Origin of the sequence: Sphingorhabdus sp. Alg231-15, assembly GCF_900149705.1 — a bacterium.
GTDB lineage: Bacteria > Pseudomonadota > Alphaproteobacteria > Sphingomonadales > Sphingomonadaceae > Parasphingorhabdus.
This window is the reverse complement of sequence record NZ_LT703001.1, coordinates 747,460-805,130: the sequence shown is the minus strand read 5'-3', so window position 1 is coordinate 805,130 and position 57,671 is coordinate 747,460. Positions and strand designations below refer to the sequence as shown.

Genomic DNA, 57,671 nt, shown 5'->3' with positions numbered 1-57,671 from the left:
AACCAGCTTCTTTTACGCGCATAGCGACCAGTGGCGTTACGAGACATTGGGCGTTGACGAAATTCTCTCGCCCACGGCGCCGGAAGACGAGATGAGCGGTTCGCTAATCGACTTTAATGTCCGCGCCGAACGGATGGGTTGGCTGCCGTCGGCACCGCAGCTCAAAACCAATCCTCTGGAAGTCGCCAAAGCAGCGCGGGCCGCGGGTAAAGAGCCCAAGGATTATGTCGTCGATGCCCTGATATCGGGCGAACTGGAAATGAGCTGCCAGGATCCCGACGATCCAGCCAACTGGCCGCGCAATCTGTTTGTCTGGCGCTCCAACCTGCTTGGTTCTTCCGGCAAGGGCCATGAATATATGCTCAAGCATCTGCTTGGTACTGAACATGGCGTGCAGGGCAAAGACCTTGGCGAAATGGGGCATGAGAAACCCGAGGATGTCAAATGGCATAACGATGCGCCCAAGGGCAAACTCGATCTGGTCGTGACATTGGATTTCCGCATGTCCACAACCTGCGTCTATTCCGACATCGTGCTGCCAACTGCGACCTGGTATGAGAAAAATGACCTCAACACCTCGGACATGCACCCGTTCATTCACCCGCTGTCAGCGGCGGTGGATCCGGTCTGGGAGTCCAAGTCCGACTGGGAAATTTACAAAGCGATTGCCAAGAAATTCTCCGAAATTGCACCCGAAGTATTGGGAGAGGAAGAGGATGTGGTGATGACACCAATCCTCCACGACACGCCGGGAGAGATTGCCCAGCCGATGGATGTGAAGGATTGGATCAAAGGCGAGGTTGACCCCATTCCTGGCAAGACGATGCCGCAAGTCACAGTGATCAAACGGGACTATCCCAATCTCTACAAGCGTTTCACTGCGCTTGGACCGCTGATGGACAAGGTTGGCAATGGCGGCAAGGGCATTGCCTGGCAAACAGCGCATGAGGTTCAACATCTGAGAGACCTCAATGGTGTTGTGACGGAAGAAGGTCCAACCAAGGGCATGGCCAAGATCGAGTCCGATATTGACGCGACCGAGGTCATATTGATGCTTGCACCGGAAACCAATGGCGAGGTTGCAGTCAAGGCATGGGAAGCACTGGAAGAATTTACCGGGCGCGATCACCAGCATCTGGCGCTCCCGAAAGAGGATGAGAAAATCCGCTACCGTGATGTGGTGGCGCAGCCGCGCAAGATCATCTCTTCGCCGACTTGGTCTGGCATAGAGAGCGAGAAGGTTTGCTATAATGCCGGCTATACCAATGTCCACGAACTGATCCCGTGGCGCACGCTGACCGGACGGCAGCAGCTTTATCAGGATCACCTGTGGATGCGCGCTTTTGGCGAAGGCTTTTGCGTCTATCGTCCACCGATTGATACCAAGGCGGTACAGCCGATGCTCGACCGGGCGGAGGGCCAAAAGCATGTCGTGCTCAACTTTATCACGCCGCACCAGAAATGGGGCATCCACTCGACCTATACCGACAATCTGCTGATGCTGACGCTATCGCGTGGCGGGCCTATTGTCTGGATGTCAGAAGTGGACGCTGAAAAAGCCGGGTTAGTCGACAATGACTGGGTTGAGGCTTTTAACAGTAATGGTGCTCTTTGTGCCCGTGTCGTTGTGTCGCAGCGGATGAAAGAGGGAACTCTCTTCATGTATCACGCGCAGGAAAAAATCGTGAATGTGCCGGGGTCCGAGATTACCGGCCAGCGCGGCGGCATCCATAACAGCGTGACGCGGGCGGTTCTCAAGCCGACGCACATGATCGGTGGTTATGCCCAGCAAAGCTATGGCTTCAACTATTACGGCACGGTCGGTTCAAACCGAGATGAGTTCGTGATTGTCCGAAAGATGACCGATGTTGACTGGCTGGATGGAGAAAAAGACCGGCTAACCCCTGATACAATGGAGGCGGCGGAATGAAGGTACGTGCACAAATAGGCAAGGTCCTGAACCTTGATAAATGTATCGGCTGTCACACTTGCTCGGTCACCTGCAAGAATGTTTGGACCAGCCGGGAAGGCATGGAATATGTCTGGTTCAATAATGTCGAGACCAAGCCCGGTATCGGCTATCCCAAGGATTGGGAAAACCAGAAACAGTGGAATGGCGGCTGGGAGCGACAGCGCAACGGTCGGATACGCCCCAAAATGGGTGGTAAATGGCGGCTGCTGGCGAAGATTTTTGCCAATCCGGACATGCCGGAAATTGACGATTATTATGAGCCATTTACCTTCGATTACGAGCATCTCCAAAATGCACCGGAAATGAAAGCCATGCCGACGGCCCGCCCACGTTCGCTAGTGTCAGGTGAGCGGATGGAGAAAATCAATTGGGGACCAAATTGGGAAGAAATTCTTGGTGGGGAATTTTCCAAACGCTCTGAGGATTATAATTTCGAAGGCGTCGAGAAAGAGATTTACGGCGAATTTGAAAATACCTTCATGATGTATCTACCGCGTCTTTGCGAGCATTGCCTCAATCCGACCTGCGTGGCGGCTTGCCCATCCGGTTCCATCTACAAACGCGAGGAAGATGGCATTGTCCTTATCGATCAGGAGAAATGCCGCGGCTGGCGCATGTGTGTGTCCGGCTGTCCGTACAAGAAAATCTATTATAACTGGAACAGCGGTAAATCCGAAAAATGCACTTTCTGTTACCCCCGCATCGAAGTGGGGCAGCCAACGGTCTGTTCGGAAACCTGTGTGGGACGCGTCCGATATCTCGGTGTGATGCTCTATGATGCAGATCGCATTGAAGAAGCGGCATCGGCCGAAGACGAGCAGGATCTCTATCAGGCGCAGCTTGATATTTTCCTCGACCCCAATGATCCCCAAGTGATTGAACAGGCGCGCAAGGACGGTGTCCCGGAAGCATGGCTTGAATCTGCGCGCAAGTCGCCGGTCTATAAAATGGCGATGGAATGGAAAGTCGCCTTTCCGTTGCACCCCGAATATCGCACCTTGCCAATGGTCTGGTATGTGCCGCCGCTGTCGCCGATCAAATCGGCGGCCGAAGCGGGCAAGATCGCGGTCAATGACGATATGCCTGATGTCCGATCCCTGCGTATCCCGCTGCGCTATCTCGCTAATCTGCTGACGGCGGGCGAGGAAGAACCGGTAGCGCTTTGCCTGGAGCGGATGCTGGCGATGCGCAGCTATATGCGCGCCAAGACGATTGACGGCGTGATCGCAAGTGATGTTGCCGAGCGGGTTGGCATGACACCGGCACAAATCGACGAAATGTATCACGTCATGGCCATAGCCAATTACGAGGATCGTTTCGTCATTCCAACCAGCCACCGCGAGACGGTAGAAGATGCCTTTGACGAACGCGGCGCTTGCGGCTTCTCCTTCGGCAATGGCTGTTCCGGCGGTTCCACGGAAACAAACCTGTTCGGCACGCCCAAGCGCAAGAAAATCCAGACGCCCTCGGATGTTTTTGCCGGAGGAGACACAAGATGACCAAGACTTTCAAAATCCTTGCCGCACTACTGACATATCCTACGGTTGAAATTCAGGAGGCTGTGGCTGATTTCCTGCCGCCGTTGAAGGAGGAATCCCTCGTTCCTGCGGCCTTTATTAAGCGCTTGAAACCATTGATTACCGAATATCAGGAACGGGATTTGCTCGACCTGCAGGAACGTTATGTGTTGCTGTTTGATCGCACGCGTTCGCTGTCTTTGCACTTGTTCGAACATGTCCACGGCGAGAGTCGGGACCGTGGGCAAGCAATGGTCGATCTCAAAGCGATGTACGAAGAAAACGGGCTGGTCATCGATTCCACCGAACTGCCTGATTTTCTGCCACTGTTCCTCGAATTTCTCTCGACCCTGCCTTGCGGGGAGGCGCTGCAATTGCTGGGCGAGCCTGCTCATGTGATCGCCGCGATAGGGGAGAGGCTGGCCAAGCGTGACAGCAGCTATGCTGCGGTCTTCGGAGCGCTTGGCCAGTTAGCGGGACCGGCGGATACCGAAGTCATGGAGGCTTTGCGCAAGGAGCCGGATGATGACCCGGAGGATCTGGATGCGCTCGACGAAGCATGGGAAGCTGAACAGGTAACATTTGGTCCGGGCTCTCCTGAAGAGGGCTGTCCCAAGGTCGCCAATATGCTCGACAATTTGCAGGCTGAAATATCGGGCGGTGCAAAACCAAATGGAGGCGCGAACAATGGCTGAATTTTTGAACCATCTCATTTTCGGCATCTATCCCTATATCGCGCTGGCGGTATTGGCGATTGGATCGATCATCCGTTATGATCGCGAGCCCTATAGTTGGCGGTCCGGATCGAGCCAGCTCTTGCGACGCAAGCAATTGATGATTGGATCACTATCCTTTCATCTTGGCGTGTTGGTGATTTTCTTCGGTCATCTGGGCGGCCTGCTCACGCCCATTGCACTGTTTGATGCGCTGGGTATCAGCCACGGCGCCAAGCAGGTAATGGCGATTGTGGTCGGCGGCGTTGCCGGTGTGTTGGCTTTTTTCGGTGCGAGCCTGCTGCTCCACCGCCGACTGTTCGACGCTCGTATCAGGCGGTCATCCAGCTTTTCCGATATCATGATCCTGTTCCTGCTCTGGCTGCAACTGGTGCTCGGCATTGGGACGATCTTCGTTTCGCTCGATCATCTGGATGGCCATGAAATGGTCAAGTTCATGAGCTGGGCACAAGGAATATTCACCTTTCAGGGTGACGCGTCGTCCTATGTTCTGGATGCCCATCCGATATTCAAAGCCCATTTGTTCCTGGGGCTGACCATATTCCTTATCTTCCCCTTCACCCGGCTGGTACACATGCTATCCGCCCCAGTTCGTTACATCTGGCGTTCCGGTTATCAAATTGTCCGTAGCAAAAAGGCAGCTCTGTAATGGAATCAGCACAAGCCCCCATATTCTCCGTTAATGGAACGGAAATTGCGCCCGAGGCAATCGCAGCGGAAGCGCAAAACCATCCATCGGACAATCCCGACGAGGCCTGGTCAGAGGCAGCGCGCGCTCTGGCGATCAAAACCTTACTGCTGGAAGAGGCTGACCGGCTGTCGATCGAAGCGCCGCTCATTGATGATGCGCAGGGCCGCACATTGGCTCCAGACGATGCGCGGATCGAAGCATTGCTGGAACAGGAAGTGACAACGCCCGATGCCGATGAAGAAACCTGCCGGCGTTACTATGACCAGCATATCGATCAGTTCAGTAGCCCCGACCTAGTCGAAGCCTCACATATTCTGTTTGCGGCACCAAAGGATGATCAAAAGCGCTATGCCAAGGCGGAATTGAGCGCCATCGATACCATTACAGAGCTAAAGGATCACCCTGAGCGTTTTGCGGCATTGGCAGAAACCCTCTCAGCCTGTCCATCGGCAAAACAGGCTGGCAATCTGGGGCAGATTGGTCCGGGCCAGACGGTAGAAGAGTTTGAAACATTCCTATTCAACCTTGAACCAAACCAGATATGTCCGGTTCCCGTAAAGACCCGCTTTGGTGTTCACGTCGTCAAAGCTGGAAGGAAAATCTCGGGAGAGACACTTCCGTTCGAAGCTATGCAAACTAAGATCGCGGACTATCTCGAAGAATCCAGCTGGCGGCGTGCGGTTGCGCAATATATGAAAATATTGGTTGGCAAGGCCGATATACTGGGATTCGATATTGAGGGAAGCGAAGGGTTGCTGGTACAATAAGCCATCGCGCAGAGAGATCACTGTGAGTAGCTAAAGGAAATAGCTTTATCCAAAAGGGCTGGAATGGGGCAAGAACTCGAAACCACCAATTTTTGTGATGCCGACTATGAGGCATTTGTCGAACGGCTCCACCGAGAAACCGATCTTGTTGAGAAGTGGGAAAGTGAAGGGACTTTATCTGCCGGTCCACCCATGGGTGGATTTGAACTGGAAGCCTGGATCATTGATCAAAATATGCGCCCGGCGGCCAAAAACGAAGAGCTTATCGAAGCGATAAACAGCGATCTGGTCGTCCGCGAACTGTCGCTGTTCAATATCGAACTAAACGGAGACCCGGCGGTATTGAATGGCAGCGCCATTTCCCATCTGCATGATAATCTTGCCGATCAATGGAAGCAGGCATCGGACGTGGCCCAGTCTATGGGGCTGAACTTGGTCAATATCGGAATATTGCCGACACTGCGTGACAGCGACCTCTGTATTGAAAATATGTCGAAGGGAAAACGGTACAAAGCTGTCAATGAACAGGTCTTCAAAATGCGACATGGCAAACCCATTGGTCTGAATATTGAAGGCCGGGACCAACTCGATACCATCCACCACGATGTCATGCTGGAAGCAGCGACCACATCATTCCAGATTCACCTCAAGATACCGCCGGATCAGGGCGTAAACTACTATAACGCTTCCAAACTGGCCTCGGCGCCGCTTGTTGCCGTTGGGGCCAATTCTCCGTATCTGTTCGGCAAGGATCTCTGGGATGAAACTCGGATACCTCTGTTTGAACAGGCCGTGTCCGTAGGCGACTGGGATTATGCCGAGCGAGCGACGTTCGGTGTGCGCTTCATCGAAGAATCGCTCAGCGAGGTGTTTCTGGCCAATCGCCAGCGCTATCCGGTTCTGCTTCCGCAGATTTGCGGTCGTGCAGACGAGAAGCTTGATCATTTGCGATTGCAAAATGGCACGATCTGGCGCTGGAACCGGCCGCTAATTGGTTGGGATGATAACGGCACGCCGCATTTCCGCATGGAGCAGCGGGCAGTGTCGGCGGGTCCAACCATCGCCGATGCAATGGCCAATGCGGCATTTTATTTCGGGCTGGTCACCAATCTTGCAACCCATGAAACACAGCCGCATAAACGCACCCAATTCTTCACCGCGCGCGATAATTTTTACAAAGCTGCCCAATATGGTTTGAACGCCAAAATCCGCTGGGATCATGTCGACGATATCCCACTAGACAAGTTAATTTGTGACGAGTTTTTGCCGATGGCAGAATCTGGATTGCGACAAATGGGAATATCCGATCCAGATATTGATAAATATCTCGGGATCATAGTGGAACGAACCGCGGTCAAACAAAATGGCGCGCAATGGCAGAGGGGATATGTTCGAAAACATGATGCCGATATGAAGCAATTGGTTGCCGCATATCTGGAACGACAACAGTCTGACACTCCGGTACACAGGTGGACAATCTGAAACTAGCTTTGCAACGGTTCGACGAGATTCCCAACGCGCTATATTCCTGTGCGTCTACCGAACTAGAATCAATTTTGGGCGGGCCGTCGCTTTTCTTTTTCGAAGGACGCCAATCACCACCGTTATTTGTGACAGTGTTGCAGCATGGCAATGAGCCAACCGGATTTGATGCTTTTCAAGCGGTTTTGAATAAAAATCATGACCTGGTGCTGCCGCGTTCTATGTGGCTCTTCATTGCCAATGTCTCTGCCGCAAAAGAAAGTCAGCGCGTACTGGATGGCCAGACCGATTATAACCGCGCATGGCCGGGCACCATTCAACCAGAATCACCGGAAGTCGAGTTGATGCAGGAGGTTGTCAAAGCGGTGACCGCGAAACCACTTTTTGCCAGCATCGATCTTCACAATAATACCGGCACCAATCCTCACTATGCTTGCCTCAACGAACTGGCGCCTCAGTTTTTGAATCTCGCCACCATGTTTTCTCGTACTGTTGTATTTTACAAGCAGCCTGTCGGGACCCAGTCTCTGGCCATGGCAAAGCATTGCGCGGCTGTAACTTTGGAATGCGGGAAGGCAGGAGAAACGGCTGCCTTGAACCATGCGATTGAATATCTCGATACCTGCCTCCACCTTGGTCGATTGCCTGACCATGAACCGGCAAAGGGTGATATCAAACTGCTAAAAACTGCCGCAGTCGTGAAAGTGAAGCCGGAAATCCGTTTTGGGTTTGAAAACAGTGAATATGATGTCCGGTTTCGCAGGGATCTTGATCAGTTTAACTTTGGTTGTTTCGAGCCGGAAGACTGTCTGGCAAACTTAAAACCTGGAACTGCACTGCCGGTCACAGCATTAACAGACAAAGGGCATGATATTGCCGCCCAGATATTTGCTATTCGTCAAAATAAACTGGTTGCTCGCAACAAACTTATACCCTCCATGGCCACGCTGGATACTGAAATTATTCGTCAGGATTGTCTATTCTATGTCATGGAAGAAATGAGCATTGGATAGGATTCGCGAGAGATATGCGACGATTGCGCGGCCAAGATCAATAGGCTGGAGGAGAGGACCATGCGGTTTTGCTTAGCTCTAGCAAATGATCTGGCAATATCGGACGATAAGGCGCATCATAGTTAAACTCCGCTTGTTCTTCAGTCCAGATATTCACATGTTTGCCGCCCACAAACCGGATCAGGGAAACACTGCCCCATCGTGACCCAAATGGTCCATGTGGGATGTCGGGCGGCCGCCAAAAATAGGCACCAGGATGCATGGTCCCTTGCGGTCCGGTCAATGCTCCGGAGATGATATAGGCCTCTTCGACAACCGGATGAATCTCCTGAGGGCCCCATCCTCCTTGCGGTGAAGCTTGCGGCAGGATCAGGGATAGAAACGTGCGTTCTCCTGTTTCGGGATCTGTGCGCAAATCTTTTCGAGAAATACCCAGATGTTTCAGATTCGGATCATTCAAAGTCATGTCCCAATCCATCTCGGCAACATCCAGATGCCGGATTGCCTTGTCCGCTTTTTCGGCCTGTCCTTCTCCCGGTTCCGCGATCAATGTCGGTTCCCGATTATAGAATGCGAGCAATACACATCCCTGCGGCGACCGCATTTCATGACGGGTCCAACCAGCTGGCAGATAGGCGTAACTGTCCGCCGGATAAATATGTCCATCCATTTCCAGTGTGCCTTCAAGAACATAAAATTCTTCGTCCGCGGCAATATGTTCGGGCCCTTGGCGCGACCAGCCAGCTGGATAGCGCATCAGTGCCGAACAGGCACCATCCTTGGGATCGCGGCTCAACAACTTATATTCCGCGTCGGGGCGTGCCAGCCCGCTTCCAATGCGCTGCCATGGCAAGATCTGCGATCGGATAAATTCGATATGACCGCGATCAAGCATGTTGCCGCCATTCCCGCATACGTTCCTGATGCTCACGAAATTCCAGACGTGCAATTGTCCTCAAATGTACTTCGTCAGGCCCGTCAGCGATACGTAGGGAGCGCATTCCAGCATAAACATGAGCCAAGCCAAAGTCATCCGATAGACCCCCGGCACCGTGGGCCTGGATAGCCAGATCGATGACTTTTAAAGCGGTTCGGGGCGCCGCGACCTTGATCATGGCGATTTCACGCTTTGCTGCCTTGTTGCCGACTTTATCCATCATGTCGGCAGCTTTCAGACAAAGCAGACGCGACATTTCGATATCCAATCGCGCTTCGCCAATATGTTGTTCCCAGATCGACTGATCAGCGAGACGTTTGCCAAAGGCGATGCGGGACAATAGCCGATCAGCCATGGCTTCGATTGCCCGTTCGGCGGCGCCGATGGATCGCATGCAGTGATGGATACGACCTGGTCCGAGGCGACCTTGCGCCATCTCAAAGCCACGACCTTCGCCCAGTATCATATGGGAGACCGGCACACGCACATTGCGCATCACAATTTCTGCATGACCATGCGGCGCGTCATCATATCCGAGAACCGGCAGCATCCTTATGATTTCCAGTCCGGGTGCATCCATCGGAACCAGAATTTGTGATTGTTGGAGATGGCTGGACGCTTCGGGATCAGTCTTTCCCATTACAATTGCCAGCTTGCAGCGAGGGTCTCCGGCGCCGGACGACCACCATTTCCTGCCGTTGATAATATAGCTGTCACCGTCCCTCACAATAGAGGTTTGGATATTGGTGGCATCGGAAGAGGCGACATCGGGTTCGGTCATAAGAAAGGCGGAGCGAATTTGACCATCGAGAAGCGGGCGGAGCCACTTTTCTTTCTGTTCCGGTGTTCCGTATCGATGCAATACTTCCATATTGCCAGTATCCGGTGCGGAACAGTTAAATGCCTCTGATGCGAACATCACGCGTCCCATTTCCTCGGCGCACAATGCATAATCCAGATTGCTCAACCCAGCGCCGTGATAATTGTCCTCATCATGTTCGGACGGTGGTAGGAAAAGATTCCAGAGGCCATCGGAATAAGCTCTGGCTTTCAATTCTTCCAGAAAGCCCGGAACTTCCCAACGATTGGGATTGTCATGATCGATATGATCGCGATATTCGGATTCTTTTGGAAGGGCGTAGTCGGTGACAAATTCCCTTACGCGGTCACGCCACAATAGCTGCTGATCAGAGTGGTTGAAATCCATCTTGCTTCTGCTCCCATTTCTCCGAGCAGAAAATCGCCAGCTGTTCGATCAACCGGCAGGCAATGTTGCTGCGGTAAAACACAACATAATCTCTTTGCCGATTATATATTTGATCCTGATCAAAAGGCCCAAATTTGGTCAGCCAAATACGAACCCGAAAGATTAAATCAATCAATCTGGAGCATTGAACAAAGATGAAACTAAACGTCCGCTTTCGGGACGGAGCAGAAACCATCGAAAGGTCCGAAATTGGGGCGCATTTCAGACAGACGGTAACTGGGCCGACTGCTGACTGTCTGTTTCCGACTCCTCCGGGCGCAAAACCGGACGTCGATGATTTAGCGGCTTCAAGAGCTTTCAGGATGCAACAAGAAGCGATCAAGTGAGAATGATAGTCTGAAGAAAAATTGACTTAGTCACGCTAGTAAAAAAAAATACATCTCATCTCTAATATTTGTGTTATTATTATTGCGTCGAATTGGCGTGAGGAGGGAAATCACACTAATATCGAGGGGTTCTGAAATGAAAAAGTTGATTGAAACACCTGCTGTTAGCGCGGCAGTAGTCGCCTGTCTGGTATTCTCACCAATTGCCGTGCATGCAAAAGCACCAAAAGATGTAAGGGATCTCGTTGGATCCAGGGGAAGCTCGGGCGAAGGACAACTGCTGTCACGAGGCTATACGCACATTAGCACTTCAAAAGGCGATGACCGCGCCTGGTCTTATTGGTGGGGCCGGCAGAGCGAACACTGCATTTCTGTGGTTACGCGAGACGGTCGCTATTCTTCAATTGACAAAGTTCAGAGCAGTGATTGCGGCCACAAGAATAGTGGAAGCAAGACTGGAACAGCATTGGCAATTGGCGCGGCAGCATTAATTGGAGCCCTAGCCCTGTCACACAAGTCTCATCACCATAGCAAAGGTAGCCATGGAACAAGCAATCAGTATGAAGCCGACTACGAACGAGGGTATCGCGATGGCCTGCACAACTCGGCCTATCATAATTATGACAGGTCTGACGCCTATTCAGAAGGTTTCTCGGCCGGCGTCGAACAACGCCGTCATAACATCTCCTATCGGCCAGGATATGGGAATGGCGGCGGCTATCGCGGCTATGTGAACGTGAATGATCTTGTAGGGCGCAGCCGCAGTTCTGCGGAAGCAACGCTCACTGGACGTCGGGGCTTTTCCAAAATCGATTCCTATAAGACGGATGGACAGGGGCGATTTACCACCTATTGGCGACGCGATTCAAAACAGTGCATTTCTGTAAAAACGAGCAAAGGCTATGTCCGCGCGATCAATAGCATGCGAAATCGAAACTGCAGATAGGCTGCACAAGCGTTGTCGATCGAATCCTTATGGACGGACAGGCTATGGGATGAATCTGGATGGACGCGATCGTTAGACAGCAATTCAAGAAAAGTTGCGTTGGACTGGAGATCAAGTTTGCTGGTGTTTCAGGATTGTTCTCTTCTGCATCATATCCATTGGTTAGATTGACGAAGTTAATCAAAGTTTTACGTTTGAATAGGAGTATTTTCGATGTAGTCTCAATATATGGGTAATTCGCCATGTAAAAACATGTGTAAATTATCTGAGTTTCGCGCGGGGTAGATTGGGAGCGCTAATGAAAAAGTATCCGTTTGTATTTGGAACCTTGGTTTTCGCAGGATGCCCCTACTTGGCCTTCGCTCAAGTGGATTCAGGTACGCTTCTTCGACAAAATCAAGAGCGGTTGGACAATAAATTTCCTCGGAGTCAAGAGATTCTCAGGGAGTTCGATCCACTTGCAGCGCCATCGACAAGTGACCCGAATGCCGAACGCGTCTTGGTTCGCGAATTTCGAGTGATTGGCAATGCGGATCTATCTGATGATGAAATCCAAAAAATATTAGCGCCCTATCGTGGCCGCGAGTTGACTATCGAAGAGCTGAACGCGGTCGCATTCGAGCTTACGAAAGCCTTTCATGCCGCCGGATATTTTGCATCCACCGTTTATTTGCCACCCCATCTCATCTCTGACGGTGTTATTGTTCTGCATGTCGTTTCAGGATACCTGCAACAAAATGGCATAAAACTGGACAATGAAAGTTTGGTCAAATCGGGCGTTATTATGGGCTATCTTGAACGGTATCTAAAACCCGATGAAGTCCTAACAGAAGCTGATTTGGAGAGGGCCTTGCTGCTGATCAGTGATCTTCACGGAGTGACCGCGAGCGCCGAGTTATTGCCAGGCGATGAAGAGGGAGCAGGCATATTAAGCGTTCAAGCCGAGCCTTCAAAGCGCATCAGCGGCCATGTCGCATTCGACAATTTTGGCAGTTACGCAACCGGAACATATCGCGGCTCGATCGGGATTGGCGTAAACAGCTTTCTGGGAATTGGAGACAATTTGGATTTCCAATATGCCAACACCGGTGGAGAAACACATTTCATCTATGCTGGGCTCGGTTTGTCATTAGGACCGAGCGGCCTTCATGCCGAAGCATCCGTGAGCTATCTAGACTATGAATTGATTGATCGATTTGACGCAACCCGGCCGACGGGAAGCGCGTTTAGTTTAAGAGGAATATTATCCTATCCAATAGTGCGTTCTCGGCAAACCAATTTACGAGCAGAAATCGACTATGCCTATAGCGATTTCGAGGACAAAGCGCTCGGCGCCGTTTTTTCCAAGCGCAAGCTCAATGATGTCAGCTTCGCGGTTAGCGGAAGCCATATCGATAATGCACTAGGCGGCGGAGTGACAACATTTCATGCCAGCGGGACAGTTGGCGATGTTGATCTTAGTGGGTTTCTCCCCAACCAAGTGATCGATGCTCTGACCGTTAACACTCAAGGGAGATTTTCTAAGTTCAACCTTGGCGCATCAAGAAGTCAACGACTTGGAGGCGGATGGACCGCATTTCTTGCTGTAAATTCACAGATTGCTTCGAATAATCTGGATACTTCGCAAAAATTTGGATTGGGCGGTCCTTTCAACATTGCTGGATACCCGATTACTGAAGTGAACGGCGATGAAGGTACTTACTTCCAGGCTGATTTGCGTCACGATTTCGCTGAAGTACCTTGGGGTGGTGCATTCCAGGTTTCTGGTGGCTATACAATTGGGCGCATCAAGTTACTCAATGATCCCTTGCTCGGGTTCAGTCCGCTCACATCAAATTCCTTCACGCTGCAATCGTTGAATTTTGGTATGCATCAGTCATGGGAAAGCCGCTTTGTAATTACAGGCCTGCTTGGCATTCAACTAGGAAACAGTGAAAATGAAGACCCGGTTACAGGTGCTGATAGCGATTTCAGTACCTCAGATGTGCGTGGCTGGATTTCAGCTGCATACCGCTTCTAGTTGGTGCTGTGGCGTATCACTGCGGAAACGCAAAGTCTAATCAAGGCGTCTGATCGACGCACGAAAGGTGGTTAAGATGTCGATAGTCGATTCACATTGTCTCCGGTTTTCTCTCGTCCTGTTAACCAGTTCATCAATGGGTTTGATGGGCGGCGTGGCTTCCGCTCAAGTATCTCCGGCAGACGCGCAAACCGATGAAGATCTCCGCAAGAGGGGAAAAGCTGCAAAACACGACAAAAAACATAAAAAGCATGATGCGCATGGCATAGCATCTCTCGGAACGAACATATCGCAAACGAAGCATTCCAAGCTTCATCGGCCTTTGGCCGATCACGCACCTGCTTACAAACCAAAACCTCACGTCCTGAAGCGCACTCACCCCGCTTATTCAAACAGCGGTACACACATAATAGGCGATGTAAAAAACCCTGCGATTGCCGGCCAACTGGCTCATGCCGTTCCAACTATAGATTTTGCTTCAATCGCACGGATTGATCCTCAAGGAGCGTCGGCATTTATTGGACCGAATAATCGTAGATTGACCAATATCGAAGTCGCACAGCTATTCAGCGAAGGTGTTATCTCAGCTAGCGGTAATGTTGCCTCCGGCTCGACATCTCGAGCCCGTTTCCTGCCATTCGGAATGGCTACGCCGCCCTTACCAGCCGGGGCAACCGCACCCGCAACTGCAAGCAGACAGCTAAGCCGCACCGAGTTGGTGCAGCAGGTGCTATCCAATCCGGATGGATACAGTCCCTATGTTACGCAAAGAGCGTTGTTCGGCTTGTTGTCAGGGCAGCGATTGACATTTAAGCAATTAACACAAGTACTTGTGAACATAGAGGCAGATGGGAGCGTCCGGCAGACCGGATCTGGGCGAGATATCGAGCTCAGCTTGTTGCAGCCTGGCCAGCCAGTATCACCGCCGCGGCTTGGCATTGATCAAGTGCCAACCCCCGGTCAGCCAATTGTGCCAACACCACCGCAGCTTGGTAACAACCAAGTACCAAGCTTGAATGATCTAGGTAATTTAGCAGCCGCCCAGCCAAATGAACTTTCGCCTTATGTATTAGCTGTAGCCCTTGGTAGAATGCCCGTTGGTCAACGGCTCACTTATGAGCAGGCACATGGCTTTCGGAATCTTCTAGCTAAAGACGGCAGCGTTTTGCCACAACACAGCAACACTTTGCGTTACGATCCGCAATTTTCAGTCATCGCACCGCCACAGCTCGGTAACAATCAGATACCAACCCCTAGTCAGTCAATTGTGCCAACACCACCGCAATTAGGCAACAGTGCTGTTCCGACGCCGACCAGAGGGCCGTCACGACCGCCTACGCTTGGCCAACTTACGCCGCCAAAACCCCTCATCGGTCCTCGTCCGCAGACGGATTTTGTAGCTCTCGCCGCTGCCAATCCCAATGGGTTGTCGACTTATTTCACCAACACACTCACCCGCTATCTCACCAATCATGAGGTACTGGGACTGGCGCAAGCGGACAGGATTCGCGCGGACGGTAGCGTCGACCCCTCCGTCGGTGCGGTGATTGAGGATCGGGGTCCAAACTATATCACGCCACCGACACCGCCGCAGCTCGGAAACAATGCTGTTCCAACACCAACCAGAGGTGGTCCAAGACCACCTACGCTTGGCCAACTTACGCCGCCAGAGCCCCGCATAGGTCCACGCCCGCAGACGGATTTTGCAGCTCTTGCCGCAGCTAATCCCAATGGAGCATCGATCTACTATTCCCGCGCTGGCACGCGCTATTTTACCAATCAGGAAGTGCTCTCGCTCGCTAAGGCTGGTATGCTGCGTATCGACGGCAGCGTAAACCCTCCGGCTATTGCTCTGATCGAAGATCGCGGGCCGAACTATATCACGCCTCCGACGCCAACTCAGCTCGGTAACAATCAGATACCAACCCCCGGACAGCCAATTGTGCCGACACCATCACGGCTTGGTAATGACCAAGTACCAAGTTTGAATGATCTAGGTAATTTAGCAGCCACCCAGCCAAATGCACTTTCGCCTTATGTATTAGCAATGGCCCTTGGTAGAATGCCCGCTGGTCAACGGCTCACTTATGCGCAGGCACATGGCTTTCAGAATCTTCTAGCTAAAGATGGCAGCGTTTTGCCACAACACAGCAACACTTTGCGTTACGATCCACAATTTTCAGTCGTCGCACCACCGCAGCTCGGCATTGATCAAGTGCCGACGCCTGGACAACCAATTGTGCCAACACCACCGCAATTGGCTAACAATGCGGTCCCCACGCCGACCAGAGGGCCGTCACGACCGCCTACGCTTGGCCAACTTACGCCGCCAAAACCCCTCATCGGTCCTCGTCCGCAGACGGATTTTGTAGCTCTCGCCGCTGCCAATCCCAATGGGTTATCGACCTATTTCACCAACACACTCACCCGTTATCTCACCAACCATGAAGTGTTCGGACTCGCACAAGCGGGCAGGATTCGCGTTGACGGTAGCGTCGACCCCTCCGTCGGTGCGGTGATTGAGGACCGGGGTCCAAACTATATCACGCTACCGACACCGCCGCAGCTGGGGAACAATGAGACGCCAGTCCCTGGACAGCCGGTGACGGCAACACCGCCGCAACTCGGTAATAATGCTGTTCCGACGCCTGGAGCGCCGGTCACATCAACGCCGCCCCAACTTGGCAACAATGCTGTTCCGACACCAACCAGAGGTGATCCAAGACCACCTACCCTTGGCCAACTTACGCCGCCAGAGCCCCGCATAGGTCCACGCCCGCAGACGGATTTTGCAGCTCTCGCCGCAGCTAATCCCAATGGGACATCAATCTACTATTCCCGCGCTGGCACGCGCTATTTTACCAATCAGGAAGTGCTCTCGCTCGCCAAGGCTGGAATGCTACGTATCGACGGCAGCGTAAACCCTACGGCTATTGCTCTGATCGAAGATCGCGGTCCGAACTATATCACACCTCCGACGCCAACACAGCTCGGTAACAATCAGATACCAAACCCCGGGCAGCCAATTGTGCCGACACCACCACGGCTTGGCAACAATGCTGTGCCTTCGCCCGGACAGACCGTCACTGCCACACCGCAGCAGCTGGGGAACAATGAGACGCCAGTCCCTGGACAGCCGGTGACGGCAACACCGCTACAGCTCGGCAATAATCAAGTGCCGTCTCTCAATTCTCAATCGGCCCTGAAGGCAATATCCGTCAGTGCTCCAAACCAGCTTTCTTCCTATGTTACAGCATCAGGTACGCGGCTAACCAACAAACAAGCTTATTCTTTGCAGCAAAATGGATTGATCTATTCGAACGGAATTCCAACATCCAATGCTGTCGGATTATTTGCTGGCAACGAACAGAAAAATGTAAAGTTGTACAATGGCCAAGTGCCGACCATCAATTCGACAGTTTCAATATCTGCTGACGGGAATCGGTCGGTCAACCAGGAACATCGACATTCCAATAACGTTGTCCGCGATGGAAAGTTCAACTTTACAATATTCGGTGTAAAGCAGCCGGATTATGAACGATGCCCAATCGCAGAGCGCGACCAGAAAACCTTGAAGTGCAAGACATATCCAAAAACGGATTAGTTATCGATCTTGGAGCAATGTGCTCGTTCAACGCCTGATGAACCTTTAGAATTGAATCGGTTCTCCAGCGATCCCTTCTCTCAATTCGGCAATTTAAAAGCTAAACCCAAGCGGCAGATTCTGTCATCATCTTGGTTCGCTATAGTCCTCGAAAGCAACAATCTGACCACCTGCAATTTCACAAGCACCAGCCGCCCTTGTTTCTGGATCATCCCAGCGTACATTCCAGAATATAAGATATGTTCCGTTATTTTCTGATCCGGGAAATGAAGAAATCGCGGCGTTGGGAAGCTTTTCAAACTTCGGTATATTGAACCAGACATGATCATGGCAAATCTGAGCAGCCGTGACCATCCCTACACCAAAGCTGGTCCCTTGCGCGTTTTCGGACGAGGTCGCAGTTTCGCAACCTGTCAATCCGAATGCCAGTAGTAGATAGCAGCCAACCCATCTCATAATGTGTCTCCAAACGTAATCAAAAAACTATTGACCTCTTTGAGCCGCAGTTACTGATAGGCAGTCAATTAAGCCCATATTTCAAATCGATGACCAGGCGTCTGACGGTTCATCAGTATGAATAACCCCAACCCATAATGAAGTTTTACTCGGATTACAAAGAAGAGCTCTCCGAAATGGACAAGCTTCTTTCATGATGTGTCCGCAAAAAACAGCCAGCTTTGATAGACACTAATGTCCGCTTTCGAGATACAGCGGTCTCCATTGGAACGTCCGATATTGGGGCGCGAAGCCGACATAGAATTGTGCTCAACAGAATGTCCGCTTTTGCGCCCAAAGCGGACACTAGTGATTAAGCGTCATTGCGTAAGAAATAGCGCGCGAATTGCCATCCAATCGACTGTGCCGCAGAATGTGCCACTAGTGTGCCATGATGTGCCGCATATTTCCGTTTTGTTCCGCTTTTGAAAACCTAGGGTGCGAGAAGCAATTAGAGCAAACGGCAGAAGTCTGGGGATTGTTGGCGCGCCCGACAGGAGTCGAACCTGTGGCCTCAAGATTAGAAGTCTCGCGCTCTATCCAGCTGAGCTACGGGCGCGCGCCTTGTAGAATCCTGCTCAATCGCAGTTTTCTGCGGCTTAGCGCGTAGACAGGATCGCGTGGGATGTCAACCATGGGATGTGTTGTCATGACAGGTTGCTACTGGGCAATATTGATGGTCGGGTGACCGGGACTGGGCGAGATCATCAGCATCACAATGGAGAAACTCAGGCTTGATGGTTGCTGGCAATAGAAAACACTGCCACGATGCCGCAAGAAATGACAACCGCTGGAAAGGCATTGGTGGGCACATATGGAACTTGCAGATAAGATCATTTTATTGACGGGTGGCACCGCCGGTATCGGGCGGGAGATGGCGCGCCAATTGAAGGAGCAGGGCGCGAAGGTCGTGTTGACCGGGCGCAATCAGGAGCGAGTACAAGCCATGCGTGACGAAGGCTTCGAAGTGATCGTGGCCGATCTCTCCAACGCCGCGGGCGTGGACGCGTTGATCGCTGAATTGGGGGATAAGGATATTGATGTCCTGCTCAACAGTGCGGGGCAGCTCGTCGATCATGATTTTCGTGATGGCGAACCGAACGCCGATGCGGCCGATGATTGTATCTATGCCAATCTGAATGCGCCAATCCGACTTACTGCTGGCCTGATGCCAAAATTGCGCAATAGGCCAAAGGCGACGATTGTGAATGTCACCTCAGGTCTCGCGATTGCGCCGGCTGCACGAACGCCGATCTATTGTGCGACAAAATCAGCGCTGCGTTTTTACACGCTTGGTATTCGCGAGCAGCTCAAAGACACCAATATCCGGGTGATTGAAGCACTGCCGCCGGTTGTCGATACGCAAATGAATGATGGCAATCCGATGAAGAAGATGCCGCCCGAAGAATGTGCGCGCCAAATTGTCGTCGCTATTGAACGCGATCAGGATGAAGCCAATATCGGTATGACCAAGGCGCTGCGTATCGCCGAGACAATCTCACCGGGCCTGGCGCGGAACATTACATTGCGGTTTTGAAAATCGGTAATGCCTGAAATTTATAGCTGAACCAAACAGAAGCTACATGGTCTCAAAAGGCGGGCTTGCTTGCCCGCAGGGCTGGCTGTGCCTTCATATTGCGATGGTCCGGAAACTGCTCAGTCAGCAATGAACTGGTAGGTGTAACCTTTTGCTGGTCTTGTCCGAACTATACTAATGCGATGAATAAATCAGAGAGGGTATAGATGACCGTCCAACATTCTCTGTCAAAAAAATGGTCTCAAAATTGTATATTTGCCTTCTAAAATCAATTTCTAATACCATATGATAAAAGTCGCATAATCCCCCTCGGGCAAATTGCCCGGTCGCAGGCCAAAAGTAATATTTTTGGCATTGCAGCAAAGCGAGAAATAGAAAATGATATTGGATCTAGCGAGAGGTGATGTGTCCGGGCAGCTGGCCACTGATCTTTGTATTATCGGCGGAGGTGTCGCGGGCCAGGTGCTAGCAGAGGCGCTGAGCTCACCGACCCGTGATGTCGTTATTGTCGAAAGCGGCGGACGTGATTTTGATCCGGCGGTTCAGTCTTTGGCACATGGCCAGAATATTGGGATTCCCTATTATGATCTGGATGACTCTCGTTTGCGGCTATTCGGTGGCACCGCTGCGATCTGGGGCGGGCGTTGTGCGGAACTTGATGCGATCGATTTTGAACAGCGCGACTATTTGCCGCATAGCGGGTGGCCGATTACGAAAAAGGATTTATCCCCCTACTACAAACAGATTTTCGATCGTTTGGGATTGAAACAGCCCAGTGCAGAAAATCTTTGGTCCACCATCAATAAATCCGCACCGCCATTTGATGCAGAGAAACTCGATAGCGATCTGTGGGTATTTGATGAGCTGGGCGAACGGTTCACCAACCCTGATAGAGACAGCTTTGCCCATACCCGTATTTTGTTAAATGCGACTGTGACGGATATCGACGTGAATGCACAAAATGCAGTGCAGCATGTGCGAGCCCAGAGCATAACCGGGCACTGCACCAAGATAACCGCGAAAGCTTTTGTTCTGGCCGCCGGGGCGATTGAAACCGTTCGCTTGTTAATGGCCGCCGTCGGCAAGAGGCCGAACGGGCTAGGAAATGATCATGATCTTCTGGGTCGATATTTCATGGAGCATCCCCATGCGCGTGGCGGTGAGTTTCTACCAAAGAAGCTCGCCCAGACTCTGATGGCGCTGCCGCGTGCGGTTCGCCATGCTGGCAATCGTTACGCCGCCTATCTTCGGCCGGCAGATACGCTGCAGCGCCAGAAGGGGATTTTAAACTCGTCTATTAGTATCGCTCCGCGATTGCGAGAGGGCGAGAAGATGGAGTTGTTTCGGGCCGTGACTGGCAAACTGAAACATGATTTGCCTTCCAGTCGTTTTTGGCGGGCCCGTTACCATGGTCTGAAGAAACTGGCGGTAAAGGGACTGGAACTAACAGATCCCTGGTCTTCGATTATGAATATGAAGGTCAATAAAGGGAAACTGGGTGTTTTTGCCATCGTGCGTGCTGAGCAGGCGCCCAACCCCAACAGCCGGATCATGCTTGGGAGTGCAACGGATCGATTGGGCACGCGGCAGGTCGAATTGGATTGGCAGTTATCCGAGATCGACAAGCGCAGTGTGAAGGTCCTGATGGAAACTGTTGGCGCTGAATATCGCCGACTGGGCTGGGGCGATGTCGTCTTGTCAGACTGGCTGTCGGAAACCTCTGCGCGCTGGAAGAGTGATCCGTTGATATCGAGCCACCCTATCGGAGGCTATCACCATATGGGCGGCACCCGTATGAGCGATGCACCAGACAGCGGGGTGGTGGACCAGGATTGCAAGCTGCATGAAAGTCCGAACTTGTTTGTCGCCAGCAGCAGTGTGTTTCCGACTAGTGGCTGGGCCAACCCGACCGTAACGATCATGGCTTTGTCTCTGCGATTGGCCGACCATTTGAAATCCGTGTTGAACGAACCTCTCAACCGGCGGTCAGAATCACGACTGCAGACAGGTTATCAAAGACCCGCCCAGCAAGAAACGACGACGTCTCGAATTCGGATGCGCAAGTAAGCTCAGTACGGTGAAGCATCCGCTTTCAGGATCAAGCTTCGCAGATTGATCATTTATTTTGACGGCTCGATTTGAAGGATCAACGGTTCCCCCTTGAAGCTGTGATAGCTGTCAAATTCACTCTCCAGCGCCGCCCGTTTTGCCCTTTTTGCGTTATCAAATGCGGGTAATTTATGCAGATAAGCAAAGCCAACGGGCGATAGCGCAAGATCAGCACAGTTTTTGTAATCCAACGCAAAGCGCATCAGTCCATAATCCACATATTCGGTTTTCGCCGCTGGCCGGCTGTCTTCCGATGCGCCTTCGCGCAGGGCATTTGTCTGGCCATGATAGAAAACCAATCCAATATTGGTGTAGTTTGCCGAAAAAGATCGATGCATTGTATCCAGTTGATATCTGTAGCGCGACAGGCTTTCAAAGCGTTCCGCCCGGCTCAAAACTGCGCGTTCCACATCCAATTGTTGAGAGCAAGCATCCGCAATACTCTCAATCAGAGTATCGGCTAACTCAAACTCGACATCAAATTCAGGAAGCGCCGGCTTTGGCGTCGCGCTGATCTCCTCGGCAGGGCCAACCAACATGTCGTCATCGACTCTCGGTTCCGTTGGTTGGGGTTGCCCATTTGCGAGCAATGACAGCAGCAATATTGGAAACCCAAAACTCATCTTACATCCTATGCTTCGCAGTGATTTCCGGAGGCAATTTCCGGTGACGATTCAGCTACGACAAGATCGATCAAATCGTGATGCGACAATCTTTCGCCCTTATGATGATTGTATTGTTGATAGTGAAGCATGGGAAGAACGGCAATGATCGATTATGGCTCTTGTTGTTGATGTCCGCTGCGGGTGCAAAAGGGGGAGGTTGGTTACAGAGCTTCTTCAGATATCGGCAAAATCTCCGCTCCGTCCTTTGCCGTCAGCAAACCGAGCAGCACCCGATGCGGCTCCAGCCCGAAGCGAGTCTTGGCCCACTTTATTTTCAAACTTGAGTGCGTCGCCAATTGGCAAGCTCCATTGCTTTTCCACGCTCACGCGGTCGTTGTTCATACATTCCTGCGGAAATGCCCCGAGCTGCTCCGCGAGCGCGATGGCTGAACTGAGAACATCTCCCCGCGATACGATGCGATTGACGAGACCAAAAGAAAGGGCTTCCTGTGCGCCTACGGCCCGGCCTGTCAAAATCATATCCAAAGCTCGGGACTGCCCGATTAAACGGGGTAATCGAACCGTTCCACCGTCGATCAGTGGCACGCCCCATCTTCGGCAATACACTCCAAAAATGGCTTCTTCGCTTGCGATGCGCAAATCGCACATGATTGCAAGTTCGAGCCCGCCCGCAACGGCATGGCCCTCAACAGCGGCAATGGAAGGTTTTTTGAGTTCCAACCAACTGGGCCCCATCGGAGCTTCTTTCTGAAAAGGTGCTTCGACAGCAGCGGCCTTCAGATCTGCTCCCGCGCAAAAATGCCCGGAAGCTCCAGTCAAAATATGAACCCTGACCGCATGATCCGCTTCGCTTGCCTCAAACGCCGTTTTTAGGGCCTCAGCGGTCTCAGGATCAACGGCATTGCGAGCTTCGGCGCGGTTAATGGTGATGATCTGCGTTGCGCCGCGGCGTTCTACCAACACTTTTTCTGACATTCTGCTCTCCTTGCTTCCAGCATAGAAACACTTTGACTCATATTCAACTTTTGTCATATATATTCCATTAGTGGAGTATGAAGGGGATTAACTTGTCGCTCAAATATACAATATTGGTAGCGCTCAGCGAGGGGCCTAAAACCGGCTATGATGTAGCCAAGCTGTTTGACAAGACGATTGGCTTTTTCTGGCGCGCGCGGCACTCGCAAATTTACCGAGAGCTGGCCAAGTTGAAAGATAGGCAATGGGTGACGTCGCAAGAAGTTGAGCAGTCGGGCAAGCCCAACAAGGTGGTTTTCACGATCACGGATGAAGGCCGTGCTGCTTTGTTCAACTGGTCTCGCGAACCCAATGAGCCGCAGGAACTGAAGGATGATTTCCTGATCCAGCTCTATCGCTTGGAGTCGATTGACCTTGAAGCCTTCCGAGAAAATCTGATGCTGCGACTGGAAAGCCACCGTGATCGCCATTCCAAATATCTGGCAAAATATGAGTTGCTGGAGGGCAGAGATTCTCTGTCGGACGTTGGCCAGAAGCTTGCCCTGGAAGTTGGCATCAGATGGGAAAGCGAATGGACCGATTGGTGCAGCAAAGCGTTGGAGCAGCTGAGCCCGGACGCCGTTGCCAAATTATCCAATGTTGTTCCGATAAAAGGAAAGGGAGAGAAAAATGCTGAACGATAAGAGAAGGGCGTTGCTCGTACTCAACGGGGTCGGGCTTTTAATTTCAGCGGCTCTGAGCGGATGGCTCTATTTCTTCTTCCTGCTGGGCGCACTCGATCTATGGCCACTTTTTACCGACATTCCAGTGGAAATTGGTGGCGATCGTCGTGCCTGGAATATGGCGCATCTGGAGGGCATTACCAATGGCCTGATCCTTATCGCATTAGCGGCCGCCGCACCATTTGTGACACTGGGTCCAAAAGGTCAGACTTGGCTATTCTGGTCATCGCTCACCTATGCCTGGTTGTTTACGCTACCGGCGATAGCCAATGCGGTTTTCAGCACCCGCGGTCTTGAATTTGGTGGCGGCCCGTTTCCAGGCGACGTGACGATCAACAACATCATCTACCTGTTCGGCTGGCCGCCCATTATCGCCGTGCATATCGGTTTCGGGCTTTTTGCATGGGGCGCATGGAAGAAATATCAATCACTGGAGTCGAAAGTATGAACGCTCGAGCAAAAGTCCCACATCCACAAGCCGGAGGTATCGTAGTTCGTGCCATTCCTTTCTCATTCGAAGAAGGTATTAATCCGGTTTGGCATCCAGGTCGGCCGGAATGGAGCCACATGGCAAACGGAGCATCCCTCACAATGCCTTATTTGGAACCTTTTCTGATCAAGACCGTGAGAGAGGCGCTGAAGAGTGCCAGCAACAAGCAACTGAAAGATGATGTCCACGGCTTCATGGCGCAAGAAGGCAATCATTTTCAAAATCACCGCCGCTACAACGAAATTTTGAAAACGCACTATCCTGAACTGGCAGATGTCGAAGACGCGATGACGGCGGAATATAAGAAATTCCAGAAGAAAAGCCTGCGCTGGCGATTGGCCTATACGGCGGGTTTTGAAACCATGACGATGGGCATGACCGAATGGCTCATTGAAGAGCGGCGGGATCTGTTCAAAAATGCTGATCCATCGGTGTCGTCCTTGATCTTGTGGCATATGGTCGAAGAGACAGAACACAAGAATGTCGCCTATGATCTCTATCAGGACTTATTTGGCAGCTACTGGCCCCGCACGTGGGGATTGATCTACGGCAGCTTCCATGTCGCTTGGGCAAGCCGCAAAGGCTATAACCGCATGCTTAAACGTGACGGCCTGTGGAACAGTTTCAGCAGTCGGCTACGACTATGGAAGATGGTTTCGCGTTTTCTGATCAAGGCCTCACCAGCCATGTTGCGCTCGCTGGTTCCCGGTTATCATCCCAGTAAGGTAAATGATCCCAATTGGGTGTCCCGCTGGACGCATGCATATGCTGATCTGCCAGAGGATATTATTCCGCTACTGGATACGAACGATCCCGATATTCCAGCGCAATTTGCGCGATAGATTTCGGCACTGGTTTACGCCCGATTTTGGAGTTTGAAGTCCTGCAGTTAGCGTCCGCTTTGGGCGCAAAAGCGGTCTCAATCGCCATCGGTTGAATTAATCGCTGTTTACAAATTCAATCTATCCATGGGTTCTCTCTCGCCATTCGTTGACCCTCTGATGGATCGAAAGGATCGTGCTTACATCCAAATTGTGAGCTGGCGAGTTTTGAACCATCAGTTACGGCAAGTCTTTCAGAGATTCGGTTGAGAACTCGCTTTTCACCATTTGTTTTTGTATTGCCTAAAGCGTCTTTCACTACAGCCTGCATCTCCTTGATCTGCTGCTGTGAAAGTGAGTTGGGGCATGGGAGGGTTTCGACCCAGCTCCCCTTGTCATCAAACACGATAAGATCATCAAAAAGATCTGCAGTCCAAGGCCAATAACCATGAAAGAGCATTTCATCGAATGTGGAAGAATATTCCAGTCCTCTGGATTTGTCAGAGTCTGCTGCATTAGATCCTTTGCATTGTGAGTCGACTAGTACACGGACTGAAACCCAGTCTTCATTTGCCATCCAAGCAACGCAACTATCTCCAACTGACTGGTCCCAAGTATAGATGATACCGTTCTTGAGTGACCAATCGGGAGAAGCATTCCACGGAATTTTCGTTGGGGCACAACTGACTAAACCAACAGACGACAAGATAATCATTATACGTATTGTTTTTTTGATCATAATTGAGGACATTTAACACGCGTATTGCCATTCCCCAACGCACAAAAGGGGAAGTCGGCTTATATTCTAATGTCCGCTTTCGGGATAAAGCGGTCATACCGCTAGCAGCCGGTTTCCACCCCAAATGCGGCCATTCAACCATGTTGCCGGGCATGGAGATACATTGAAAGCCGGCGTGCGTGATTTCCCCAATGAAAATACATTAAGCGAAAATACCAAGCTGCATCACCTGCTCCCAAGTTTTCATCGCGCCAAACAACTTCTTGCAGGTCATTTGTGATATCAGCGATATCATCAATGGCGTCTGCAAGTGTTTTTTTGTCGTCAGTTGTTTCTAGAGGGTCGGCTACCGGATAGTATCCAAGAGTAGGAAATCTGGCGGAAGCTTCTTTATACAGTTTGGGATAGTCGCTTTCCGGAGGATCAAGATCGATTTCGGCACAATCCGCAAACGGGACACTGTGCGAATGGTATAGCAGTTGATCGAGTGCGGCGCTCAACTCGGAATCGTCCGGTGGATTTCCATCCCATACAACCGTCAAAAAATGATCGGCAATTTTGGCAGCGGATTGTTTCATTATCGGTTTATTGCAGATGTTTTACGAAAAGCAATGACCGCAAACCAGCCAATTGCCGTTGTAGGGCATGCTGAATGCTAATGTCCGCTTTCGGGATAAAGCGGCCATGACTGTTGAGACGCAAATGCGGACGATAGGATATTCGACTTTGAGAACTTAGATCAGCTGCTACGTTAGCATTAAGGCAGTTCACCTAAGTAGGGGAACGCGCACCAAGACAACAGTGTAAAGAGGGAGAAGTTCGCCAGAAGAGTTCCAGTTCGAATTTTTCTCAAATGTGCGTAGATCGCTAAGCCGGTTACAATAGCAAATGATACAATATTCTCGATGGCGACGATTTGGGTATGTAACTCACCTTGATAACGTATTCCATAATCCCAGGCTCCGTAAATCGACCAAGCGTTTAAGGCACTGAACATCAAGCATAGGATTAAGACATATAAGGAGAATCTAGGTGATTTTATTCCTAGATGTAAAACCACGACGTAACATATAGGCATTAGAACAACAGCTAATGGCGGAATAATCCAAGCGAAAAGAATAATATATAGTGGAGTTGGGGTGTAAATGGTCACGCCCTGTATCAGTGCAAAACCACTAAGCAGCGTTAAAATGCCAGCTCCACCAAGTTTCCAAATGTTTTCTTCTGATATCATTCTTTCTTAGTCCTCAGTTAACTAGGGTTTTCCTAGGTGGCCAAGATTTGAAATCCCTAACCCTATTGATTGAACCAAACAACCAGATTGCTAATGTCCGCTTTCGGGATGAAGCGGTCGCAACGCTAATATCTGCTTTGGGCGCAAAAGCAGATATTAGAAAAAAGTACCGGTAGTTTCGCTTTCGCCCGAATTGCGGACCGCCCTAACCCTTGCCTTCGCTAGGATGGCGCGGGTGCTGAACGGACGGAAATGGGTTTAAGATCCCCCACCCTGTCGAAGCAACCTGCGCCTTCTGAACGACATTGATTAGTCGCCTCGCCGGTAATCACGACATAGCCGTTCGCGTAAAAATAGGCGCGCAAGTCGAAGAATGAGAACTGCGATCCGGGGCCAATTGAAATGGATGGATGATCGGGGAGTGGAATGCCTGATACGTCAGTGGCCCCTTCCTCCAGGGCGGCGCGCATATCTGACATTGCGCGATCCACGTCGTCAGACTCCTCTTTGTTCCGGTAGAGCATGCAGCTAAGCGCCTCACACTCGCTGAGATAGCCAGTAACCATGACTGTTTGACCGTTCAGTTGATCTATCTGCGCAATAAATTCTTCGACTGTAGTCGGCTTCTTCGTCGTGGCACTGCCACACGCCACTGTTGCAAGCGCAAGAAGTAGCCCGACAAAGGGCCGGAAAATTGAAGATGCCTCCATCTTTCGAGCATACTGGCAACAATGTCCGCAATCCACCCCAATTGCGGTCTTGAATAGAGGCCAAAGCTAATGTCCGCTTTCGGGATAAAGCGGACATTCGATGGTATCGGAATTGAATGACCACTAGTGAGTTTCATTCTTCGTTCGTAGCCGGACGACTGCCATCTTTTGGAAAGGTCACCATATTCCAGAACTGCGTTGAAGATGACGGGTATGCGAGAATCTTAAGGGCGCTCTTGCGGGCAATGGGCAAGCAATTGTTATTTATTAGGTGACTGTCCGCAATAAATATGCTGACACACAGTCCCGTCTCCAATGATTATATGCGAATGTATCCCACTCCTAACAAACTTGAGCGCCGCGCCGATCTGATTGTCCATGCCATAGGTTTGGTATTGATTTTGGTTGGCGGCCTGGCATTGCTGATGCAGGCTGCTGCTGGGCATGGTCTGGCAGTGATCGGAGCGTCGGGAGTCTATGTGATCTGTGTGATATTTTCTCACGTCATTTCCATGTTCTATCACTTGTCGCCATATCATGATCTACGGCTTACGCTGCGCCGAATAGATCATGCTGCGATCTATCTGACGATCGCCGGAACGTTCACCCCGCTTTTTGTTCTGGCGAATACGGAGTTTAGCTTGCTTATTCTCACGATCGTTTGGGTGCTGACAATCCCTGCGATGCTGTACAAGATATATGGCAAGAATCTGGATTCGCGATGGTCCCTTGCTTCCTATCTCGGCTTGGGATGGATGGGCATAATCGCTGTGCCAGATTTGCTAGAAATACTGCCTGGACTATCGCTTTTTGCAATGGTGGCAGGCGGCGTCTTCTATTCTCTTGGCACGATTTTCTATGCCCGCAAGACATATCCGTTTCGATATTCCATTTGGCACGGTTTCGTGATGATGGGTGGAGCGTCTTTCTTCATCGCTATTTGGGTGGCCCTTTCGGTAGGCTGAGAACTAGCCAGATCAAGCGGCAAGCGCTTTATCTATCGTCATTCCAACTTTCGCTGGAATGACGGAACGGGTGGGAGGAGTTTTTATTGGACCTCAATAGTTCTCATATCTGTGCCAACAGCGATTCTTCTCTTGTGGCCCCTTGCCGAGAGCGGCCTTGCATCCTTATGTGGAAGAAAACGAATCTAGGATGGAAATATGACCGAAACACATCGTACAAAAATGCTGATCCTGGGCTCCGGCCCCGCGGGCCTGAGCGCTGCCATCTATGGCGCACGCGCTGGCTTGGAACCGATTGTGGTACAGGGGCTGCAACCGGGCGGTCAGTTGACCATCACCACCGACGTGGAAAACTATCCCGGCTTTCGCGATGTCGTGCAGGGACCCTGGCTGATGGAAGAAATGCAGGCGCAGGCGGACAAGGTCGGCACGCGGACCATGTTTGACACGATTGTCGATGTCGATATTTCACAGCGTCCTTTCCGGATGACCGGCGATGGTGGCACGGTTTATGAAGGTGACACATTGGTCATTGCGACCGGTGCGCAGGCCAAATGGCTGGGTGTACCGGGGGAAGAACAGCTCGGCGGCAAGGGTGTTTCGGCCTGTGCCACCTGTGACGGCTTTTTCTATCGGGGCAAGAAAGTGGTTGTGATCGGCGGTGGTAATACTGCGGTCGAAGAAGCACTCTATATGACCAATCACAGTGATGACGTGACGCTGATCCATCGTCGTGACAGCTTGCGTTCGGAGAAAATCCTGCAGGACCGCTTGTTTGCCAACCCGAAAATCACCGTATTGTGGAACAAGACGGTCGAGAAATTTGTTGGTGGCGGTGATCCCGAGGGGCTGGTTGGTGTTGACCTCGTTGATACGCAGACCGGCGAGAAGAGCCATCTGGCCACTGACGGTGCGTTTGTCGCTATCGGCCATGCGCCCGCGACCGAGATTTTCAAGGATCATCTTGAGCTAATTGACGGCGGTTATATCGAAGTCGAGCCGGGCACGCCCAAAACCAAGATCCCGGGCCTCTTTGCCTGCGGTGATGTGATGGATCACGTCTATCGGCAGGCTGTGACAGCGGCAGGCACCGGCTGTATGGCTGCTCTGGATGCCGAGCGGTTTCTGGCTGAGGAAGAATTTGAGTTGCTCGCAGCCGAATAGTCAGGCGTTTTCGAGCATCTCGAGTATCTGGCTATCCAGCCAACGTTCCGAAGGATCATCGGCAAAGCTGTGCGAAGCGCTATCCAGTGAAGCGATTGTGATCTGCGGCGAGCTTCTGGTTTTGCGAAACCCCTTGCTGTCCCATGCCGCAAGAAACGCGCGGGCCGTGGTGTCCCGGTTGGCCAACACGATATGGCAAGGCTTGGCTAACCGGTTCAACCCGGTTTGAAGTTGAACAGATAAGTTAGTATTTGTTTGTTTTTGAATGGCTTGTTTAAGTCCATTAGCAAGTTTTCTGAGATTAATCTTACCGGTTAGCAGGTCGATAATCGATTGTGGATTCTTCAACCGTTCCCAATAGCGCGACCGTATCGCCGAGGGTGGTGGGGCAGTGGGCGCATCGGATGCAGGTTCAGAATTTTCGATCACCCAGGGATTGGCAAGGATGAAGCCATCAATGGCGACTTGGGCGCCAAACAACGCCAAGGCGGATGAGGCATCGCAATTACCAAAGGCGACAATTTTTTCGATGTGCGGACTGGATTTGTGAAAACAGGCAAGAGCCGATTGAATGTCGGCCTGCGTTTCGAGAAATCCCCGATTTGCCCCGCTGCTGTCTCCGATACCACGGCGATCATAGCGGAAAACAGGGAAGCCTTTCTCGGCCATGCGAGCGGCCAGTTTTGCCATACCGGCATGGGCTCCAGCGCGGATTTCATTGCCGCCGCTGACGATCAGCAGGCCGGTTGTCAATTGGCCATGATCAAGCGTTCCTGCGAGCAATTGATCTTCGCACACAAATTGATGAAAGGACCGCGTCATGCGCGAACCCACGCGGCGAGACTGTCCGCAATGACACCGGACAGCAGCAGATCTTCACCGGGCTCAGCCCGCAGCCAGAGCGCGGAACCGGCGAGTTTGGCGTCCGCAGCGCGCGTGCTGCTTTCCAATTGAACAGTGTGGACATTTTCCACAGCGATTGGTGCGGCTTCTTCCAGCTCAGAAAAGAGCGCAGATCCTATGCTGTTGCCTGCAAGATTAACACTGCCGCTGCGGGCTTCGGTGGTAATTTGCGCCATATCGGTTGATAGCCCGGCCTCTTTGTCGGACGCAATCCGGGTGCGCATCATGGTTCTTAACAGAGTTGAGCCCTTGACCGGAGAAAACCTCCATATCCGGACATCATCGGCAAAGCTGTCAATCAAACATCCCCCGCGAAAGGCAGCGATTGAAGGCGTGGACGGGTATTGGGTCAGGCAGGCGAGTAGAGCGTTTCGCCAGATCGCCAGACTGGCCAGATCAGCGGGAAACAAGCTTTCATTGGTGCCGGGGAGGTCCGGCAGGACGCTGCCTATGCTCTTGCTGTCCAGCAACCGCATGACATCCAGCATCATCCGCCGCATGCGGTTCATTTCATCGAATAGAGGCGGGATCAGGAAGATAGTCCGGCTATGCTGAGCACCTGCGATCAGACACAGTTCGTCACGGCCGTCAAACTGGTAACTCGAAAATTCGAGCGTTGCCGTCACCCAGCGACCTTCATCTCTGCAAAGGCGACCAAGTTGCCGAAGGTTTCGAACAGCTCGCCGTCGACTTCATCATCCTCGATCATGATATCCAGACGATCTTCAAGCTCAGTGAGCAGTCCGGCCACAGCCATGCTGTCGAGCTCAGGTAAAGCTCCGAAAAGCTCAGTATCCGCGGTAAAGGCGCTGACTTGCGCGGCATCCAATCCAAGAATGTCCTGCATTACGGCACGGACTGCGGCTTCTGGCGCCAAATCAAGATTTTCCGACATCAACAAACCCCCGACTCCGGACAACGGCGCTTCCCTAAAGCGATCAGCGCTTTCCTACAAGGGCTGACATCTGGTATCTCAGTATAGATAGCCAGGAAAGGGGGTTATTGGGCCAAAACATCTCCAGGCGATATCTCGGACGAACATCTTCCATCCATTCGCGTTTGTAAGGATCGTTACCGGTACCGAAATCGATCAATTTAACGCGGTCAACATCTATGGCCTGCTGAAACATGGCAACGGATAGCAAAGTACCGGGCGATGATTTCGTGGCATCCTCGACATGGGCGAGTTTGTGGATCAGGGCTTCTCCATTTTCGACCGTCCAGAATTGTGCGGCAACGGGATTGCCATCAATATAAGCAAGGCCAAGACGCAGACATCCGGCTTCGGCCTCTTGTTTAGCCAGATTCTTAAGGAAATCAGGATTCCCTTCTTCCGGCTTCCAGCTTTTTGCATAGACATTGAGATAATCATCCCAATGTTCGCCTGAAAATTCCGTTTCGATGCGGATGGATACGATATTCTTTTTTGCCTTACGGCGGACCGTATTACGCAATCTGCCGGGACGGTCTGCCCAATATTGATCGAAAGTCCGGCCGTTAACAGACAGGATATGATTGTCATCTGCTTTGGATCTGAAAACCAGCCAGCCCGCCTGTTCAAAGGCTCTTTTGGTCAGACTGGCAGCCTGATCTTCTTCAGGTACAGGCGCGATTTCGATGCGATGACAATGGGAGGTCAATGTTTTGGCGATATTGGCAAGCAAGGCCAATTTGGTGACTTCATCATAGTCGCCGGTGAAAATGGGCCGATATGTAAAATTATACCAGTTGGCGAGGGCGGTGTAGCGTCCCAAGCCCTTTTTCATGAGGAAAAACCAAGCTTGCGCCTCGTTTTCAGCGCTTTGGACAATCAGGGGTTTATTGTCTGGCAAACACAATTCGTGCAGATGACGCAACCACTCAAACCGATCAAAAAGCGATCTTTGATCACTCCGACCAAGTTTTTCACCCGCTACCGCTTGCGCAGACTGGAAGTTATCGTGATATTCACTGTTCATAGCCAAGGTCATATCTGTCACAATTTTGTTCTTTTTCCCATAGGTACAAGCATTTGAACAAACCAGTCACAAACGCTGCATTCCCACTGGATCGTCTTGCCCTTGGCAAGGATCCAGAGGCAACAGCATTGGTCACCCGCTCGGGGTCTCTTAGCTATAAGATGTTAAATCATCGTGTTGGTTTGCTGGCCCGCTGGCTTCTGGGGCAGAATTTTGACCGAGGTGATCGGATAGCTACATGGCTGCCAAAGACCGAACTTGCCTGTATCATGCCACTAGCAGCGGTTAGAGCAGGGCTAGTGCATGTACCGATCAACCCGGTTTTGAAGCCCGCACAGGTGCAGCACATCATTGCAGACAGCGGTGCAAAGCTATTGATTACCAACAGGGGGCGGGTGAAGTCGCTTGATGGTGAGCCTATCGATCACGGCTGTACAATCCAAGAAGATGTCTTGGTCGCAACCGAATTTGAGGCGATATCCGACCCTTTGGAGCCGAGTGAAAAAGACTCGGATACTGAGGCCTTGGCGGCAATATTATATACCAGTGGATCGACCGGCCGACCGAAAGGGGTCATGCTGAGCAATGCCAATCTCAGTCTGGGTGCGGTAAGTGTTGCAAGCTATCTGAAGCTGGGACTGGATGATCGCACCCTATGCGTATTGCCCCTGAGTTTCGACTATGGACAAAATCAATTGCTCTCGACCTGGTATGCCGGTGGTTGCGCCTTTCCTCTGGATTACCTGACACCGCGTGATGTGACCAAGGGTTGTGCCCGTCACGAGATTACCACGTTGGCGGCGGTTCCACCGCTTTGGGTGCAACTTGTTGATCAGGATTGGCCGGAAGAAGCATCGCGATCCATGCGGCGCCTGACCAATAGCGGTGGAGCTTTGACACCGCCGCTGGTGAAGCAGTTGCGGTCTATTTTTGGCAGGAACACAGATATTTATGCGATGTATGGTTTGACCGAGGCATTTCGGTCGACCTATCTTGATCCGGTTCTTATAGACGATAATCCCACCAGCATGGGGACTGCAATTCCGTTTGCCGAGATCATGGTAGTTGGATCAGATGGTGTTGTTGTCGCCGCTGGTGAAGAAGGTGAATTGGTTCATGCCGGGCCGCTGGTGGCCGAAGGATATTGGCAGGATGCCGAGAGAACTGCTGAGCGTTTCAAACCGGCTCCGATTGAGTCGGAATATGGCGGGACAGCAGTATGGTCAGGAGATACAGTCCGGCGAGATAAAGACGGTTTGCTCTATTTTGTCGGGCGGACCGACAATATGATAAAAAGTTCTGGCAATCGGATCAGCCCTACCGAAATCGAAGAGGTTGCGATTGAATCTGGCTTTATAGCAGAAGCAGTCGCTATTGGTGTTGCTGACGAGCGGCTTGGGCATGCCATCTGCCTGTTTGTGCGCGCGAAGGATGACTCAGACGATCGAGATATTGAAGAGGATTTGCGGAAATATATGAAACGGAATTTACCGAATTTTATGCACCCTCGCGATATCAGGCTGTTGAAGGAATTTCCCAAAAATCCGAATGGCAAGATCGACCGCAACGCTTTGGCAGAGAATGAAAAATCATGAGTAAAGTCAAACCGGTCGGTCCGATACCCCAAGGCTATGATTGTCTTGATGGAGAGCTAGCGATAAGCGGTTCGAAAGTGAGCGCCCTTGTGTCCGAGCATGGTTCACCATTGTTCGTTTATTCGAAACGTCTGCTGGACCTCCGGATGGAGTGTTTGCGGAATGCTATGCCGGGCTCATTGCACATTCATTATGCGATGAAGGCCAATCCTTATGCGCCCGTGCTTTCGCACATGGTCAAGCTCTCTGATGGTATTGATATCGCATCAGGCGGTGAACTGGCCATGGCTTTGAAAGCGGGGGCACAGGCCAATAAAATAAGCTTTGCGGGACCAGGCAAGCGTGATGATGAATTGCTTGCGGCCATTGAAGCCGGGGTAACCATCAATATTGAATCGCCTAGTGAATGTGATCGCGCTTTGGCTATCGGGACGAAAGCTGGGTTAGAGCCGCGCCTGGCCATCCGCGTTAATCCGGACTTTGATCTGAAGGGGTCTGGCATGAAAATGGGAGGCGGAGCCAAGCCCTTTGGCATGGATGCCGACCTCGTTGCGCCGACCGTGCACAAGATTGTTGAAGCAGGGGCGCATTGGCGTGGATTTCATATCTTTGCCGGGTCTCAAGCCTTGAAAGCGGATGCGATCGTCGAAACACAGGCGCAGACAATAGCATTGGCGGCACGTCTGGCTGAGGCGATTGGTCAGGGTCCAGAGCATGTCAATCTGGGTGGAGGCTTCGGGATTCCTTATTTTCCGGGCGATGAGCCCGTGGACGTGGGCCTGATCGGCGATGCTCTGGAAAAACAGCTAGCCGACCTACCGAAAATATTATCAAAGACACAATTTGCGCTTGAGCTTGGGCGGTTCCTTGTCGGCGAGGCTGGTGTCTATTTGACTCGGATTGTCGATCGCAAGGAGAGCCGGGGTGAAACATTTCTGGTCACCGACGGCGGATTACATCATCAACTGGCCGCCAGCGGTAACTTCGGGACTGTTATCCGGCGGAACTACCCCGCTGCGATCGCATCCCGATATGATACTCCTGCGGACGAGGTCGTGTCGATCGTGGGGTGTCTTTGCACACCGCTGGATATGCTGAGTGACCGAGTGCAACTACCTGTGGCTCAGGTTGATGATATTGTCGCCATATTCTGCGCTGGTGCATATGGCGCAACCGCCAGCCCGGCAAATTTTCTAGGGCAGGGGCCGGCAAAGGAGATTTTGGTTAGTTGAGTTGGCGGGATTCGATAATCCCATGAAAACAGCCAAATATTAACCCTAATTTCAATCAATCCTAACGCTATCTTCACTATTTTCGCCGATAGCATTCTCGTGATTATGTGTGATTGGCCCATTTCCTCGTGGAATCGGCTGGTCCGCAATGGCTGTTTACGAGGAAATGAAAATGACTGCTGCGTTCAAAAACCGAAAGCTACCGAAATATATGATCGGTGCTGGATTGGCCTCTCTTGCAGTGGCCGGATGTGCAGGTACATCTTCGGGGCCGCAGCTTCCGCCAGCGTCTTTCGTTTCCATGCAGGAAGGCCCCGGTGAAGAATATGTTATCGGACCCTTGGATGAGCTGACCATTTTCGTCTGGCGCAACCCGGAACTGGGCGCGAAGGTTCAAGTGCGCCCTGATGGCCGGATTACCACGCCGCTGATTACCGACATGCCCGCTGTAGGCAAAACGCCCGCCATGCTGGCTGAAGACCTGAAATTGCAATTGTCCGAATATATCAACGAGCCACTCGTTTCGGTAATCGTCAATAACTTTTCGGGCACCTTCTCTCAGCAAATCCGTGTGGTCGGTGCGACAGAAAAACCAGCCTCGATACCCTATCGTGCAAACATGACATTGCTCGATGCGATGATTGCTGTCGGCGGCCTTTCAGAATTCGCATCCGGCAATAAAGCCCGGCTTGTTCGCTATAATCGGGGGACCGGCAAGCAGCAGGAATATGCTTTGCGCATCGGTGATCTGCTCGATCGCGGTCAAACCAAGGCCAATGTGATGCTGCGGCCCGGCGATGTGATCATCATTCCAAAGAGCATGTTTTAATTTGCGCTTGCACCAATTCTATAGGGATCGAAAAGACCAATGAACGGCCTTTATGATGAATTTCGAGTAGCAGTGCACAGCGTCTGGAACCGGCGCTGGCTGGCATTGGCGGTCGCCTGGGGCATATGCCTTTTGGGTTGGCTGGTCGTTGCGCTGATCCCGAACAGTTACGAGTCCAAAGCACGCGTATTCGTCGAGATGCAGTCCATCTTGTCGGATAAAGTCGGTATCGAATCTCGTGACCGCAAAAGAAATATGGATCGGGTGCAGGAAACGCTGGCATCCACGATAAACTTGGAGAAAGTGGTTCGTGGGACGGATTTGAACCTCTCGGTTGCTAGCGATCGCGAATTGGCCGGCAAGGTCGAGATGCTTCGCAAGAATATCGAGATTAAATCGGAAAAGGACAATCTTTTCGAGATTACAGCGACAGCGTCTGTGGGCAATCTATCGGATGCTGAAAATGCGGTTCTGTCCCGTGAAATTGTGCAGAAGATGATCGACATCTTCGTGGAAGAAAACCTTTCCGGCGACCGGGACGAAACCAGTCAGACACTGAAATTTCTTGATGCACAACTCGCAAATAGAGAGAAAGCTTTGCAAGAAGCTGAGCAAAAACGGGTCGAGTTCGAGACAGAAAATCTGGGACTATTGCCTGGGGTCGGGTCCATCAGTCAGCGGATCGAAGCCTCTCGAGCAGAACTCAGCCAGATTGAATCACAACTGGCTTCGGCTTCCAGTTCTCTGGCGGCGCTCAACGGCCAGCTTGCAGGAACACCGCCAACCATTGCAACACCCGGATTTGGTGGAGCCAGTTCCGGCGGAGGCGCACGCGGACAATTGGCGCAGGCGCAAGGGCAATTGGCCTCTGCGCGCGCACGAGGATGGACCGACAGTCATCCCGATATCATTGCGATGAAGAGCCAGATTGCAGCCCTTCGGGCGCAGGTTGCCGCACAACCCAAAGGTTCAGGCGGTTCGGGCTATCGTACACCAAATCCTGCCTATAGTTCGTTGCAAAGCATGCGAGCCGAACGCCAGGCATCGGTTGCCGCGCTCCAGGCCCGTAAGAATGCCATCCAGGCTGACATGGCTCAGCTGGCATCAAAACAGTCGCTGGAACCTGGTGTTGCAGCAGAGATGGCGCGGATTAATCGCGACTATGACGTGTTGAAATCTCAATATGACAAAATGCTCCAGGATCGTGAGCAGATCAAGTTGCGCGGACAGGTCGAATCAGAAACGGACTCGGTTAAGTTCAAGGTTATCGATCCCCCGTCTAGTCCACGCTCACCTGCAGCACCCAACCGGCCTCTTTTGCTGGCGATGGTGTTGTTTGTAGGCATTGGTGGCGGTGTCGGCGCATCCTTCGCCATGGGGCAGTTGCAGACCAGCTACCCGACATCGGCAAAACTGGAAAAAGCCAGTGGATTGCCTGTCATCGGATCGGTGTCCCAGATCTTGACCAGTGGTCAGCGTGTCATCCGGCAAAAGAAAATGCGGTTGTTTTACAGCGCGGGCGGCGCCTTGTTTGGTGTTTTTGCGCTGTTGATGGTCGTGGAATTTATCCAGCGCGGCATGGTGGCTTGAGGAGAGAACATGAACAAGTATAATCCCCTCAATAAATCAAGTTCTCTGCTGGAACGCGCAGCACAGATCTATGACTATGTTCCTTCTAAGACGGGAGGTCCTGAACAAAATTACGGACCCGAGATACTAGCGCCGGAAGCTAAGAAGCAGCAGGTCGTACGGACACCGTCCCGAAACCAGCCTGTTTATGATGGACCGCGGGTCATCGTTGATCGCGATAAATTGCGGGAAGCTGGTTTCGTTGTGCCTGATGGTCCGGTTACGGGCATTTCCGAAGAATTCCGTATCATTAAACGTCAACTACTGATGGCCGCCAAGGGCACAAGCAAACAGGCTGCATTGCCTCATGGTGAGCGCATCTTGATTTGTTCCGCTCATCCAAATGAGGGTAAGACTTTTTGCGCATTGAATCTCGCACTCTCGATTGCTGCGGAGAAAGACAATGAAGTGCTGCTGGTCGATGCGGATTTTGCCAAACCGAGCATATTGTCCAGCCTTGGCCTGGAAGGCAGCAAGGGATTAATGGATGCGCTGGCCGATCCGCAATTGCCAGTTGAACAGTGCATTATCCACACTGACATTGCCGGTCTTGCCATTTTACCAGCGGGTGAACAGACTAACGCGGACACCGAATATCTCGCTTCTTCTCGTACACAGGAAGTGCTCAATCGGTTGACCCAGCATAACCCCAACCGGATTGTTATTTTTGATTCCCCGCCTGCTTTGTCGGCATCACCGGCATCGGTGCTTGCGACTCATGTCGGGCAGGTCGTGATGATCGTGAAAGCAGACGAAACAACTGAAACAGCCTTGCGCGACGCGCTTAGCCTGATGGCCGGCTGCGACAATATCCAATTGCTCCTGAACGGCACGAAATTCTCGCCGACAGGTCGGAGCTTTGGATCCTATTATGGATATGGAGAGTAACAGTGACCAGCCGTAAACCCATGCGTATGTTGAAATTCGGGGCGCTGTTTTCGCCGCTGATGATTGTGGCTGTACAGCCAGCGCAAGCCAAGGATCGTAATGTTGAAGTAACGCCCTATCTGGAAGTTCAGCAGGTTCTGGTGGCCGATCTGAAAAACGGTTCAGACGTTCTGACTTATACGACTGTTGCTGCAGGTATTGAAACTTCCATTCAGACTCGCCAGGCGGAAGCACAGGTCAATTTGCGCTATGAGCGGCGTTTCTTCTATGAAGATGACATCGGCGACGATGACATATTGAGCGGCCTGGCTCGGGGTAGTGTTCAGGTTGTTCCCAATGTGTTGGCACTCGAGGCCGGCGGTATTGCAACACGCAGCCGTATCGATATTCGCGGTGAAGCGCCGTCCAATACGGTTGGCAACATAGACAATGTAACCCAAGTCTATTCGGTATATGCTGGGCCATCCTTATCGACAAATATCGGCGCACTGGATGTGAATGCCAACTACCGCGTTGGGTATACAAAGGTTGAAAGTGAAGATACCGGTATATTGCCGCCTGGTCAGTTGCCGATTGATATTTTCGACGACTCAGTCAGCCATTCGGCTAGCGCCAGCGTTGGCATGAGTCCGGGTGATCTGCCGTTTGGTTGGTCTGTCGGTGCAGGTTATGAACGTGAAGATGCCGGGCAATTGGATCAGCGTTTCGAGGGCAAATATGTTCGCGCCGATGTAACGGTTCCGGTGACGCCAACGGTCGCGCTTGTCGGCGGTGTTGGTTATGAAGATATTGAAATTTCCGAACGCGATGCGCTGCGGGATGTTAACGGCGATCCAGTGGTCGACAATGACGGCCGCTTGGTGACTGATGAAGCGTCTCCTCGCCTGCTGTCTTATGATGAAGACGGACTGATTTGGGATGCTGGTGTGCTGTGGCGTCCTAGCCGGCGGACCTCTCTCGAGGCGCGTGTCGGACGCCGCTATGGCAGCACGACCTATGCTGGTAGCCTTGGCTATCAACCGAACGAGAACACATCGCTGAATGTGTCGGTCTATGACACTGTGTCGGGCTTTGGTAATTTGCTGAACGACAACCTGGCGTCATTGGGGACCAGTTTTTCCAGCAGCCGCAATCCGCTAAGTGGCGAACTTAATGGATGTGCTTTTGGCCAGACGAGTAGCCTGTGTTTCAATGATGCTCTGCAATCGGCAGCGTCTTCTTCGTTTCGCGCGCGCGGTGTGAATGCCCAACTCGCATATGGTTATAATGGATGGAATACTGCGGTAGCGGCAGGCTATTCGCGCCGTCGTTTCTTCGCTTCACAACTGGGCGGATTATCAAGTGTCGATGGGCTGGTGGACGAAAACTACTATGCCAACCTGTCAATTGGCCGCCAGATTGATGCCCGCTCCAGCTTTGATACCAATGTCTACGCAAACCTTCTGGATAGTGGTTTTGCAGGCGCGCCCAATGTGCTCGCTCTGGGCGCAAATGCGGCCTATTATCGTCAGATCATACCAGGTCTGACCGGTACTGCAGCGGTTGGCTTGGATAGCTTTCAACAGGATGGTTTTGATAGCGAACTTACAGCCTCTGCGCTGCTCGGACTACAATATGAATTTTAAACACATCACCGCAAGAGTAGGTGGGAGATACCAGTATGTATGAAGAATTTTATGGATTGAAAAGTCGGCCATTCCAGCTGACCCCGGATCCGCATTATTATTTTGAAAGCCTGACCCACCGAAAGGCTTTGTCTTACCTGGGCTATGGTCTTGCGCAGGGTGAAGGTTTCATTGTCATCACGGGTGATGTCGGTGCCGGCAAAACGACTTTGGTCAGTCATTTGATGGCAACCATCGATCGCGAGCGATTGGCCGCAGCGAATGTTGTGACCACTGCTTTGGACAGTAAGGATATTGTGCGCGTCGTTGCGAACAACTTCGATATTGAAACCGAAGGCATGGACAAGGCGCAACTGCTCAGTGCTTTTGAAGAATTTCTGCACAGTGAAGCGCGTGCGGGACGGCGGTGTTTGCTGATCGTTGATGAATCGCAAAATCTGCCTACCAGCGCTCTGGAAGAGCTGCGGATGTTGTCCAACTTCCAATTAGGCGGGCAGGCATTGCTGCAGATATTCCTTCTCGGCCAGCCTGAATTCCGAGACCTGTTACAAGGCTCTGATCGACTGGAGCAGCTACGCCAGCGGGTGATTGCCAACCATCATCTTGAACCGATGGAAGCGCATGAAATTGAGCCCTATATTACGCACCGACTAGCGAAGAGCGGTTGGTCTGGGCGTCCCAAAATCACATCCGATGTCTTCTCTTTGCTCTATAGTGAAACCGGAGGTGTGCCGCGCAAGATCAATACGCTGATGAGCCGTGTCTTGCTTATGGGAGCTGTCGAGCATGCTGAGCTTATTGATCAAGCTTTGGTTGGCCGGGTACTCGCCGACCTGAACGGGGAAGAAGTCGACATTGTCGAGCCTGAGATTGAATTTGATCCAGCGACTGCAAAAAGCCCGTTGTGGGAGAAACCTGCTCGTGCGGCCGAAAAGCAGGTCGAACCCGAACTGGTTTCGGTTCCAGAAGAGTTTACGCCTGCAGCGCCAGTTGCTGATGCGGAATTGCAAAGCGCACTAACAAGCAGTTCTGAGGAAGCGTCAGATGATCATGAAGTTCTGCCTTTCAGACATGCGGATAGCGTTCCTGTGCAGGAGGTTGAAGAGCCCGTCGCTGTAAATCCATCACCGGTTGCCCAGCCTGTATCAGACGATGCAACAGCAGACAGCATGGGGATCATATCCAAAAGGCTAGCTGCGATTGAATCCCGTATGGATAATCAGGACGAAAGTCTGCATCGTGTATTGACGATGCTTGTCGACTGGGTCGAAAGCGACATCCGAAGCAAGGAAAGCTATGTCAATGCAGGACGCGCGGCCTGAACCCATAGAAAAGGCGAGAAAAGCAAATGCTTTGCTCAATGCTATGTCGGTGGATATCGAAGACTGGTTTCAGGTCGGAGCCTTTGAAACGGTCATCGATCGTGCCGATTGGGACGGCTTGGAACATCGTGTTGAACGCAATAGCAATGCGGTTCTCGATCTTTTCGAAGAAGTCGGAATCAAGGCAACTTTTTTTACGCTCGGCTGGGTAGCAGAACGTTATCCCAAGTTGATGCAACGCATCGTTGAAGCGGGGCATGAGGTCGCCAGTCACGGCTATGATCATGCGCGCGTTTTTACAATGACTGCGGAGCAATTTCGAGATGATCTGAAGCACAGCCGGAAAATCCTCGAAGACACGTGCGGACGAGCTGTGACCGGATATCGTGCGCCAAGCTTCTCCATCGACGAACGCACACCATGGGCACATGAGATATTGGCCGAGCAGGGGTATCTTTATTCATCCAGTGTCGCGCCGATCAGGCATGATCATTATGGTTGGGCAGGCTCACCGCGTTTTGCCTGGAAGCCGGTGGCAGGATCGGATTTGATAGAGTTGCCGGTTACGACGGTAAAAGTCGGGAATCGGGTTCTGGCATCAGGAGGCGGCGGGTTTTTTCGGCTGCTGCCATACGTGCTCTATGATCGAGCTATTCGTAAGATGCACAAGGATGACGGACGTGGTGCAATCTTCTATTTCCACCCTTGGGAAATTGACCCGCAGCAACCACGGGTTGGCAATGCGCCGCTCAAGTCGAAGCTGCGTCATTATACCAATCTGGGAATCATGCGTTCCAAACTTGTCCGTGTCGGTAGAGATTTCCGTTGGGGAAGAGTGGATGAACTCGCCTCTTTGGAGGCGGAGCTAGCGCAATGAACATGCCTTTCTCACTCAAGGCGTTAGACGTTCGTGTTTTGGATCAGGACGATCCGAACGAACTGGCGCGCATTGACAAGTTTGTCCAAGAACATGTTCAGGGCACCGCTTTCCATCGACCAGCCTGGATGCGGGCCGTTTCTAAGGCTTGCGGGCATGAATGGTGTTACATGTTAGCGGAGAACAGCCAAGGCGATATCGAGGCTCTGTTGCCAATGCATCTGATCCATTCTGCGTTATTCGGACGCGCATTAGTCTCATCGGGCTTCGCTGTCGGCGGAGGCGTGCTGAGCACAAGCGATCAGGCAACTCAAATGCTGGCCGATGCAATATGGGATTTTGCCGAGAGACATAGCTTTCCAACAGTTGAGTTACGCGGCGGATCTAGTCCCGGCGAGAACTGGCAGAACAAGGACGGTATCTATGCGGGCTTTGTGACCGACCTTGCCACGAGTGATGACGAGCAATTGCTCGCCATACCACGTAAGCAACGCGCAGAGATTCGCAAAGGCCTGAAGAACGATCTTGCCATCCGGATCGGTACCAGCGAGCAGGATCGCGCGGATCATTATGCTGTATACGCAGAAAGCGTGCGTAACCTTGGAACGCCGGTTTTCCCCGAAGCATTGTTTAACGAAATTCTGGAAGCGTTCGGACCTGATGCGGACATTCTGACCGTGTCGGATGATGATAAGCCTGTGGCCAGTGTCTTGAGCCTATATAACAAGGGGATTGTAATGCCCTACTGGGGTGGAGGCACGTTCGATGCGCGCCGCCTTCGGGCCAATGATGTGATGTACTATGCGCTGATGATCCATGCCCGTGAAAGGGGTTGCCAGCGTTTTGATTTTGGCCGTTCCAAGGTGGGTACGGGAGCCTTCTCGTTCAAGAAAAACTGGGGCTTTGAACCGGAGCCTTTATCCTATGCAATCAGGACTGCAGATGGCGAGGCTGCGCGCGACGTTAATCCGCTGAGCCCGAAATACCGAATGCAGGTTGCTCTGTGGCAAAAGCTTCCGCTTTCCATAGCAAATCGACTGGGACCGCTGATCGCAAAAGGCCTTGGCTGATGGGTGAGATTTTATTCCTGACCCACCGCGTGCCGTGGCCGCCCGATCGCGGCGATAAGATTCGCGCACACCATATACTGCGAAAACTAATGGAATATCGGTCAGTACATCTGGCCTGCTTCGCTGATGATGTAATGGAAGAAGCTGCAGCGAGTGATATCAAGCAAGCTCTCGCATCGATGCAGATTGTCCGACGACGCAAGCCCAATTGGTGGGCGGGAATACAGGCCCTCACTTCCGGAAGGCCCGTCTCGTTGACGGCATTCGAGAGTGCGGAGATTCGCAACTATGTCCGTGACACAATTTCGACACGAACAATTGACTGCATATTCGTTTTTTCCGGTCAGATGGCACAATTTATTCCGGCGGAATTTTTGGGCAAGGTGATCATGGATTTCGCCGACGTCGATAGCGCCAAATTTGAAAGCTTTGCCACTGAGGGGTCTGGTCCGATGAGTTGGATCAATCGGCGCGAAGGGAAACTATTACGGTCTTTCGAGAAGAAGATAGGCAAGCGCGCTGACCACTCGCTCTTTGTTAGTGAAGCCGAAGCGCAACTGTTCCGGCAACGCTCGGATCTCGATGGTCAAAAAGTTCGGGCGGTTGGTAACGGGATTGATCTGAATTTCTATGATCCTGCAAAAGTCGCCGCAATGGAGCTTCCATTTGAAGGGCCACTGATCGTCTTTACCGGACAGATGGATTATCGTCCAAATGTCGAGGCTGTTACCAGCTTCGCGAAAGAGGTGATGCCCAAAATCCTCGCGCAACATCCCGATGCGCAATTTGCGATTGTAGGTCGGGCGCCGACGCCGGATGTGTCTCGATTGGATGGATTGAACAGCACGATGGTTATGGGTAGCGTTGACGATATACGGTGTTGGCTAAAGGCTGCCGATATCGTCGTTGCACCTCTTCGCATGGCGCGTGGTATCCAGAACAAAGTTCTCGAAGCGATGGCGATGGGAAAGCCAGTCGTGGCTTCCGCTCCCGCAGCGCAGGGTATTGCCGCGATTAACGGCGAGCATTTTTATGTCGCCGACGATGTGCAGCATGAAGCAATGCTGGTTTGCGAACTATTGTCAAATATCGAAAAGCGCAAAGCGCTTGGCGACAAGGCTAGCGCGTTGATTCGCTCTGATTATAGTTGGACAACTCAGCTTTCTGATATTGCCAGCCTATGCGGTATTGATGGGGAAAAACTGCTCGAGGCGGCGGAATGAACAGCGCTGCAATCAATCAACAGATAGGCGAGGGTGCAGAGGCATCTAACGATGGTCTTTGGACAAAGCATCTGTGTCAGTTGGGCTTGGCGGTTGCGGCAATCCTGATAGTGTTTTGGCGTGATGGCCTAGCGATGCTTGACGCTTGGTGGAATGTGTCGACCTATAATCATTGTCTCCTGATTGGTCCGATCATTTTCTGGCTGGTGCAACAGCGGCGCGAGGAGCTGGTGAAAATTGCACCTGCGATTTGGACTCCGGGATTGTTCTGGATGGGGTTGGCGGCTGCCGGTTGGTTACTTGGCGAAGCGGCTGGAGTGTCATTCGCCAAGCATCTAGGTCTGCTCATGATGCTGCAAGGAGCGGTCATCACGTTACTGGGTCGTAGGGTAATGCGTGGATTGATCTTCCCGCTTTTTTATAGCTTTTTCCTCGTGCCCTTTGGCGAGGAATTTGTACCGCTTCTGCAGACCATCACCGCGAAAATGTCGATGGTCTTTCTTGGCTGGGCGAATATTCCTGCCTTTATCGACGGTGTTTTTGTTTCGACACCCACCGGCTATTTTGAAGTGGCGGAGGCCTGCTCCGGTGTGAAATTCTTGATCGCAATGATCGCCTATGGTGCGCTGGTCAGCAACATATGTTTCCAGAGCTGGCAGCGGCGAGCGGCCTTTATGATTGCAGCGCTGGCGGTGCCAATCATCGCCAATGGCATCCGGGCGTTTGGAACAATTTATATTGCGCATCATACGACAACTGATTTCGCAACGGGCTTTGATCATATCTTCTATGGCTGGTTCTTCTTCGCTTTCGTGCTTGCCCTGGTCATGATCATTGGGTGGCCGTTTTTTGATCGCAAGATTGACGAGCCAATGATCGATGGCGATGCAATCGCGCGAAGCCGGGTAACCGGATCAAAGCTGTCGCCGAGCCACGCCATGATCGCAATGACGGCGATGATTGCAGCACCGGTATTGTGGACAGCGGCATTGGCAGCGCAAAGCTCGCCGGTGCCGGACAAGATCGCTCTACCAAAAGTCGCTGGCTGGGAGCGCGTTGACTATCGTCCGCAATTCGACTGGCAGCCGCGATTTGATGGTGCCAATCATCAATTGCTCGGCCGTTATCACCATGCGTCCAGCGGTGCAGAGGTTGATCTCGCCATTGCCGTATATGATCGGCAGGAAGATGGCCGCGAGATTGTTGGCTATGGTCAGGGTGCCTTTGATCCTGGAACGGACTGGTCCTGGAGCCGGGATCTGACGGCGCCTGCTTCGGGCAAGGCGATACAAATAACAGCTCCCGGCCCGGTGGTTCGCGATGTGCAAACCTTCTATCGGATCGGTAACATACTGACCGGAAGCGGATCGGCCGTGAAGCTCGAAACGTTAAAAAGCAAATTGCTCGGCGGTAATCAGCAAGCAGTGACCATATTGATATCTGCTGAGAAGATTGATGAAGCCGGGCCAGCTGCTGCCATGAGCGATTTTCGCGAGGCGCTCGGGCCGCTCGATAAATTGGCTGACGAAATGGCAGGTCTGCGCTAGGGCGCACATCATGTGCGGCATTGCGGGAATATTTCATCTGGAGACGGCCAAGCCGGTTGATCCCATTCGTCTGCGCAAGATGACAGATAGCCTGACACATCGCGGACCCGACGGTTCCGGGATATGGACCGCGCCCGGTGTTGGCCTTGGCCATCGCCGCTTGTCGATCATTGATCTGGAAGGCGGCGCGCAGCCGATGCTGACCGCCGATGAAGCACAGGTGATCAGCTATAATGGTGAGATCTATAACTTCCGTGACGTCCGGGTCGAGCTCGAATCGCTCGGCCACCGGTTTACAACCAGCAGCGATACCGAGGTCATTCTCTATGCATGGCGGCAATGGGGTGTGGACTGCCTGAATCGCCTGAACGGGATGTTCGCTTTTGCGATATTCGACCAGCGGACCAAACAGCTTTTTCTGGCGCGGGACCGGCTGGGTGTGAAGCCGCTTTTCTATGCGCCAGTTTCGGATGGCAGCATCCTGTTCGGTTCCGAACTGAAGGCTTTGCTCGCCAATCCGTTGTTGCGGAGAGAGCCGGAAATGCGAGCGGTCGATGACTATCTCGCGTTTGGATATATTCCGGATCACAGGTCGCTGTTGAAAGGCGTCAAGAAACTGCCTGCGGGCCACTATCTGTTGCTTGAACAGGGCAAACCCGAACCGGCGCCGATCCAATATTGGGATATGGATTTCAGCGAGCGCAGCAAGGCATCGGCGGCGGAGTTGGAAGAAGAGCTGGTCGCACTGATGAAAGATGCGGTTGGCTCCCGGATGATTGCTGACGTTCCCTTGGGCGCGTTCCTGTCCGGCGGTGTGGACAGCAGTGCGGTCGTTGCATTGATGTCGGAGAAGAGTCGGCAACCGGTTAAAACCTGTTCCATCGGCTTTGACCAAGCATCTCTGGATGAGACAAGCTATGCCGAACGCGTGGCGGAACGGTTCAAGACCGACCACCGTGCGCGGACAGTGGCAGCAGATGATTTCGGTCTCATCGATACGCTGGCCGATCATTTTGACGAACCTTTTGCCGATGGCTCTGCCTTGCCGACTTATCGTGTGGCAGAGCTGGCGCGAGAGAATGTGACTGTCGCATTGTCGGGCGATGGTGCGGATGAGGCGCTGGCCGGTTATCGCCGCCATGTGTTTCACCATGCCGAAGAACGGGTGAGAAGTCTGATCCCGCAATCGCTTCGTGGCCCCCCTCTGGGTTGGTTGGGCAAGGTCTATCCCAAGGCCGATTGGGCGCCGCGACCACTGCGCGCCAAGTCGACCCTGTTGTCGCTCGCGCGCTCTGGATCGGAAGGTTATGCCGAAGCGGTTGGGGTGACGACACCGGCGGGGCGCCATGCGATCTATTCCGATGCGATGTCCAAGCAGTTGGGCGGCTATCGCGGCGAGACCCGGATGATTGAACTGATGGAGAGTGCACCAGCGCGCAATGGTCTTGATCAGGCGCAATATGCCGACATGAAGATGTGGCTGCCCGGTGATATCCTGACCAAGGTTGACCGGACCAGTATGGCAGTGAGCCTTGAGGCGCGGGAGCCGTTGCTCGATTACAAGCTGATGGAGTTCGCCGCCAAGCTGCCAACCAATTTGCGGGTGCGTCGCGGAACTGGCAAATATCTGCTGAAAAAGTCAATGGAACGGTATTTGCCGCAAGATATCCTCTATCGCCCGAAAATGGGCTTTGTGACGCCGATTGCCGCTTGGTTTCGCGGGCCGCTGGCCGATGAAGCGCAGGCAATTTCCGGTGCTGGAGCACTGGCGCGCATGGGCTGGTTTGATCAGCAAGCCCTAAGTAAAGTGGCCGACGATCATATTGCCGGAAAGGCGGATAACAGCCGCTTGCTCTGGCAATTGCTGATGCTCGACAAGTCCTTGCAGCGCCTATTCGGTCTCTGACTTTTTCTCGGCCTTTGGATAAATTGCATCGACAAAATAGAGGCCGTCCGGCGGTGCGTTGAACCCCAGCGCATCGCGGTCCTTGGCCTCAAGTGCTTTCTGCAAGTCATTACGCGCCCACTTGCCATCACCAACCAGTTTCAGACAGCCGACCATCGAGCGCACCTGATGATGCAGGAAAGATCGCGCTGCAACCTCCACCTCAATCTCTTCACCAAAGCGAGTGACGGAAATGCTGTCCAACGTCTTCACCGGGCTCTGCGCCTGACATTGGGTGGAGCGAAAGGTCGTGAAATCATGCTGCCCGACCAATAGCTGCGCAGCATCATGCATCACTCCGGCATCCAGCGGTCTGGCGACCTGCCAGCTGTGTCCTTTGTCCAATGTCAGCGGCGCCCGGCGGTTGGTGATCTTGTAAACATAGCGCCGGCCAATGCAGTTGAAGCGGGCATGCCAATCATCATCGACAATGTCGCAAGCAAGCACCGCAACGGGATGGGGGCGTAGCCCGGCGTTGAGACCCTCCATCAGCCGAAATGGCGTCAACCGCGTCTCCAGATCAAAATGCGCCCGCATCCCGAGCGCATGGACGCCCGCGTCCGTACGGCCAGCGGCAAAGACACGAATCTCTTGCTGGGTGATAGTTTTAATAGCATTCTCAACAGCTTGCTGGACGCTGGGGCCGTGGTCCTGATGCTGCCAACCCATGTACGGGCGGCCATCAAATTCCAGAGTGATCGCGAAACGGGTCATTGCAGCGATGTGCCGACAGGGATTTTCGTACCGTTGAGAAACTCCGCAAGTGTAAGTTTCGGACGGCCAGCTTTCTGGATCAACACAGGTTTGATCGCGCCATCGGCACACGCAATAGTCATCTGATCGTCGATTAACGTGCCGGCCTGACCCGATTTGGTGACAGTCTCGGCGGAATGGATACGATAGCGGTCACCCTCATATTCAAAAAATGCGCAGGGTACGGGATTGAAGGCTCTTACCTGTTGCAGGACCGCTGTTGCGGGCTGATCAAAGTTCACACGCGCTTCTTCCTTGGTGATTTTCTTGGCATAGGTCGCGAGCGTATCATCCTGCACTTCAGGAGAATGGTCTTGCGGAGAGGCGAGATATTGCACCATCAGGTCAGCCCCTGTTTGGGCTAGCTCTTCGGTCAGTTCGCCTGCGGTTTTCTCCGCAACCGGCGTGCTGGATTTGAGCAGCATTGGCCCGGTGTCCAAACCTGCTTCCATCTGCATGATGGTAATGCCGGTTTCCTGATCGCCTGCCAATATCGCGCGTTGGACCGGAGCCGCTCCGCGCCAGCGTGGCAATAACGAGCCGTGAATATTCAGGCAGCCCATTTTGGGCGCATCCAATATCGCTTGCGGCAAGATGAGGCCGTAAGCAGCCACAACAGCGGCATCGAGATCAAGTGCAGCAAATTCAGCCTGCGCCTCTTCATTCTTTAGCGACACCGGCACCCGGACCTCCAGTCCCAGTTCCTCCGCGACTTGCTGCACAGGGGAGGGGGTGAGTTTCTTTCCCCGCCCGGCGCGGCGCGGCGGCTGCGAATAGACAGCAACAATTTCATGTCCCGCCGTATTTAAAGCGCGCAGGGCCGGTACTGCAAAATCCGGTGTGCCCATGAATGCCAGGCGCAGTTTTGCAGGCGTTTCAACGGTCATGATCGCGCTTTCCGTTGCATATAGTTTGCCGCAAAGTTCACACAGATCACACAGGCACTTTTGTAGAATGCCAAGCCAAAGTTCACACAAATCACAGGGATGTTCCTGCAACCGCTTGAGCTAGAACCTGCTCCAAAGTTCACACAATTCTCACCCTCTGAAACCAGTTCGGGTGATAAAGCGGTTTTGTTTTGTAACGCCTTGAATGTCGCGAATTTAACGGGTTTGTGAGTCATGCTGTCTCCCTAACCAAACTCGTCCATGTAGGACAGCAAGATTTTATATTGGCAGCGCATACATCATGGCCCTAAAGGTCAAATCATGGCTTCGCAGGAAATCGAAAATCTGGTTCAGGCTCTGTCCAAACTTCCCGGCCTGGGCCCGCGCTCAGCGCGGCGGGCGGTGCTGCATCTGCTCAAACGCCCCGAAACAACCATGAAGCCGATATTGGCAGCGATGGAAAAGGTCGATGCCAATCTCGTCACCTGCACCATTTGCGGCAATGTCGATACACAGGACCCCTGCCAGATTTGCAACGATCCGCGGCGAGATGAAAAATCGCTATGTGTGGTCGAAGAGGTTTCTGATCTGTGGGCTCTGGATAAGTCACGCCTGTTTCCTGGAAAATTTCACGTTCTGGGCGGGCGGCTGTCTGCACTGGACGGCGTGCGGCCAGAAGATATTGCGATCGACAAGCTGATCAAACGCGTGGAGCAGGGTGGCATTGATGAAGTGGTACTGGCCATGAATGCAACATTGGAAGGACAAACGACCGCTCACTATATTGCCGAGCGGCTTGAAACCTATCCACTGCGCCTCAGCCAGCTGTCCCATGGCATTCCGGTGGGCGGCGAGCTGGATTATCTCGACGAAGGCACATTGGCACAGGCGCTGCGTTCGCGCAGGCCGATCAGCAACGATTGAGCGGCGCAATCGCATTGCGACCAGTCCTTGACGAATCCGGCTAGAATCCCTAAATTTCGTCCATGGCTATATTACCTATTCTTGAAGTTCCTGACCCGCGTCTGAAAACTGTTTCAGAGCCGGTTACCGTGTTTGATGAAGAGCTGAAAACGCTGATCGCGGACATGTTTGAAACCATGTATGACGCACCGGGTATCGGTCTTGCCGCTATTCAGGTTGGCGTTCCAAAACGGATCCTGGTTATCGATCTTCAGGAGCCGGTTGAGCATGACCACGAACATGGCGAACATTGCGATCACGACCATGAAGTCGTTCGCGATCCGCGTGTTTTCATCAATCCAGAAATTCTGGATCCTTCCGAGGATCTGAACGTTTACAGCGAAGGCTGTCTCTCGGTGCCGGAACAATATGCCGATGTCGAACGGCCCGCTACGATTACGGCGCGCTGGCAAGATGAAACCGGCAAGCAGTTTGAAGAACCGATGGACGGTTTGCTGGCGACCTGCCTGCAACATGAAATGGATCATCTCGAGGGCATATTGTTCATCGACCATCTTTCCCGCCTGAAACGGCAGATGGTTCTCAAGAAGCTGGCAAAGCATCGCAAGGAAGCGGCTTAGTCCCGTTGCACCGGCAATTCTGAACCGGTTTCAAGGTTTGTTTGCACTCCTGAAATCAGCTGAAAAGACGTCTAAAAATGGCGGTTATCGGGCTGGTTATTGTCTTCGGCAAAACCACTATTGCATGTGGGGCTGAGAGGGCCTAGGTTCTTGTTTCGTTCCAGTGGAAAGGACCTGTTTTGGACGCACTTGTCGCTCTTCTCATTGCAATTTTTACGCTGATCATTGGATTGTGTGCAGGTTGGTTCGTGGGCACGCGCACAGCGGCTGCATCATCCAAAGCGGCCGAGGAAACTGCGACGTCGCTGAGATCCATGCTGGACGGCGTGCAGGCAGAGCGGGATACCGCCCGCTCCGAACGCGATTCCATCCGTGAGGATCGTGATGCTGCGAAACAGAGTCTGGCATCGCTGGAAGCTGATGCGCGCAACCATGAAAAGCAGTTGCAGCAATTGGTCGAGGCAAAAGAGTCGCTCTCCGCACAATTTTCAGAGGTTGGTGCAAAAATGCTGGAAACCGCGCAACGCCAGTTTCTGGAGCGTGCCGATCAGCGGTTTGATCAGGCCAACGAAAAAGGCGGCGAGAAAATAGCCAAGCTTCTTCAACCGGTGCATCAACGGCTTGCGACCTATGAAGAATCGATCAAGATGATCGAGAAAGAGCGGACCGAATCCTATGCCGGCATCAGCGCGACCATTGAACAGGTTCGGCAGGGGCAGGACAGAGTGCAGCAGGAAGCGGCGCGGCTCGTTAACAGCTTGCGCAATGCACCGAAATCGCGCGGGCGTTGGGGCGAGCAGCAGCTGAAAAATGTTCTCGAAACCTGCGGTCTGTCGGAACATACCGATTTTGTGACCGAGCAGAGCATTGATACGGATGAGGGCCGTTTGCGTCCCGATGCGGTGATCAGCGTGCCGGGTGGACGAAAACTGGTGATCGATGCGAAAGTCTCGCTCAACGATTATCAGGATGCGTTTGAAGCGGAAGATGAAGACGCGCGCAGCTTTGCCATGGCGCGCCATTGTGGTTCGATGAAAACGCATATCGATGGCTTGTCGAAAAAGGCCTATTGGGATCAGTTTGAAGATGCGCCCGATTATGTGATCATGTTCGTTCCGGGGGAGCATTTTCTCTCCGCGGCACTCGAGCATGAACCAACACTTTGGGACCATGCTTTCGAGAAGAAGGTTCTGCTCGCTACTCCGACCAATCTGGTCGCGATAGCACGCACGGTAGCGGGCGTCTGGCGGCAGGAAAAGATGGCCGCAGAAGCCAAGCAGATCGGGCAATTGGGCAAGGAAATGTACGACCGCCTTGCCGTCGCGGGAGAGCATCTGAAACGCGTGGGGTCAGGCCTCGGCAGCGCAGTTGGCAATTATAATAAATTTGTCGGAAGCTTTGAACGCAACGTCATGGCCACCGGTCGAAAGTTTGCCGAGCTCAGCATTGAGACCGGTAAAAAGGATCTCGACCCGGTCGCGGAAATAGAGGCTTTACCGCGCTATTCCAACGATGTGGAAGCCGCATTGATCGAAGATGACCGGGATGTAAAAGACGAGGCAGCGGAATAGCCGCCCCCGTCAATGTTACGCTAAAAGTCTCCGTCGAAGCTGTTCTTCAAGATGCTTCCGGGTCAGATAGTATCTCGCCGCCACAACCATCAAGATACCCTCTGTTGCTGACTGCGGTCCGTACGGTATCCGCATATACTCGGTCGCTCATGCCATCATTGCATTCTTCGCCGGATGTGATGGTCAGGGTGATATTATGCTGATCGCTAAAACCTTTCACTTCCCAGCCGGTTGCCGTCTTCTTCATCCGTTGGACCGGAAGGCTGAAGTCGTTGGAGGCCTCCTGTGAAGTGTAGACGATCTGATCACCTTTGATGTCCACCGTCCAGCCCGGCTCCGTGCCAATAGCCTTATATTCCGTCAGTTTTTCTTCCGCAGCAGGTTGTTCTTGCGCACCTTCACCGCAAGCCACCAGGAACAGCGGCAGGACTGGCATAATCAATAGTATATTTTTCATGATACTCTCTCCCCAGAGCAGAGTAGCATATTGATCCATATTGCCAACTGGCGATTAATGGCGGCGTTGGTTGAGGACTTCATAGGCCATAACAGCGCTGGCAATCGCGGCGTTCAGGCTGTCGGCTTTGCCCATCATTGGCATTTTGACCAGCACGTCACAGGCAGCCTCATAGTCTTGCGGCAATCCTTGCGCTTCATTTCCGATCAAGAGGAAAGTGGGCTGCTCATAGCGCACGGCCTGATAGTCTTTGTCGGTATTCAGGCTGGTTCCGACCAGCTGTCCGGCGCCGGAGCGCAACCATTCAACAAAATGCAGCCATGGCGCTTGGGCAATATTCTGCGTGAAAATAGCGCCCATGCTGGCTCGGACTGCCTCCACCGAGAACGGATCCACACAATCGTCAATCAATATCAAACCGCCGGCACCGACAGCATCACCGGTACGCAATATCGTGCCAAGATTGCCAGGATCGCGAAGCGCCTGGGCAACCAGCCAGATTGGCGCTGCATTGCGGTCGAGATCTTCGAGCGGGGTCGGATGATCTTCATAAATGCCGATAATCGATTGCGGGTTGGATTTACCCGATAGCTTCGCAATAATGGCTTCGCTGGTTTCAATCACTTCGCCACCGGCATCGAAAGTCGCCTGTTCAATTTTCTGCGCGAGCGGATGCAGTTCCGTATCTTCCACGACCACCAGCAATTTCGGCGTTTTACCGGCATCCAGCGCCTCGGTCAGGATGCGCAACCCTTCGGCCAGAAAATGACCTTCGCGCTTGCGATGTTTCTTTTCACGCAGGCTTTTCAACCGCTTTATCGTTGGGTTGGAAAAACCGGTAATCTGGCGGCGTTCAGGGGAGGGCACGGATATCAGTCCTCGCCAAAGCCGTCGACAACCAGACCGGCTAGTTTTTCCAGCGCGCTTTCGGCCTGATCGCCTTGGACAATAATCTCGACGCTGTCGCCTTTGGCAGCACCCAGCATCATCAGACCCATGATCGATGTGCCGGTGACTTCGGTGCCGTCCTTGCCGACTTTTACCGACAAGCCCTCGGGCAGTTTGCTGACATAGGTAACAAATTTTGCACTGGCCCTGGCGTGGAGCCCGCGATTGTTAGTGATGGCGACGGTTTTGCGATGCTCGCTCACGCATCGCTTCCAAGAATTTCAGACGCGACACTGATATATTTTTGACCGGCTTCTTTCGCGGCGGCAACAGCGTCGGAAACATCCATGCATTTTCGGGCGCCATCGAGCCGGATGAGCATCGGCAGGTTCACACCGGCGATAACCTCGACATCACCCTTGTCCATAAGGGAAATGGCAAGATTGGAAGGCGTGCCACCGAACAGGTCGGTAAGCACTATGACGCCCTTTCCGTTTTGTACTTTCTTGATGCAATCCGCAATTTCATCGCGGCGCTGCTCCATATCGTCATGGGGACCGATGCAAACCGACATTATCGATTTTTGCGGACCAACAACATGTTCCATCGCGGTAATAAATTCGACAGCCAACCGGCCATGGGTAACAAGAACCAAACCGATCATCGCGATTAAATACCCTTATTTCCGTTCTGGTTTTGCATGGCTTCTAGCGCTTCCATTGGCCGTGATGCCAAATTACGATGGGAGACAGTGGGCGAAAATCCAGCGGCATGCAAGTTTTTGCTCAATGCTTCTGCGATATGTACCGATCTGTGACGCCCGCCGGTGCAACCGATTCCGATATTGACATAGGCCTTACCCGCTTTGACATATTTGGGTAGCAGAAATTTCAGCATTTCTTCAAATTTATCAAGTGCTTCCGCATAAGCCGGATCTTTAGAAATATATTCAGCTACCTGTGAATCCAGTCCGGTCATCAGCTTTAAATCAGGATCCCAAAATGGATTTGATAGAAAACGGACATCGAAAAGTAGGTCAATATTGTTGGGCAAGCCGCGGGAAAAACCAAAGCTGGTAATGGTAACTGTAGTGATGTCCGAGTCCTGCAGTGCAAATTCTTCGCGGATTTGGCGTTGCAGATCATTGGTGGATAAATCACTGGTATCGATGACATGATCAGCCCACCGCCGAAAGGGTTCAAATTGGCTGCGTTCTAATGCAATACCTTCCTTGGCCGGACGGTCCAGGGCGAGGGGATGACGCCGCCGTGTCTCGCTATAACGCCGTTCCAGTTCCCCACCCGCACAATCCAGATAGAGCGTGGAGATTTGAAAGTTTTCGTTCTCCTGAAGTTTTTTTACACGTTTGATCAAGTTATCCGGATCAAACCCTCGTGTTCGACTGTCAAAGCCAAGCGCGAGCGGCGGGTCAGCATCATTGCGTGAGCTGGATGGCGGAGTATTGAGCAAGCCTTCAACCAGCCGGATCGGAAAATTGTCAACGGTCTCCCAACCGATATCCTCAAGAGTCTTCAGGGTGGTTGTTTTTCCAGCTCCGGACAGGCCGGTGATCAACAATACTTGTTTTATATTGGCCATGCTCAACCGCCCTTTGACTTTTGCAACAGTTGTTTCAACGCCATTTCTACCTTGATCGGGGCACTCGCTTCCAATGCGTTCAGGGTGATTGTCGGGATGGCCATTGTCATGATTGTTTCTGTCTGACTGTCCAATGGAAAGCGTTCCGGTTTCTGTTTTAGCTGCACATGCAGTGTTAGAGGAATATTCGAAACATGGTCACAGTCAAAAATGCCCAATGCCCGAATCTCGATTTTCCCTGCTATTTTTGCAGGCGCGGTCAACAATATTTGGTTACCATCATCGTGAAGTTCAACATAGTCATCGCTGATCAAGATGGCGCCCCGGTCGATAAGACGTAAAGCCAGGTCGGATTTGCCCAACCCCGAAGGACCAGAAACCATAACGCCTGCGCCCTGAATGGCTACACAGCTTGCATGGCGGGTTTCCTTGGTCATCAGGCTGTCGGTCCTCGGGCAGCTTTTGGTAAACGTATCTCAAAGCAGCCGCCTTGCTGTCCGTCGGGTCGGTCGATCACCTGGATTGTGCCTTCATGGCCTTCGATGATGGTTTTGGCGATCGCGAGACCAAGCCCGCTATTCTTGCCAAAGGCTTCGCCTGCCGGTCGATCCGAATGGAAACGCTTGAACACATTCTTGCGTTGTTCGGGGGTTATGCCCGGACCTTGATCCGATATCTGGATCACCACTTCACTGGCGTCCAGAGTTGCGAGTATTTCAATCAGTCCGTCTGGTGGAGAAAATGATACCGCATTGTCGAGAATGTTGCTGAATACGCGCTCGAGCCGGTCGTCATCGCCCATCACTATGGCAACGCCGCGGCCCGGTCGGGCAAATGCTATTTTTGCGCTTTCATTCGTGTCTCGTTGTTCGCGAGCGGCGAGCAGCTGGTCGAGCATTTTTCCGATATCGACCTGCTGAAATTTTGCGCGCGCCAATTCTGCATCAACCCGCGAGGCCTCTGAAATGTCGTTGATCAACCGGTCAATCCGCCGAACGTCATCATTGGCAACGTCCAGAAGCTGACGCCGTAAATCAGGGTCATCAACGCGGTCAAGGCTCTCCAATGCCGATCGCAGGGACGCAAGAGGGTTTTTGATTTCATGGCTGACATCGGCGGCAAAGGCTTCCGTGGCATCAATGCGGTAACTTAATGCACCGCTCATATCGGCAAGCGCACGGGCCAGCTGACCGATTTCATCGCGCCGGTCAGGCATGCGTGGCACCGTTATTTCCGGTGCCCGGCCAAGGCGCACGCGGACCGCGGCCCGTGCCAGCTTCCTGATCGGCGTTACAATGGTGCGCGCCAGGAATAATGACAGCAAGACGGACACTATTGCGGTGAGAAAAATCACCAGGACGACATTGGACCGTTCGGCACGAACAATCCGGGTAATGTCTCGCGCATTGCTGGTCAGCAGCAGGATATGGTCAGTGCTTGGCAAATGGGAGGCAGCGATAATCACC

The 57,671-nt window shown here is 52.4% G+C and carries 54 protein-coding genes and 1 tRNA gene (2 of these 55 only partly in view); 32 read left to right on the top strand and 23 right to left on the bottom strand.

Annotated features, from left to right (window positions below; genetic code table 11):
* The 7 genes from DG177_RS03835 to DG177_RS03805 form a co-directional block, all read left to right on the top strand.
* A protein-coding gene (locus DG177_RS03835; RefSeq protein WP_108810289.1) for a nitrate reductase subunit alpha crosses the window boundary here: on the top strand, positions 1 to 1,930 show its 3' portion. Its footprint begins 1,823 nt before the window's first position; only the last 1,930 of its 3,753 coding nucleotides appear in the window; the start codon falls outside the window, past its left edge; its stop codon occupies positions 1,928 to 1,930.
* Positions 1,927 to 3,471 (top strand): nitrate reductase subunit beta, encoded by a 1,545-nt coding sequence (gene narH / locus DG177_RS03830; RefSeq protein ID WP_108810288.1) that lies wholly within the window; start codon positions 1,927 to 1,929, stop codon positions 3,469 to 3,471. Before DG177_RS03835 ends, narH begins: the two co-directional genes overlap by 4 nt.
* On the top strand, positions 3,468 to 4,184 hold the full coding sequence (narJ, locus tag DG177_RS03825; RefSeq protein ID WP_108810287.1) for a nitrate reductase molybdenum cofactor assembly chaperone: 717 nt from the start codon (positions 3,468 to 3,470) through the stop codon (positions 4,182 to 4,184). Before narH ends, narJ begins: the two co-directional genes overlap by 4 nt.
* Entirely contained in the window at positions 4,177 to 4,872 is a 696-nt protein-coding gene (gene narI, locus DG177_RS03820) for a respiratory nitrate reductase subunit gamma (RefSeq protein ID WP_108812751.1), read from the top strand. Before narJ ends, narI begins: the two co-directional genes overlap by 8 nt.
* Positions 4,872 to 5,681 (top strand): peptidylprolyl isomerase, encoded by an 810-nt coding sequence (locus DG177_RS03815; RefSeq protein WP_108810286.1) that lies wholly within the window; start codon positions 4,872 to 4,874, stop codon positions 5,679 to 5,681. Before narI ends, DG177_RS03815 begins: the two co-directional genes overlap by 1 nt.
* A gap of 63 nt (positions 5,682 to 5,744) precedes the next feature.
* A complete protein-coding gene (locus tag DG177_RS03810) occupies positions 5,745 to 7,163 on the top strand; it encodes a glutamate-cysteine ligase family protein (RefSeq protein WP_108810285.1) in 1,419 nt (472 codons plus the stop codon).
* The gene (locus tag DG177_RS03805) at positions 7,151 to 8,176 is read left to right on the top strand and encodes a M14 family metallopeptidase (RefSeq protein WP_108810284.1); all 1,026 of its coding nucleotides are present in this window, start codon (positions 7,151 to 7,153) and stop codon (positions 8,174 to 8,176) included. The genes DG177_RS03810 and DG177_RS03805 overlap by 13 nt, the downstream gene beginning before the upstream one ends.
* Before the next feature lie 37 nt (positions 8,177 to 8,213).
* On the opposite strand, the gene DG177_RS03800 is transcribed toward DG177_RS03805, so the two are convergent.
* Positions 8,214 to 9,071, bottom strand: a complete 858-nt coding sequence (locus tag DG177_RS03800; protein ID WP_108810283.1) for a cupin domain-containing protein — start codon at positions 9,069 to 9,071, stop codon at positions 8,214 to 8,216.
* On the bottom strand, positions 9,064 to 10,320 hold the full coding sequence (locus tag DG177_RS03795; protein ID WP_108810282.1) for an acyl-CoA dehydrogenase family protein: 1,257 nt from the start codon (positions 10,318 to 10,320) through the stop codon (positions 9,064 to 9,066). The genes DG177_RS03800 and DG177_RS03795 overlap by 8 nt, the downstream gene beginning before the upstream one ends.
* Before the next feature lie 522 nt (positions 10,321 to 10,842).
* On the opposite strand from DG177_RS03795, the gene DG177_RS03785 reads away from it, so the two are divergent.
* The 3 genes from DG177_RS03785 to DG177_RS03775 all read left to right on the top strand — a co-directional run bounded on the left by DG177_RS03785 (position 10,843) and on the right by DG177_RS03775 (position 17,276).
* Positions 10,843 to 11,652, top strand: a complete 810-nt coding sequence (locus DG177_RS03785) for a hypothetical protein (protein WP_108810280.1) — start codon at positions 10,843 to 10,845, stop codon at positions 11,650 to 11,652.
* A 298-nt stretch (positions 11,653 to 11,950) separates the two neighbouring features.
* Entirely contained in the window at positions 11,951 to 13,672 is a 1,722-nt protein-coding gene (locus tag DG177_RS03780) for a ShlB/FhaC/HecB family hemolysin secretion/activation protein (protein WP_108810279.1), read from the top strand.
* Between the two features lie 76 nt (positions 13,673 to 13,748).
* Entirely contained in the window at positions 13,749 to 17,276 is a 3,528-nt protein-coding gene (locus tag DG177_RS03775; RefSeq protein WP_337658486.1) for a hypothetical protein, read from the top strand.
* Positions 17,277 to 17,402: 126 nt separating this feature from the next.
* On the opposite strand, the gene DG177_RS03770 is transcribed toward DG177_RS03775, so the two are convergent.
* Positions 17,403 to 17,732: a hypothetical protein gene (locus tag DG177_RS03770; RefSeq protein WP_108810277.1), complete on the bottom strand. Its 330-nt coding sequence runs from the start codon at positions 17,730 to 17,732 to the stop codon at positions 17,403 to 17,405.
* A gap of 521 nt (positions 17,733 to 18,253) precedes the next feature.
* Positions 18,254 to 18,330 (bottom strand) — tRNA-Arg (locus DG177_RS03765).
* A 255-nt stretch (positions 18,331 to 18,585) separates the two neighbouring features.
* On the opposite strand from DG177_RS03765, the gene DG177_RS03760 reads away from it, so the two are divergent.
* Together DG177_RS03760 and DG177_RS03755 are read left to right on the top strand one after the other, a co-directional pair.
* Positions 18,586 to 19,308, top strand: coding sequence for an SDR family NAD(P)-dependent oxidoreductase (locus DG177_RS03760; RefSeq protein ID WP_108810276.1), 723 nt, complete (start codon positions 18,586 to 18,588; stop codon positions 19,306 to 19,308).
* A 378-nt stretch (positions 19,309 to 19,686) separates the two neighbouring features.
* Positions 19,687 to 21,375, top strand: coding sequence for an FAD-dependent oxidoreductase (locus tag DG177_RS03755; RefSeq protein ID WP_108810275.1), 1,689 nt, complete (start codon positions 19,687 to 19,689; stop codon positions 21,373 to 21,375).
* 53 nt (positions 21,376 to 21,428) lie between these two features.
* Here DG177_RS03755 and DG177_RS03750 read toward each other — a convergent pair whose 3' ends face one another.
* A complete protein-coding gene (locus DG177_RS03750; RefSeq protein WP_108810274.1) occupies positions 21,429 to 22,040 on the bottom strand; it encodes a hypothetical protein in 612 nt (203 codons plus the stop codon).
* 216 nt (positions 22,041 to 22,256) lie between these two features.
* Positions 22,257 to 23,018: a crotonase/enoyl-CoA hydratase family protein gene (locus tag DG177_RS03745; RefSeq protein WP_108810273.1), complete on the bottom strand. Its 762-nt coding sequence runs from the start codon at positions 23,016 to 23,018 to the stop codon at positions 22,257 to 22,259.
* 77 nt (positions 23,019 to 23,095) lie between these two features.
* On the opposite strand from DG177_RS03745, the gene DG177_RS03740 reads away from it, so the two are divergent.
* The 3 genes from DG177_RS03740 to DG177_RS03730 are packed head-to-tail and all read left to right on the top strand — an operon-like array spanning position 23,096 to position 25,072.
* Positions 23,096 to 23,701, top strand: a complete 606-nt coding sequence (locus tag DG177_RS03740) for a PadR family transcriptional regulator (protein ID WP_337658485.1) — start codon at positions 23,096 to 23,098, stop codon at positions 23,699 to 23,701.
* A complete protein-coding gene (locus DG177_RS03735; protein ID WP_108810271.1) occupies positions 23,688 to 24,188 on the top strand; it encodes a hypothetical protein in 501 nt (166 codons plus the stop codon). Before DG177_RS03740 ends, DG177_RS03735 begins: the two co-directional genes overlap by 14 nt.
* Positions 24,185 to 25,072 (top strand): metal-dependent hydrolase, encoded by an 888-nt coding sequence (locus DG177_RS03730; protein WP_337658484.1) that lies wholly within the window; start codon positions 24,185 to 24,187, stop codon positions 25,070 to 25,072. The genes DG177_RS03735 and DG177_RS03730 overlap by 4 nt, the downstream gene beginning before the upstream one ends.
* A 115-nt stretch (positions 25,073 to 25,187) precedes the next feature.
* Here the strand turns inward: DG177_RS03730 and DG177_RS03725 are convergent, their stop codons facing one another.
* From DG177_RS03725 to DG177_RS03710, 4 genes are all read right to left on the bottom strand, one after another.
* Positions 25,188 to 25,790, bottom strand: a complete 603-nt coding sequence (locus DG177_RS03725) for a hypothetical protein (protein ID WP_108810269.1) — start codon at positions 25,788 to 25,790, stop codon at positions 25,188 to 25,190.
* A 134-nt stretch (positions 25,791 to 25,924) separates the two neighbouring features.
* A complete protein-coding gene (locus DG177_RS03720; protein WP_108810268.1) occupies positions 25,925 to 26,368 on the bottom strand; it encodes a hypothetical protein in 444 nt (147 codons plus the stop codon).
* A gap of 179 nt (positions 26,369 to 26,547) precedes the next feature.
* Positions 26,548 to 27,024 (bottom strand): hypothetical protein, encoded by a 477-nt coding sequence (locus tag DG177_RS03715; protein ID WP_108810267.1) that lies wholly within the window; start codon positions 27,022 to 27,024, stop codon positions 26,548 to 26,550.
* Between the two features lie 221 nt (positions 27,025 to 27,245).
* Positions 27,246 to 27,734, bottom strand: coding sequence for a hypothetical protein (locus DG177_RS03710; protein WP_108810266.1), 489 nt, complete (start codon positions 27,732 to 27,734; stop codon positions 27,246 to 27,248).
* A gap of 329 nt (positions 27,735 to 28,063) precedes the next feature.
* Between DG177_RS03710 and trhA the strand changes: the two genes are divergently transcribed.
* Together trhA and trxB are read left to right on the top strand one after the other, a co-directional pair.
* On the top strand, positions 28,064 to 28,699 hold the full coding sequence (gene trhA, locus DG177_RS03705) for a PAQR family membrane homeostasis protein TrhA (RefSeq protein ID WP_337658483.1): 636 nt from the start codon (positions 28,064 to 28,066) through the stop codon (positions 28,697 to 28,699).
* Positions 28,700 to 28,897: 198 nt separating this feature from the next.
* Positions 28,898 to 29,863, top strand: coding sequence for a thioredoxin-disulfide reductase (gene trxB, locus DG177_RS03700; protein ID WP_108810265.1), 966 nt, complete (start codon positions 28,898 to 28,900; stop codon positions 29,861 to 29,863).
* On the opposite strand, the gene DG177_RS03695 is transcribed toward trxB, so the two are convergent.
* The 4 genes from DG177_RS03695 to DG177_RS03680 are packed head-to-tail and all read right to left on the bottom strand — an operon-like array spanning position 29,864 to position 32,736.
* Positions 29,864 to 30,685: a hydrolase 1, exosortase A system-associated gene (locus DG177_RS03695; protein WP_108810264.1), complete on the bottom strand. Its 822-nt coding sequence runs from the start codon at positions 30,683 to 30,685 to the stop codon at positions 29,864 to 29,866.
* The gene (locus tag DG177_RS03690) at positions 30,682 to 31,392 is read right to left on the bottom strand and encodes a hypothetical protein (RefSeq protein ID WP_108810263.1); all 711 of its coding nucleotides are present in this window, start codon (positions 31,390 to 31,392) and stop codon (positions 30,682 to 30,684) included. Before DG177_RS03690 ends, DG177_RS03695 begins: the two co-directional genes overlap by 4 nt.
* Complete coding sequence (locus DG177_RS03685; protein WP_108810262.1) at positions 31,389 to 31,661, bottom strand: phosphopantetheine-binding protein; 273 nt, start codon at positions 31,659 to 31,661, stop codon at positions 31,389 to 31,391. Before DG177_RS03685 ends, DG177_RS03690 begins: the two co-directional genes overlap by 4 nt.
* 43 nt (positions 31,662 to 31,704) lie before the next feature.
* A complete protein-coding gene (locus DG177_RS03680) occupies positions 31,705 to 32,736 on the bottom strand; it encodes a GNAT family N-acetyltransferase (protein WP_108810261.1) in 1,032 nt (343 codons plus the stop codon).
* A 41-nt stretch (positions 32,737 to 32,777) separates the two neighbouring features.
* Here DG177_RS03680 and DG177_RS03675 point away from each other — a divergent pair, with 41 nt between their 5' ends.
* The 12 genes from DG177_RS03675 (at position 32,778) to DG177_RS03620 (ending at position 48,467) form a co-directional block, all read left to right on the top strand.
* Positions 32,778 to 34,319, top strand: coding sequence for an acyl-CoA ligase (AMP-forming), exosortase A system-associated (locus DG177_RS03675; RefSeq protein ID WP_108810260.1), 1,542 nt, complete (start codon positions 32,778 to 32,780; stop codon positions 34,317 to 34,319).
* Positions 34,316 to 35,551 (top strand): pyridoxal-dependent decarboxylase, exosortase A system-associated, encoded by a 1,236-nt coding sequence (locus tag DG177_RS03670; protein WP_108810259.1) that lies wholly within the window; start codon positions 34,316 to 34,318, stop codon positions 35,549 to 35,551. Before DG177_RS03675 ends, DG177_RS03670 begins: the two co-directional genes overlap by 4 nt.
* A 211-nt stretch (positions 35,552 to 35,762) precedes the next feature.
* A complete protein-coding gene (locus DG177_RS03665; protein WP_443216431.1) occupies positions 35,763 to 36,380 on the top strand; it encodes an XrtA/PEP-CTERM system exopolysaccharide export protein in 618 nt (205 codons plus the stop codon).
* A gap of 39 nt (positions 36,381 to 36,419) precedes the next feature.
* Positions 36,420 to 37,970, top strand: coding sequence for an XrtA system polysaccharide chain length determinant (locus DG177_RS03660; protein ID WP_108810257.1), 1,551 nt, complete (start codon positions 36,420 to 36,422; stop codon positions 37,968 to 37,970).
* A gap of 9 nt (positions 37,971 to 37,979) precedes the next feature.
* Positions 37,980 to 38,897 carry an AAA family ATPase gene (locus tag DG177_RS03655; RefSeq protein WP_108810256.1) on the top strand — a complete coding sequence of 306 codons (918 nt, stop codon included), beginning with the start codon at positions 37,980 to 37,982 and terminating at the stop codon, positions 38,895 to 38,897.
* Between the two features lie 2 nt (positions 38,898 to 38,899).
* A complete protein-coding gene (locus DG177_RS03650; protein ID WP_108810255.1) occupies positions 38,900 to 40,522 on the top strand; it encodes a hypothetical protein in 1,623 nt (540 codons plus the stop codon).
* 35 nt (positions 40,523 to 40,557) lie between these two features.
* Positions 40,558 to 41,844 (top strand): XrtA/PEP-CTERM system-associated ATPase, encoded by a 1,287-nt coding sequence (locus DG177_RS03645; protein WP_108810254.1) that lies wholly within the window; start codon positions 40,558 to 40,560, stop codon positions 41,842 to 41,844.
* Positions 41,825 to 42,721, top strand: coding sequence for an XrtA system polysaccharide deacetylase (locus DG177_RS03640; RefSeq protein WP_443216430.1), 897 nt, complete (start codon positions 41,825 to 41,827; stop codon positions 42,719 to 42,721). Before DG177_RS03645 ends, DG177_RS03640 begins: the two co-directional genes overlap by 20 nt.
* Entirely contained in the window at positions 42,718 to 43,791 is a 1,074-nt protein-coding gene (locus tag DG177_RS03635; RefSeq protein WP_108810253.1) for a FemAB family XrtA/PEP-CTERM system-associated protein, read from the top strand. Before DG177_RS03640 ends, DG177_RS03635 begins: the two co-directional genes overlap by 4 nt.
* On the top strand, positions 43,791 to 45,014 hold the full coding sequence (locus tag DG177_RS03630; RefSeq protein ID WP_108810252.1) for a TIGR03087 family PEP-CTERM/XrtA system glycosyltransferase: 1,224 nt from the start codon (positions 43,791 to 43,793) through the stop codon (positions 45,012 to 45,014). Before DG177_RS03635 ends, DG177_RS03630 begins: the two co-directional genes overlap by 1 nt.
* Complete coding sequence (gene xrtA / locus DG177_RS03625; protein WP_108810251.1) at positions 45,011 to 46,561, top strand: exosortase A; 1,551 nt, start codon at positions 45,011 to 45,013, stop codon at positions 46,559 to 46,561. Before DG177_RS03630 ends, xrtA begins: the two co-directional genes overlap by 4 nt.
* A gap of 10 nt (positions 46,562 to 46,571) precedes the next feature.
* A complete protein-coding gene (locus tag DG177_RS03620) occupies positions 46,572 to 48,467 on the top strand; it encodes an XrtA/PEP-CTERM system amidotransferase (protein WP_108810250.1) in 1,896 nt (631 codons plus the stop codon).
* Here the strand turns inward: DG177_RS03620 and truA are convergent.
* A complete protein-coding gene (gene truA / locus DG177_RS03615; RefSeq protein ID WP_108810249.1) occupies positions 48,453 to 49,220 on the bottom strand; it encodes a tRNA pseudouridine(38-40) synthase TruA in 768 nt (255 codons plus the stop codon). The genes DG177_RS03620 and truA overlap by 15 nt on opposite strands.
* A complete protein-coding gene (gene fmt, locus DG177_RS03610; protein ID WP_108812748.1) occupies positions 49,217 to 50,122 on the bottom strand; it encodes a methionyl-tRNA formyltransferase in 906 nt (301 codons plus the stop codon). The genes truA and fmt overlap by 4 nt, the downstream gene beginning before the upstream one ends.
* Positions 50,123 to 50,467: 345 nt before the next feature.
* Here fmt and recR point away from each other — a divergent pair, with 345 nt between their 5' ends.
* The 3 genes from recR to DG177_RS03595 all read left to right on the top strand — a co-directional run bounded on the left by recR (position 50,468) and on the right by DG177_RS03595 (position 53,261).
* Positions 50,468 to 51,070: a recombination mediator RecR gene (gene recR / locus DG177_RS03605; RefSeq protein ID WP_108810248.1), complete on the top strand. Its 603-nt coding sequence runs from the start codon at positions 50,468 to 50,470 to the stop codon at positions 51,068 to 51,070.
* 62 nt (positions 51,071 to 51,132) lie between these two features.
* On the top strand, positions 51,133 to 51,690 hold the full coding sequence (gene def / locus DG177_RS03600; protein WP_108810247.1) for a peptide deformylase: 558 nt from the start codon (positions 51,133 to 51,135) through the stop codon (positions 51,688 to 51,690).
* 179 nt (positions 51,691 to 51,869) lie between these two features.
* The gene (locus DG177_RS03595) at positions 51,870 to 53,261 is read left to right on the top strand and encodes a DNA recombination protein RmuC (RefSeq protein WP_337658481.1); all 1,392 of its coding nucleotides are present in this window, start codon (positions 51,870 to 51,872) and stop codon (positions 53,259 to 53,261) included.
* A gap of 46 nt (positions 53,262 to 53,307) precedes the next feature.
* Here DG177_RS03595 and DG177_RS03590 read toward each other — a convergent pair whose 3' ends face one another.
* The 7 genes in view from DG177_RS03590 to DG177_RS03560 are tightly spaced (at most 54 nt apart) and all read right to left on the bottom strand, a layout consistent with a single transcriptional unit that may run on beyond the window.
* Positions 53,308 to 53,718, bottom strand: a complete 411-nt coding sequence (locus DG177_RS03590; RefSeq protein ID WP_108810246.1) for a hypothetical protein — start codon at positions 53,716 to 53,718, stop codon at positions 53,308 to 53,310.
* Between the two features lie 54 nt (positions 53,719 to 53,772).
* On the bottom strand, positions 53,773 to 54,585 hold the full coding sequence (locus DG177_RS03585) for a TrmH family RNA methyltransferase (protein ID WP_108810245.1): 813 nt from the start codon (positions 54,583 to 54,585) through the stop codon (positions 53,773 to 53,775).
* 5 nt (positions 54,586 to 54,590) lie between these two features.
* On the bottom strand, positions 54,591 to 54,869 hold the full coding sequence (locus DG177_RS03580) for an HPr family phosphocarrier protein (RefSeq protein WP_108810244.1): 279 nt from the start codon (positions 54,867 to 54,869) through the stop codon (positions 54,591 to 54,593).
* On the bottom strand, positions 54,866 to 55,270 hold the full coding sequence (locus DG177_RS03575; protein WP_108810243.1) for a PTS sugar transporter subunit IIA: 405 nt from the start codon (positions 55,268 to 55,270) through the stop codon (positions 54,866 to 54,868). The genes DG177_RS03580 and DG177_RS03575 overlap by 4 nt, the downstream gene beginning before the upstream one ends.
* A 5-nt stretch (positions 55,271 to 55,275) precedes the next feature.
* Complete coding sequence (gene rapZ / locus DG177_RS03570; protein WP_108810242.1) at positions 55,276 to 56,211, bottom strand: RNase adapter RapZ; 936 nt, start codon at positions 56,209 to 56,211, stop codon at positions 55,276 to 55,278.
* On the bottom strand, positions 56,208 to 56,642 hold the full coding sequence (locus DG177_RS03565; RefSeq protein WP_108810241.1) for an HPr kinase/phosphatase C-terminal domain-containing protein: 435 nt from the start codon (positions 56,640 to 56,642) through the stop codon (positions 56,208 to 56,210). The genes rapZ and DG177_RS03565 overlap by 4 nt, the downstream gene beginning before the upstream one ends.
* Positions 56,642 to 57,671, bottom strand: the 3' portion of a protein-coding gene (locus DG177_RS03560) for an ATP-binding protein (RefSeq protein ID WP_108810240.1). 572 nt of this gene lie beyond the right edge of the window; 1,030 of the gene's 1,602 nt are visible here — the last part of the coding sequence; the start codon falls outside the window, past its right edge — the gene reads right to left on this strand; the stop codon is at positions 56,642 to 56,644. The genes DG177_RS03565 and DG177_RS03560 overlap by 1 nt, the downstream gene beginning before the upstream one ends.

Excerpts from the sequence above, each read along its gene's own strand:
- narH (WP_108810288.1), top strand. The coding sequence starts at position 1,927 with ATGAAGGTACGTGCACAAATAGGCAAGGTCCTGAACCTTGATAAATGT.
- narJ (WP_108810287.1), top strand. The coding sequence starts at position 3,468 with ATGACCAAGACTTTCAAAATCCTTGCCGCACTACTGACATATCCTACG.
- narI (WP_108812751.1), top strand. The coding sequence starts at position 4,177 with ATGGCTGAATTTTTGAACCATCTCATTTTCGGCATCTATCCCTATATC.
- DG177_RS03815 (WP_108810286.1), top strand. The coding sequence starts at position 4,872 with ATGGAATCAGCACAAGCCCCCATATTCTCCGTTAATGGAACGGAAATT.
- DG177_RS03810 (WP_108810285.1), top strand. The coding sequence starts at position 5,745 with ATGGGGCAAGAACTCGAAACCACCAATTTTTGTGATGCCGACTATGAG.
- DG177_RS03800 (WP_108810283.1), bottom strand. The coding sequence starts at position 9,071 with ATGCTTGATCGCGGTCATATCGAATTTATCCGATCGCAGATCTTGCCA.
- DG177_RS03795 (WP_108810282.1), bottom strand. The coding sequence starts at position 10,320 with ATGGATTTCAACCACTCTGATCAGCAGCTATTGTGGCGTGACCGCGTA.
- DG177_RS03785 (WP_108810280.1), top strand. The coding sequence starts at position 10,843 with ATGAAAAAGTTGATTGAAACACCTGCTGTTAGCGCGGCAGTAGTCGCC.
- DG177_RS03780 (WP_108810279.1), top strand. The coding sequence starts at position 11,951 with ATGAAAAAGTATCCGTTTGTATTTGGAACCTTGGTTTTCGCAGGATGC.
- DG177_RS03775 (WP_337658486.1), top strand. The coding sequence starts at position 13,749 with ATGTCGATAGTCGATTCACATTGTCTCCGGTTTTCTCTCGTCCTGTTA.
- DG177_RS03770 (WP_108810277.1), bottom strand. The coding sequence starts at position 17,732 with ATGAGATGGGTTGGCTGCTATCTACTACTGGCATTCGGATTGACAGGT.
- DG177_RS03760 (WP_108810276.1), top strand. The coding sequence starts at position 18,586 with ATGGAACTTGCAGATAAGATCATTTTATTGACGGGTGGCACCGCCGGT.
- DG177_RS03755 (WP_108810275.1), top strand. The coding sequence starts at position 19,687 with ATGATATTGGATCTAGCGAGAGGTGATGTGTCCGGGCAGCTGGCCACT.
- DG177_RS03750 (WP_108810274.1), bottom strand. The coding sequence starts at position 22,040 with ATGAGTTTTGGGTTTCCAATATTGCTGCTGTCATTGCTCGCAAATGGG.
- DG177_RS03745 (WP_108810273.1), bottom strand. The coding sequence starts at position 23,018 with ATGTCAGAAAAAGTGTTGGTAGAACGCCGCGGCGCAACGCAGATCATC.
- DG177_RS03740 (WP_337658485.1), top strand. The coding sequence starts at position 23,096 with ATGAAGGGGATTAACTTGTCGCTCAAATATACAATATTGGTAGCGCTC.
- DG177_RS03735 (WP_108810271.1), top strand. The coding sequence starts at position 23,688 with ATGCTGAACGATAAGAGAAGGGCGTTGCTCGTACTCAACGGGGTCGGG.
- DG177_RS03730 (WP_337658484.1), top strand. The coding sequence starts at position 24,185 with ATGAACGCTCGAGCAAAAGTCCCACATCCACAAGCCGGAGGTATCGTA.
- DG177_RS03725 (WP_108810269.1), bottom strand. The coding sequence starts at position 25,790 with ATGATCAAAAAAACAATACGTATAATGATTATCTTGTCGTCTGTTGGT.
- DG177_RS03720 (WP_108810268.1), bottom strand. The coding sequence starts at position 26,368 with ATGAAACAATCCGCTGCCAAAATTGCCGATCATTTTTTGACGGTTGTA.
- DG177_RS03715 (WP_108810267.1), bottom strand. The coding sequence starts at position 27,024 with ATGATATCAGAAGAAAACATTTGGAAACTTGGTGGAGCTGGCATTTTA.
- DG177_RS03710 (WP_108810266.1), bottom strand. The coding sequence starts at position 27,734 with ATGGAGGCATCTTCAATTTTCCGGCCCTTTGTCGGGCTACTTCTTGCG.
- trhA (WP_337658483.1), top strand. The coding sequence starts at position 28,064 with ATGTATCCCACTCCTAACAAACTTGAGCGCCGCGCCGATCTGATTGTC.
- trxB (WP_108810265.1), top strand. The coding sequence starts at position 28,898 with ATGACCGAAACACATCGTACAAAAATGCTGATCCTGGGCTCCGGCCCC.
- DG177_RS03695 (WP_108810264.1), bottom strand. The coding sequence starts at position 30,685 with ATGACGCGGTCCTTTCATCAATTTGTGTGCGAAGATCAATTGCTCGCA.
- DG177_RS03685 (WP_108810262.1), bottom strand. The coding sequence starts at position 31,661 with ATGTCGGAAAATCTTGATTTGGCGCCAGAAGCCGCAGTCCGTGCCGTA.
- DG177_RS03680 (WP_108810261.1), bottom strand. The coding sequence starts at position 32,736 with ATGACCTTGGCTATGAACAGTGAATATCACGATAACTTCCAGTCTGCG.
- DG177_RS03670 (WP_108810259.1), top strand. The coding sequence starts at position 34,316 with ATGAGTAAAGTCAAACCGGTCGGTCCGATACCCCAAGGCTATGATTGT.
- DG177_RS03665 (WP_443216431.1), top strand. The coding sequence starts at position 35,763 with ATGATCGGTGCTGGATTGGCCTCTCTTGCAGTGGCCGGATGTGCAGGT.
- DG177_RS03660 (WP_108810257.1), top strand. The coding sequence starts at position 36,420 with ATGAACGGCCTTTATGATGAATTTCGAGTAGCAGTGCACAGCGTCTGG.
- DG177_RS03655 (WP_108810256.1), top strand. The coding sequence starts at position 37,980 with ATGAACAAGTATAATCCCCTCAATAAATCAAGTTCTCTGCTGGAACGC.
- DG177_RS03645 (WP_108810254.1), top strand. The coding sequence starts at position 40,558 with ATGTATGAAGAATTTTATGGATTGAAAAGTCGGCCATTCCAGCTGACC.
- DG177_RS03640 (WP_443216430.1), top strand. The coding sequence starts at position 41,825 with ATGCAGGACGCGCGGCCTGAACCCATAGAAAAGGCGAGAAAAGCAAAT.
- DG177_RS03635 (WP_108810253.1), top strand. The coding sequence starts at position 42,718 with ATGAACATGCCTTTCTCACTCAAGGCGTTAGACGTTCGTGTTTTGGAT.
- DG177_RS03630 (WP_108810252.1), top strand. The coding sequence starts at position 43,791 with ATGGGTGAGATTTTATTCCTGACCCACCGCGTGCCGTGGCCGCCCGAT.
- xrtA (WP_108810251.1), top strand. The coding sequence starts at position 45,011 with ATGAACAGCGCTGCAATCAATCAACAGATAGGCGAGGGTGCAGAGGCA.
- DG177_RS03620 (WP_108810250.1), top strand. The coding sequence starts at position 46,572 with ATGTGCGGCATTGCGGGAATATTTCATCTGGAGACGGCCAAGCCGGTT.
- truA (WP_108810249.1), bottom strand. The coding sequence starts at position 49,220 with ATGACCCGTTTCGCGATCACTCTGGAATTTGATGGCCGCCCGTACATG.
- recR (WP_108810248.1), top strand. The coding sequence starts at position 50,468 with ATGGCTTCGCAGGAAATCGAAAATCTGGTTCAGGCTCTGTCCAAACTT.
- def (WP_108810247.1), top strand. The coding sequence starts at position 51,133 with ATGGCTATATTACCTATTCTTGAAGTTCCTGACCCGCGTCTGAAAACT.
- DG177_RS03590 (WP_108810246.1), bottom strand. The coding sequence starts at position 53,718 with ATGAAAAATATACTATTGATTATGCCAGTCCTGCCGCTGTTCCTGGTG.
- DG177_RS03575 (WP_108810243.1), bottom strand. The coding sequence starts at position 55,270 with ATGATCGGTTTGGTTCTTGTTACCCATGGCCGGTTGGCTGTCGAATTT.
- DG177_RS03565 (WP_108810241.1), bottom strand. The coding sequence starts at position 56,642 with ATGACCAAGGAAACCCGCCATGCAAGCTGTGTAGCCATTCAGGGCGCA.